Annotated in this window: 41 protein-coding genes and 1 pseudogene (1 of these 42 running past the window's edge); 18 read left to right on the top strand and 24 right to left on the bottom strand. The window is 74.6% G+C overall.

The genetic code is table 11. The features are described from left to right. The 11 genes and pseudogenes from ACWEQL_RS06580 to ACWEQL_RS06630 form a co-directional block, all read right to left on the bottom strand. Nucleotides 1-144 (bottom strand): annotated as a pseudogene (locus ACWEQL_RS06580) (flavodoxin-dependent (E)-4-hydroxy-3-methylbut-2-enyl-diphosphate synthase); the annotation flags it as partial. Nucleotides 145-157: 13 nt separating this feature from the next. Further along, the gene (locus ACWEQL_RS06585; protein WP_452149065.1) at nucleotides 158-2,125 is read right to left on the bottom strand and encodes a 1-deoxy-D-xylulose-5-phosphate synthase; all 1,968 of its coding nucleotides are present in this window, start codon (nucleotides 2,123-2,125) and stop codon (nucleotides 158-160) included. Further along, nucleotides 2,125-3,144 carry a 4-hydroxy-3-methylbut-2-enyl diphosphate reductase gene (locus ACWEQL_RS06590; RefSeq protein WP_452149066.1) on the bottom strand — a complete coding sequence of 340 codons (1,020 nt, stop codon included), beginning with the start codon at nucleotides 3,142-3,144 and terminating at the stop codon, nucleotides 2,125-2,127. The genes ACWEQL_RS06585 and ACWEQL_RS06590 overlap by 1 nt, the downstream gene beginning before the upstream one ends. A gap of 94 nt (nucleotides 3,145-3,238) precedes the next feature. After that, nucleotides 3,239-3,559: a DUF6059 family protein gene (locus ACWEQL_RS06595; RefSeq protein ID WP_452149067.1), complete on the bottom strand. Its 321-nt coding sequence runs from the start codon at nucleotides 3,557-3,559 to the stop codon at nucleotides 3,239-3,241. Continuing rightward, nucleotides 3,559-5,109 carry a tryptophan halogenase family protein gene (locus ACWEQL_RS06600; RefSeq protein ID WP_452149068.1) on the bottom strand — a complete coding sequence of 517 codons (1,551 nt, stop codon included), beginning with the start codon at nucleotides 5,107-5,109 and terminating at the stop codon, nucleotides 3,559-3,561. The genes ACWEQL_RS06595 and ACWEQL_RS06600 overlap by 1 nt, the downstream gene beginning before the upstream one ends. Before the next feature lie 35 nt (nucleotides 5,110-5,144). After that, the gene (locus tag ACWEQL_RS06605; protein WP_452149069.1) at nucleotides 5,145-5,861 is read right to left on the bottom strand and encodes a tryptophan 2,3-dioxygenase family protein; all 717 of its coding nucleotides are present in this window, start codon (nucleotides 5,859-5,861) and stop codon (nucleotides 5,145-5,147) included. A 45-nt stretch (nucleotides 5,862-5,906) separates the two neighbouring features. Then, nucleotides 5,907-6,758 carry an alpha/beta fold hydrolase gene (locus tag ACWEQL_RS06610; protein ID WP_452149070.1) on the bottom strand — a complete coding sequence of 284 codons (852 nt, stop codon included), beginning with the start codon at nucleotides 6,756-6,758 and terminating at the stop codon, nucleotides 5,907-5,909. 154 nt (nucleotides 6,759-6,912) lie between these two features. Beyond that, a complete protein-coding gene (locus tag ACWEQL_RS06615; protein WP_452149071.1) occupies nucleotides 6,913-8,121 on the bottom strand; it encodes a cytochrome P450 in 1,209 nt (402 codons plus the stop codon). 79 nt (nucleotides 8,122-8,200) lie between these two features. Next, nucleotides 8,201-8,803, bottom strand: a complete 603-nt coding sequence (locus tag ACWEQL_RS06620; protein WP_452149072.1) for a flavin reductase family protein — start codon at nucleotides 8,801-8,803, stop codon at nucleotides 8,201-8,203. Nucleotides 8,804-8,879: 76 nt separating this feature from the next. Continuing rightward, the gene (locus ACWEQL_RS06625) at nucleotides 8,880-9,257 is read right to left on the bottom strand and encodes an acyl carrier protein (protein ID WP_452149073.1); all 378 of its coding nucleotides are present in this window, start codon (nucleotides 9,255-9,257) and stop codon (nucleotides 8,880-8,882) included. Nucleotides 9,258-9,259: 2 nt separating this feature from the next. Further along, complete coding sequence (locus ACWEQL_RS06630; protein ID WP_452149074.1) at nucleotides 9,260-10,789, bottom strand: class I adenylate-forming enzyme family protein; 1,530 nt, start codon at nucleotides 10,787-10,789, stop codon at nucleotides 9,260-9,262. 654 nt (nucleotides 10,790-11,443) lie between these two features. Between ACWEQL_RS06630 and ACWEQL_RS06635 the strand changes: the two genes are divergently transcribed. From ACWEQL_RS06635 to ACWEQL_RS06670, 8 genes are all read left to right on the top strand, one after another. Then, nucleotides 11,444-12,622 (top strand): cytochrome P450, encoded by a 1,179-nt coding sequence (locus ACWEQL_RS06635; RefSeq protein WP_452149075.1) that lies wholly within the window; start codon nucleotides 11,444-11,446, stop codon nucleotides 12,620-12,622. 88 nt (nucleotides 12,623-12,710) lie between these two features. Continuing rightward, complete coding sequence (locus tag ACWEQL_RS06640; RefSeq protein ID WP_452149076.1) at nucleotides 12,711-13,544, top strand: fumarylacetoacetate hydrolase family protein; 834 nt, start codon at nucleotides 12,711-12,713, stop codon at nucleotides 13,542-13,544. Beyond that, nucleotides 13,541-14,566: a polyprenyl synthetase family protein gene (locus ACWEQL_RS06645; RefSeq protein ID WP_452149077.1), complete on the top strand. Its 1,026-nt coding sequence runs from the start codon at nucleotides 13,541-13,543 to the stop codon at nucleotides 14,564-14,566. Before ACWEQL_RS06640 ends, ACWEQL_RS06645 begins: the two co-directional genes overlap by 4 nt. A 1-nt stretch (nucleotide 14,567) precedes the next feature. Continuing rightward, complete coding sequence (locus ACWEQL_RS06650) at nucleotides 14,568-15,554, top strand: UbiA family prenyltransferase (RefSeq protein WP_452149078.1); 987 nt, start codon at nucleotides 14,568-14,570, stop codon at nucleotides 15,552-15,554. Between the two features lie 41 nt (nucleotides 15,555-15,595). Next, a complete protein-coding gene (locus tag ACWEQL_RS06655) occupies nucleotides 15,596-17,311 on the top strand; it encodes a prenyltransferase/squalene oxidase repeat-containing protein (protein ID WP_452149079.1) in 1,716 nt (571 codons plus the stop codon). Beyond that, nucleotides 17,308-18,597 (top strand): FAD-dependent oxidoreductase, encoded by a 1,290-nt coding sequence (locus tag ACWEQL_RS06660; RefSeq protein ID WP_452149080.1) that lies wholly within the window; start codon nucleotides 17,308-17,310, stop codon nucleotides 18,595-18,597. The genes ACWEQL_RS06655 and ACWEQL_RS06660 overlap by 4 nt, the downstream gene beginning before the upstream one ends. Before the next feature lie 74 nt (nucleotides 18,598-18,671). Beyond that, nucleotides 18,672-19,538, top strand: coding sequence for a TauD/TfdA dioxygenase family protein (locus ACWEQL_RS06665; protein WP_452149081.1), 867 nt, complete (start codon nucleotides 18,672-18,674; stop codon nucleotides 19,536-19,538). Between the two features lie 60 nt (nucleotides 19,539-19,598). Beyond that, nucleotides 19,599-19,823: a LuxR C-terminal-related transcriptional regulator gene (locus tag ACWEQL_RS06670; RefSeq protein ID WP_452149082.1), complete on the top strand. Its 225-nt coding sequence runs from the start codon at nucleotides 19,599-19,601 to the stop codon at nucleotides 19,821-19,823. Nucleotides 19,824-19,918: 95 nt separating this feature from the next. On the opposite strand, the gene ACWEQL_RS06675 is transcribed toward ACWEQL_RS06670, so the two are convergent. Further along, nucleotides 19,919-21,178 carry a cation:proton antiporter gene (locus ACWEQL_RS06675; protein WP_452149083.1) on the bottom strand — a complete coding sequence of 420 codons (1,260 nt, stop codon included), beginning with the start codon at nucleotides 21,176-21,178 and terminating at the stop codon, nucleotides 19,919-19,921. A gap of 414 nt (nucleotides 21,179-21,592) precedes the next feature. Beyond that, complete coding sequence (locus ACWEQL_RS06680) at nucleotides 21,593-22,174, bottom strand: TetR/AcrR family transcriptional regulator (protein ID WP_452149084.1); 582 nt, start codon at nucleotides 22,172-22,174, stop codon at nucleotides 21,593-21,595. A gap of 96 nt (nucleotides 22,175-22,270) precedes the next feature. Between ACWEQL_RS06680 and ACWEQL_RS06685 the strand changes: the two genes are divergently transcribed. The 5 genes from ACWEQL_RS06685 (at nucleotide 22,271) to ACWEQL_RS06705 (ending at nucleotide 27,593) form a co-directional block, all read left to right on the top strand. Next, a complete protein-coding gene (locus ACWEQL_RS06685; RefSeq protein WP_452149085.1) occupies nucleotides 22,271-23,506 on the top strand; it encodes a cytochrome P450 in 1,236 nt (411 codons plus the stop codon). Nucleotides 23,507-23,563: 57 nt separating this feature from the next. Next, nucleotides 23,564-24,457 (top strand): SAM-dependent methyltransferase, encoded by an 894-nt coding sequence (locus tag ACWEQL_RS06690; protein ID WP_452149086.1) that lies wholly within the window; start codon nucleotides 23,564-23,566, stop codon nucleotides 24,455-24,457. A gap of 172 nt (nucleotides 24,458-24,629) precedes the next feature. Then, on the top strand, nucleotides 24,630-25,436 hold the full coding sequence (locus ACWEQL_RS06695; protein ID WP_452149087.1) for a class I SAM-dependent methyltransferase: 807 nt from the start codon (nucleotides 24,630-24,632) through the stop codon (nucleotides 25,434-25,436). Between the two features lie 75 nt (nucleotides 25,437-25,511). Beyond that, a complete protein-coding gene (locus ACWEQL_RS06700) occupies nucleotides 25,512-26,642 on the top strand; it encodes an NAD-dependent epimerase/dehydratase family protein (protein ID WP_452149088.1) in 1,131 nt (376 codons plus the stop codon). A gap of 108 nt (nucleotides 26,643-26,750) precedes the next feature. After that, a complete protein-coding gene (locus tag ACWEQL_RS06705; RefSeq protein WP_452149089.1) occupies nucleotides 26,751-27,593 on the top strand; it encodes an SAM-dependent methyltransferase in 843 nt (280 codons plus the stop codon). 92 nt (nucleotides 27,594-27,685) lie between these two features. Here the strand turns inward: ACWEQL_RS06705 and ACWEQL_RS06710 are convergent, their stop codons facing one another. The 11 genes from ACWEQL_RS06710 to ACWEQL_RS06760 form a co-directional block, all read right to left on the bottom strand. Beyond that, entirely contained in the window at nucleotides 27,686-28,828 is a 1,143-nt protein-coding gene (locus ACWEQL_RS06710; RefSeq protein WP_452149090.1) for an alpha/beta hydrolase family protein, read from the bottom strand. A gap of 120 nt (nucleotides 28,829-28,948) precedes the next feature. Continuing rightward, nucleotides 28,949-29,770 carry an alpha/beta hydrolase family protein gene (locus ACWEQL_RS06715; protein WP_452149091.1) on the bottom strand — a complete coding sequence of 274 codons (822 nt, stop codon included), beginning with the start codon at nucleotides 29,768-29,770 and terminating at the stop codon, nucleotides 28,949-28,951. Beyond that, the gene (gene kynU / locus ACWEQL_RS06720; protein WP_452149092.1) at nucleotides 29,770-31,092 is read right to left on the bottom strand and encodes a kynureninase; all 1,323 of its coding nucleotides are present in this window, start codon (nucleotides 31,090-31,092) and stop codon (nucleotides 29,770-29,772) included. The genes ACWEQL_RS06715 and kynU overlap by 1 nt, the downstream gene beginning before the upstream one ends. A 176-nt stretch (nucleotides 31,093-31,268) precedes the next feature. After that, a complete protein-coding gene (locus ACWEQL_RS06725; RefSeq protein WP_452149093.1) occupies nucleotides 31,269-32,003 on the bottom strand; it encodes a polyprenol monophosphomannose synthase in 735 nt (244 codons plus the stop codon). A gap of 26 nt (nucleotides 32,004-32,029) precedes the next feature. Next, nucleotides 32,030-32,920, bottom strand: coding sequence for an alpha/beta fold hydrolase (locus tag ACWEQL_RS06730; protein ID WP_452149094.1), 891 nt, complete (start codon nucleotides 32,918-32,920; stop codon nucleotides 32,030-32,032). Continuing rightward, nucleotides 32,920-33,132, bottom strand: a complete 213-nt coding sequence (locus ACWEQL_RS06735; RefSeq protein ID WP_452149095.1) for an MbtH family protein — start codon at nucleotides 33,130-33,132, stop codon at nucleotides 32,920-32,922. The genes ACWEQL_RS06730 and ACWEQL_RS06735 overlap by 1 nt, the downstream gene beginning before the upstream one ends. 25 nt (nucleotides 33,133-33,157) lie before the next feature. Further along, on the bottom strand, nucleotides 33,158-33,955 hold the full coding sequence (gene mppR, locus ACWEQL_RS06740) for an enduracididine biosynthesis enzyme MppR (RefSeq protein ID WP_452149096.1): 798 nt from the start codon (nucleotides 33,953-33,955) through the stop codon (nucleotides 33,158-33,160). Beyond that, entirely contained in the window at nucleotides 33,952-35,130 is a 1,179-nt protein-coding gene (locus ACWEQL_RS06745) for an aminotransferase class I/II-fold pyridoxal phosphate-dependent enzyme (RefSeq protein WP_452149097.1), read from the bottom strand. Before ACWEQL_RS06745 ends, mppR begins: the two co-directional genes overlap by 4 nt. Then, nucleotides 35,130-36,281, bottom strand: coding sequence for an enduracididine biosynthesis enzyme MppP (mppP, locus tag ACWEQL_RS06750; protein ID WP_452149098.1), 1,152 nt, complete (start codon nucleotides 36,279-36,281; stop codon nucleotides 35,130-35,132). Before mppP ends, ACWEQL_RS06745 begins: the two co-directional genes overlap by 1 nt. 104 nt (nucleotides 36,282-36,385) lie before the next feature. After that, nucleotides 36,386-37,561: a tryptophan 2,3-dioxygenase family protein gene (locus tag ACWEQL_RS06755; protein ID WP_452149099.1), complete on the bottom strand. Its 1,176-nt coding sequence runs from the start codon at nucleotides 37,559-37,561 to the stop codon at nucleotides 36,386-36,388. Further along, nucleotides 37,558-38,574 (bottom strand): methyltransferase, encoded by a 1,017-nt coding sequence (locus ACWEQL_RS06760; RefSeq protein WP_452149100.1) that lies wholly within the window; start codon nucleotides 38,572-38,574, stop codon nucleotides 37,558-37,560. Before ACWEQL_RS06760 ends, ACWEQL_RS06755 begins: the two co-directional genes overlap by 4 nt. Before the next feature lie 1,043 nt (nucleotides 38,575-39,617). Between ACWEQL_RS06760 and ACWEQL_RS06765 the strand changes: the two genes are divergently transcribed. The 5 genes from ACWEQL_RS06765 to ACWEQL_RS06785 form a co-directional block, all read left to right on the top strand. Beyond that, complete coding sequence (locus ACWEQL_RS06765) at nucleotides 39,618-40,277, top strand: ABC transporter ATP-binding protein (protein ID WP_452149101.1); 660 nt, start codon at nucleotides 39,618-39,620, stop codon at nucleotides 40,275-40,277. Nucleotides 40,278-40,312: 35 nt separating this feature from the next. After that, complete coding sequence (locus ACWEQL_RS06770) at nucleotides 40,313-42,868, top strand: FtsX-like permease family protein (RefSeq protein ID WP_452149102.1); 2,556 nt, start codon at nucleotides 40,313-40,315, stop codon at nucleotides 42,866-42,868. A gap of 289 nt (nucleotides 42,869-43,157) precedes the next feature. Further along, entirely contained in the window at nucleotides 43,158-48,074 is a 4,917-nt protein-coding gene (locus tag ACWEQL_RS06775) for an amino acid adenylation domain-containing protein (protein WP_452149103.1), read from the top strand. 17 nt (nucleotides 48,075-48,091) lie between these two features. Continuing rightward, a complete protein-coding gene (locus tag ACWEQL_RS06780; protein WP_452149104.1) occupies nucleotides 48,092-57,226 on the top strand; it encodes an amino acid adenylation domain-containing protein in 9,135 nt (3,044 codons plus the stop codon). Beyond that, nucleotides 57,223-57,671: the start of a serine hydrolase domain-containing protein gene (locus ACWEQL_RS06785; RefSeq protein WP_452149105.1), read on the top strand. Its footprint extends 814 nt past the window's final position; only the first 449 of its 1,263 coding nucleotides appear in the window; it begins with the start codon at nucleotides 57,223-57,225; its stop codon lies beyond the right edge, outside the window. Before ACWEQL_RS06780 ends, ACWEQL_RS06785 begins: the two co-directional genes overlap by 4 nt.

Here is a 57,671-nt window from a genome sequence, read left to right on the forward strand (position 1 = left end):
CGAGGTGACGGTGGTGGTCATCGACTGCACCGAGATCGGGGCGTCGCCGCCGACCGGCACGTTGCCGACCATGATCTGCCGGGAGACTCGCCGCTCGGCGAGCGGCTTCAGCGGCAGGGACGGAATACCGAGTGCTACCGGCATGACACCTTGCTCCTCACTGGGGTCGACTGATCAGGGGCCCGCCGTCGTCGTCGCCGTTGTCGGCATCGACGACGGCCGCGCCGGGGCGGCGCAGCAACTCGGCGACGGCCCGGGCGATGCCGGGCCCGGAGAGGCCGTGCCGCGCCAGGATGTCGGCCCGTGAGCCGTGTTCCAGGAACTCCTGCGGCAGACCGAGGGTGCGGACGGGGACGGTCGCTCCGGCGTCGCCCAGGGCCTGGGCGACCGCCTGTCCGACGCCTCCGGCCCGGCCGCCGTCCTCGACGGTGGCGACCAGCCGGTGGCGCAGGCCGAGCTCGACGACGGCGGGCGGGACGGGCTTGACCCAGCGGGGGTCGACGACGGTGACCCCGTGGCCCTGCCCGGCCAGCCGCTCGGCCGCGTCCAGGCAGGCCCCGGCCATGGGGCCCACCGAGACCAGCAGGACGTCCGCCCGCGTACCGTGCCGCAGCACGTCCACGGTGCCGAGGTCGTCGAGCGTGGGGCCGTCGACCGCGGGGACGTCCGGGCCGGTGACGCCCTTGGGGAAGCGCACGGCGGTGGGGCCGTCCTGCACGGCGACGGCCTCGCGCAGGGCCCGCCGCAGGGTGGCGGCGTCCCGGGGCGCGGCCACCCGCAGGCCGGGGACGAGCTGGAGCAGCGAGAGGTCCCACATGCCGTGGTGGGACGGGCCGTCGTCGCCGGTGACGCCCGCGCGGTCGAGGACGAGGGTCACCGGGGCCCGGTGCAGGGCGGCGTCGAGCAGCAGTTGGTCGAAGGCCCGGTTGAGGAAGGTGGCGTAGACGGCCACCACCGGGTGCAGGCCGCCGTGGGCCAGGCCGGCCGCGGCGGTCAGCGCGTGCTGCTCGGCGATGCCGACGTCGACGGTGCGCTCCGGGAAGCGCCGGGCGAACTCGCAGAGCCCGGTGGGTTCGAGCATCGCGGCGGTGATCGCCACCAGGTCCGGCCGGGCCGCGCCGAGCCCGGCGAGCTCCGCGCCGAAGACGGAGGTCCAGGACGGCGAGCCGTCGCCGGCCGGGGGAACGGCTGCGGGAGTGGCCGCGGGACCGGCCGCGGGCCGGGGGCGGACGACGTGGAACCGGTCGGCCTCGTCCTGTTCGGCCGGGGCGTGGCCGCGCCCCTTCTCGGTGACGCAGTGGACGAGGACGGGCCGGTCGAGGGCGGCCGCCCGGCGCAGCGCCCCTTCGAGCGCGGCGGTGTCATGGCCGTCGACCGGCCCCAGGTAGGCGAGTCCGAGCTGTTCGAACAGGGCCTGCGGGGCGTCGGGGCCGCGCAGCCGTGCGAGGTGGTCCGCCAGGGCTCCGGCGGTGGGGGCGTAGGAGCGGGTGTTGTCGTTGAGGACGACGACGACCGGGCGGTCCGGCGCCGCCGCGATGTTGTTGAGGGCCTCCCAGGCCATGCCGCCGGTGAGCGCGCCGTCCCCGATCACCGCCACGACGCGGTCCGGGACGCCGCGCAGCCGGTGGGCGCGGGCCAGTCCGTCCGCCCAGGAGAGCGCGGTGGAGGCGTGCGAGTTCTCGATGACGTCGTGCGCGGACTCCTGCCGGGACGGGTAGCCGGAGAGGCCGCCCGCCTGCCGGAGGGTGGCGAATCCGCCGGCCCGGCCGGTGAGGATCTTGTGGACGTAGGACTGGTGCCCGGTGTCCCAGAGGATCCGGTCGTGGGGTGAGTCGAAGACCCGGTGCAGGGCGATCGACAGCTCGACGACGCCCAGGTTGGGCCCGAGGTGCCCGCCGGTCCTGGTAACCGACTCCACCATGAACCGTCTGATGTCCGAGGCCAGTTGGCCGGTCTGCTCGGGGGAGAGGGCGCGCAGGGCGGCCGGCCCGTCGATCTCGGCCAGCGGCGGCGCGGCGTGGCCCCGGTCCTGTTCCGTCCGGTCCTGTTCCGTCCGGTCCTGTTCCGTCCGGTCCTGCTCCGTGTGCCGCCGGTCCGGCGTGTGGGCGCGTGCGACGGTCGACATCAGCGCACCTCGTCGGCCAGCGGAGTGCGCGGGACCCGGCCGGTGACCGGATCGGCCAGCCGTCCGGGGATGGAGAAGACGACGTCCTCCGCGGCGCCGTGCTGGACCTCGACCCGGTCGTGGCCGAGCGCGGCCAGCCGGTCGACCAGCCGGTGCACCAGGATCTCGGGGGCGCTGGCCCCCGAGCTGACCCCGATGGCGGACACGCCGTCGAGCCAGCGCTCGTCCAGGTGCGTGGCGTCCGGGACGAGGTGGGCGGCGGCGCCGTGCTCCCGGGCCACCTCCACCATCCGCAGCGAGTTGCTGGAGTTGGGCGAGCCGACGACCAGGACGAGGTCGTTCTGCGCGGCCAGCTCCTTGACCGCGTTCTGCCGGTTCTGGCTGGCGTAGCAGATGTCGTCGTCGTGCGGGCCGACGAGATCGGTGAAGCGCAGCCGCAGCGCGTCGACCACGCGCGCGGTCTCGTCGAAGGACAGGGTGGTCTGGGTGAGGTAGGCCACCGGGGTGTCGTCGGCCAGGTCGAGGCGCCGGACGTCCTCGACGGTCTCGATCACCAGGGTGCGGTCCGGGGCCTCGCCGAGGACCCCCTCGACCTCCTCGTGGCCCGCGTGGCCGACCAGCAGGATGATCCGGCCGTCGCGGACGAAGCGGGTGGCCTCCTGGTGCACCTTGGCGACCAGGGGGCAGGTGGCGTCGATGACCTCCAGCTCCCGTCCGTCGGCCCGGGCGCGGACGGCGGGGGAGACCCCGTGCGCGGAGAACACGCAGAGGGAGCCCTCGGGCACCTCCTCCTCGCTGTCCACGAAGACCGCGCCGCGCTTCTCCAACTCGGAGACGATGTAGTGGTTGTGGACGATCTCCTTGCGGACGTACACGGGTGCGCCGTGCAGGTCCAGGGCCCGTTCCACGATGCCGATGGCGCGGCGTACCCCCGCGCAGAAGCCCCGCGGCTGGGCCAGGACGACCCGGCCTCCGGATCCGGCCGGGGTGGCGGCCGGTGAGCTGTGCTGACGTTCCATCAGAATCCTTCTCCTGCCGGTGATGTGCCTGCGGTCGGGCGGCGTCGCCCCGGCGTCCGGGTGGGTCGGCCGGGGCGGGGCGGGCGGATCCGGTTCAGGTCCTCCGGTCGGCCCGGTCGGCCCGGTCGGCCTGGTCGGCCCGGCCGGTCTCCGTGACGCCGGTCGCCCCGGCGCCGCCGAGCTGGCTCCACAGCGCCCGCTCGGCCGGCGAGAGCGGCACGTGCGGGACGAGGCGCTCCGGGTGCCCCGGCCCCGGTGACGGCCGGTGGCCCGGCGCGGGCCCGGACGCGGGGGACTCCCGCTCCGTGAACCACTCGAACGGGGGGTTGAGCCCCCAGAACGCGCCGTAGGCCACCAGTCCGGGCTCCAGCCAGCGCAGGAACCTGACCGACCAGCGGTACGCGGAGCGCCGCATCAGGCCCCGACCCGGCCGGCCGCGGTGGCGCGCTGGTGCGCCAGGTAGGCGTACTGGCCGGGCAGCCGGCCGGCCAGGCCCTCCGCCTGCCGGCGCACCTGCGCGAACTCCCGGACCGCCGCGGCGGGGTCGAGCCCGGAGAGCACCGGCAGCGGACGGGTCTCCAGCCCGCCGAGGCCGAGCAGCATGGCGGTGTAGGAGTAGGGCTCGAAGCCGTGGAAGTAGGGGTAGACCGAGTCCTCGTCGGGCAGCCGCGTGCGCCACCGCTCGATCCGCTCGGCGAGGGCGTCCGGCAGCGGACGGGACTTGGCGTCGCGCCAGTACTGGTTGTCGTCGCGGGCGGCGGCGTAGTAGTGGAGGGTGAGGAACTCGCGGACGCCGTCCATGACGCGGCCGACCTGCCGGTTGTAGGACTCCCGCAGCGGCTCGTCGTCCCGGCCGCCGGGCAGATGGCGGACCAGCTGCTCGATCGCGTTCTGGATGAAGAAGATGCCGGTCGACTCCAGCGGCTCGACGAACCCGCTCGACAGGCCGATCGCCACGCAGTTCTTGGCCCAGGACCTCTCGCTGCGCCCGATCCGCATCCGGATGTGATTGGCCGTGAGGTCCTCGGCGGCCGGGCCGACGAACCCCCGCAGGGTGCGCTCGGCCTCCTCCGGCGAACAGTAGTCGCCGGCGTAGACGTACCCGGTGCCCAGCCGGTCGAGCAACGGGATGGTCCAGATCCAACCGGCGTCCTGGGCGGTGGCGGTGGTGCACGGGCGCATGCCCCGGGCCGCCTGGTCCACCGGCACCCGCAGCGCCACCGCGCTGTCGTTGGGCAGGCTGTCCTGGTAGGAGACGAACGGCACGCCCAGGGCCTGGTTCAGGAGCAGGCCGCGGAACCCGGTGCAGTCCACGAAGAGGTCGCCGGTGAGCTCGCCGTGCTCCTTGGTGAGGACGTCGCGGATGTTCCCGTCCTCGTCGAGGCGTACGTCCAGGACGTCGTCGAGGACGTGCCGGACACCGCGCTCCGTCCCGAACCCGGTGAGGAACCGGGCCAGCAGGGTGGCGTCGAAGTGGTAGGCGTACGGGAACTGGGTGGTCCCGTCGGCCCCCTCGCCCGCGGCGGGGTCCAGCTCGAAGAGCGTGCCGTCGAGGTGCCGGGGGGAGCTCTCGGCGTCACAGAGCGCGGCCAGCACCGAGGCGTCCCGGTCGAAGCGGTCGCCCGGGCGCAGGTGCAGCCACCAGTCGGCGAGCGAGTGGCCCTGGACCGTCCGCGGCCGCTCGAACGGGTGGTAGAAGTAGTGCCCCTTGGCCCGCCAGTCCTCGAAGCGGATGGCGAGCTTGTACGAGGCGTGACACTCCGGCATCCACTCGTGCTCGGCCAGCCCGAGGAACGTGAAGAAGTGCCGGACGGTGCTGAAGGTCGCCTCGCCCACGCCGATCGTGGAGACGTTCCTGGACTCGACGAGCGTCACGTCGATCCGCTCCCCGAGCGCCGCCTTGAGGTACGTCGCGGTCATCCACCCCGCGGTACCGCCGCCGACGATTACCACACTGGAGATCATTGGTCCTCACCTTGGTTTCCGTGAACGGGGACGTCTCAGCCGGTCTGGCCGGCGAACTCGACGGCGTGCGACTGGCCGCGGTGGCGGCGCAGTTCGGGGAAGGGCAGGGTGATCCGGCGGAGCAGGAAGTCGATCCCGCTGCTGCCGCCGGTGCCCTGCTCCTGGCCGACCATCCGCGACATCAGGCCGAGGTGCGCGACCTTCCACCGCCACAGCCCGTCGCCGACGTCGATCAGCGCCTCGGCGATCCGGTGCAGGCCGCCGGCCTCCGTCCCGTGCCGGCACACCCGCTCCACCGTCCACCCGGACCGGGCCGCGGCGGCCGTGAACGCCGTGTACAGCGCGCCCTCCCGCCGGTCGGAGCCGATCAGCCGGCCGAGCGCGGCGAACTGCCCGGACTGGGCGCCGCTCGCGGAGTCCAGGGCGGGGCGGAACGCCACGAAGTGCCGTAGCGGCAGGCGCTCCAGGACCAGGACCTGCTCGTGCAGCACCCGGAGCAGGTCACCCGCCCGCCGCAGCAGCTCCACCGCGGGTTCGAGGTCGTCGCCGGCGGGCTCGGAGGCGAGGGTGTCCACCACGGCCTCCAGGTCGGCGAGCAGCTGCTTGAGCCAGAGCTCGCAGGACTGGTGCGCGACGATGAAGAAGTGCTCGGCCAGTACCACCGCGCGGTCGGCCGTGCCCGACGTGCGCGGTCGCTGGAGCGAGAGCAGGGTGTCCACCTGCAGGTACTCCGAGTAGGTCAGTTCGGTCATGAGTCACTCCCGGTGCGGTGCTGCGGTCGATGGCACTGCGTCGGCTCAGGCCGTCCCGGTGAGCACCTGGCGCAGCAGGCGGACGAAGGGTTCGGGCTCGCCCTGGAACCCGGTGTGGTCGCCGGGGAACCCGGCCAGGTCGCTTCCCAGTTCGGCGGCGAGGGCGGTCGCGGCGCGGTGCGAGAGCTGCCCCGCGGACTCGGTGCCGCCCGCCACCACGATGCGGGCGGAGACGGCCCGCAGCGCCGCCAGGTCGGGGCGGTAGCAGGCGGTGGGGCGCAGGATGTGGAGGAAGAAGCGGCCGAGGATGGCCCGGACGTCGGCCGGCGGGGTGAAGGTCTCCAGGTCGGTCACCTCGTGCCGGCCGCCGCCGGGGGGCCGGGAGAAGCGCTCCACACCGGTCAGGGCGGCGTACTTCTTCAGCGCCTCGCCCAGGCCCTGCCCGGCGTACGCCTCGGCCACCTCCTCCAGTGCGGCCACCAACTCCTCTCGTTCCGGGAGGAGTTCGACCAGCGGGGGTTCATGGGCGACCAGCGCGCGGACCTGCCCGGGGTGGCGGGTGAGCAGGGAGAGCCCGATGGAGGCCCCGCCGCTGCTCCCGAAGACGTAGGCGGGTGCGTCGCCGAGCGCCGCCAGCAGGCGGTGGACGTCGTCGGTCAGCACGTCGAGCGGAACCTCCGCCGCGGGGTCCTCGGGGGTGCTGCGCAGGATGCCGCGGGGGTCGTAGGTGACGACGGTGAAGTGCTCGGCCAGCAGCGGGGTGATGGTGGCGAAGCCCCGGCTGCCCATGGGCGCGCCGACGAGGAGGAGGAGCGGGCCCGTCCCGCTGGTCTCGTAGCAGAGGCGTGCGCCCGGCACGTCCAGCAGGTGGGTGGTCGGGTCGGTGGTCGTCGCCATGTCCCGGTCTCGTCCTTTCGGTCCGGTGCGTACGGTCGGGGCCCGCCCGGCGGGTGCGGGCGGTTCGCCGGTGCTCAGGCTCGGCGGTGCTCAGGTCCGGGGGTGCCCGGGCTCGGCGGATCTCCGGTCCGGCGGTGTTCAGGTCCGGTGGTGCTCAGGTCCGGCGGAGCAGCAGCGGGAGGCGCTTGGGGCCGAAGATCCCCCGGGCGTCGTGGAACTCGACGCCGGGGCCGGCGGAGAACCCCTCCCAGCGGTCGAGCATCAGGTCCAGGGCGATCCTGGTCTCCAGCCGGGCCAGCGGGGCGCCCACGCAGAAGTGGATCCCGTGCCCGAAGCTCAGGTGGGGGTTGGGCCTGCGGCGCACGTCCAGGCGGTCCGGGTCGGGGAACACCCGCTCGTCGCGGTTGGCCGAGGAGAGCCAGGCGACGATGATCTCGCCCGCCGGGATCACCCGTCCGCCGATCTCCACCTCGCGGGTGGTCCGCCGGGTCATCGGCGCCAGCGGCGCGCGGTGGCGGAGCACCTCCTCGATGGCGGTGGGCAGCAGGCTCCGGTCGGCGCGCAGCGCGGCGGCCGCCTCCGGGTCCTCGGCCAGTGCGAGGACGGCGTTGCCGAGCAGGACGGTCGTGGTGATGTGGCCGGCGAGCAGCAGCAGGCTGACGAAGCCGACCATCTCCTCGTCCGCCAGCCGCTGCCCGTCCACCTCCGCGGCCGCGAGCGCGCTGATCAGGTCGTCCTTGGGCCGGGCCCGCCGGGAACGGATGTGGTCCAGGCAGTACGGGTTCATCTCCCGCATGACCAGCGCCATGGACCGCACGCGCTCCTCGTTGGGGATGAGGCCGCCGCTGCCGCTGCCGGGGGAGACCAGGGCCTCGGCCCACCGGCGGAAGGTCGCGCGGTCCTCGGGCGGGATGCCCAGCAGTTCGGTGATCACGATGACCGGCAGCGGGTAGGCGAGGTCCGAGACCAGCTCGATCCGGTCCGCGCCCTCGACCGCGTCCAGCAGCTCGCCGGTGATGGCGGTGATGCGCGGTGCGAGCCCGGCGACCACGCGCGGGGTGAAGGCCTTGCCGACCAGGGCGCGCAGCTTGCGGTGGTCGGGCGGGTCCTTCCGGATGAGGTTGCCCCGGGAGAAGAGGTCGACGTCCTCCTGGGACGGGGTGAGGTCGCTGAAGTCCGAGGAGAAGACGGCCGGGTCGGCCAGGATCTGCTCGGTCTCGGCGTACCGGAAGACGTGCCAGACGCCGGCCCGCACGTCGTGGCTGACGGGCTCCTCGTCCCTCATCCGCCGGAACCAGGCCAGGGTCGCCTCGGCGTCGCCGGACTGGTCGGCCAGTCCGAGACCTTGCTCGGCCGCGGTCATCGCGTGATCCCCCTCGGGTGGGCCGGCACTGCGGCCGGCGGTCGGTGTCGGGTGATGGGTGCCCGTACGTGACGGCATGTCACGTCGGCCCGGGCCGGCGGGAGTCGGACGGCCAGACGGCGAACCGCCGCAGCCCGTAGAGCAGCGGGACGTCCGGCCGCAGCCGTACGCCCGTCACCTCGCCGAGGACGACGGTGTGGTCGCCGACGGCCTCCAGCCGGGTGACGGCGCACTCCGCGACGGCGAGCGCGTCCTCGTACAGCCAGGGCAGCCGCGCCGCGGCGGTCGGGGACCAGCGGACGTCCGCGAAGCGGTCCGCGACGGGGGAGGAGAAGACCTCGGCGGTGGCCCTGGCCCGGGCGTTCAGCAGGTTGACGGCGAACCAGCCCCGGCCCCGGACGGCCTCCAGGGTGCTGCCGCCGGTCTTGAGGCAGACCAGCAGGGTCGGCGGGTCGAGGGCGACGCTGCTCAGCGAGGTGCAGGTGACGCCCCGGGGCGACCCGTCGCGGCCGGTGCTCGTCACGACCGCCACACCGGCGGGGAACGAGCTCATCAGCGACCGGAAGTCGCCTTCGACGTGGCGCGCCCCGTCGTGCGGCGGTGCGTCGTGCGGCGGCGTGTCGTTCAGCGGTGCGCCGTGCGTCGTTCCGGGGCCGGCGACGGCGGTGTCGACGGATTCCACGCGCATTCCTCCTCTGCCTGTCCGCCTGCCGCCGGGCGCGGGCGGACGGGTCGGGTGATTCGCATTCGGCGGGGTGTCATTTCCGGCCGGCGCCATCCGCCCGTGCCGGTACGCCGGACTCCGCCGGGGAGCCGGACGGCGGTCCCGCCGGTGAACCCGCGGGCGATCCCGCCGGGGATCCGGCCAGGGATTCGGCCAGCGAGCGGAGGGAACTGAAGGCGGACGGCGGATCGTCCTGGTCCCATTCGACGGGGAACTCGCCCTCCAGCCGGTCGAGCAGGATGGTGAGGGTGAGCGAGTCGACCCCGAGGCTCAGCAGTGAGGCCCCTCGGTCGAGCGGACCGTCCACCGGGTACTCGTCCCAGACCTCCGCCAGGATGCTTTCGAGACGAACGAGGGTGCTTTCCGGCCCGGTGCTCCCCGGCCCCTTGTCCTCCACAGCGGTCCTCCCCATTCTCAATCCCCCTGTCCGGCCGGGGCCGCCCCGGCCGATTCCCCGGCCGCCAGGGCGCGCAGGGCCCGCCGGTCGAGCTTCCCGGCGGCATTGCGCGGGAGTTCCGGGACGACCCGGAATTCCGCCGGGCGCTTGTAGCGGGCGAGGTGCGGGCGCACCAGCTCCCGCAGGGCCTGCGGCAGCGGCGCCGCCGGCCCGGAGGCCACCAGGTAGGCGACCGGGAGCTCGCCCCACTCGCGGTCCGGGACCCCGACCACGCACGCCTCCTGGACGGCCGGGTGCCGCAGCAGCACCTGCTCGACCTCGGCGGGGTAGACCTTCTGCCCGCCGCGGACGACGACGTCCTTCGACCGCCCGGTGAGGTGGATGTAGCCGTGCTCGTCGACCGTGCCGAGGTCGCCGGTGCGCACCCAGCCGTCCTTGAGGACCTCGGCGGTGGCCCCGGGGTCCTTCCAGTAGTGGCGCATGGCGGCGGGGCTGCGCACCCACAGCTCGCCGATCCGGCCGGTGGGCGAGGGGTGCTCCTCGTCGTCGAGGCCGCGGAACACCGTGCCCATGGTCGCCCGGCCGATCGAGCCGGCGCGGCCGCGGGCCTCGCCGGGCGTGAAGTCGTGCTCGTCGGGCGCGAGCGTCACCACCGGGCCGCCCGCCTCGGTCAGCCCGTACAGCTGGCGGAAGTCGCAGCCGAGTGCCGCGCGGGCCTCCAGGAGCAGCGGCCGCGGCATCGGCGCCGCGCCGTAGACCACCTCGCGCAGGTCGGGCAGGCCGGCCGGGGCGAGGCCCCGGGCCCGGAGCAGGAAGCGCAGCATGTCGGGGACCACGAAGAGGTGGGTCACCCGGTGGCGGCGGACGGCGGCCAGGCACTCCTGCGGACTGAACATCCGCAGCAGCGCCACGGTCGCGCCCGCGGCCAGGTGGATGAGCGGGATCACCATCGCCCCGTGGGACAGCGGGCCGCAGTGCAGGAAGACCTGGTCCCCGTCCGGCCGGACGTCGGCCTGGTAGCCCAGGGCCACCGACCGCAGGGAGTGGTGGTCGACGCAGACGCCCTTGGGGCGGCCGGTCGTCGCGGAGGTCTGGAGGATGAACGCCAGCTCGTCGTCGGGGACGTCGCCCGGCGGCAGGTCCGGCTCGCAGGACACCGCCCGCTCGTACTCCTCGCTGTCGTAGCGCAGCCCGGGGAGCCCGGTGCCGGCCGTCCCCGGCAGCCCCGGCTCGCCCACGACGGCCGAGACCTCGAAGCGGGCCAGGGCCTCGGCGGCCTCCTCGGCCACGGTCGCGTAGTGCAGCGGGACCGCCGCCGCCCCGAGCTTGCCCAGGGCGAAGTAGGTCTCCAGCACCTCCAGGCGGTTGTGCGAGACGACCGCGACCCGGTCGCCGCGCCGTACGCCCAGCGACAGCAGGGCGGTGGCGAGGGCGTCGGTGCGCCGGTCCAGCTCCGCGTAGGTGAGGTGCCGGTCGCCGTCGAGGACGGCGGTCCGGCCGCCGTACCGCTGCCGGCCGCGCTCCAGGATCAGAGACATCCAGGACATGAGCGGAACTTCCCCCCGTCTCGGCGCATTCCGTGGCTGCTGATCAGCGACGAACACACTGCCGGGACGGCCGAGGGGCCAACAACCCTCACTTTACCGGGGTACCCGACCGGCTATTCGTCTGCTACCGTTCGCGCCCCCGGCCGGTCCGATCGCTTTCTACGGATGAGTAACGGACGAAACGGGCGGAGCGGGTGCCGCAGGTATGGTCCGTGCACGGCCCGGGTATGGTCCGGGTGCTCCGGCGGGCGGATAGTAACCCATTCCCCGGTAGGGGAGTACCCCTCAAAATGGGGGTTGTTGCGGAAGGGGCGCCCGGGGAATGCTGAGATTGGTATGCAAGCGATACAAGGGAGAGGGTTTCTCGGTCGACCGGCTGTGCGGGGCCGCCTCGGTACGGTATCGCGAATGAAGAGTTCAATTCACGGGGGATGTGAAATGGCGTCCGATGTGCTCTTACGGAATTCCCTTCCTCCCGCGGTCGCGGGCGGTTCCTCCGGAGCGCCGGGGTGAAATGACTCCCGGCAGCTGACCGCTTCTCCCTGACACATATCCATCGATATTCCCTGTCTTGCCGGTGCCGCGCGGCGTCCTCCGTCGCGGGCTGCTTCAGTGCGCGTTCCGCCGTGGACGCGCGCGGATCGGAATTCCGTCATGGATGACGTCGCCGACTATCCCAGCGCGGCCGACCACGCGGGTGGACTCCCGCCCGAACTCGACCGCCTGCGCCGGGCGGACCCGGTCTCCCGGGTCCGGCTGCCGGACGGCAGGACCGCCTGGCTGGTCACCCGGCACGACGATGTGCGCACGGTGCTCTCCGGCGCGGGGTTCACCCGGGACGTCCAGGGGGCGGCCGCCGGCGCCGGCGCGATGCGCACCGTGAACATGGACGGCCGCCCGCACCTGGAGCTGCGCGGCCTGGTCGCCCGGTCCTTCACCGTCCGGCAGGTCGAAGGGCTGCGGCCGAGGGTCCAGGAGCTGACCGACCGCCTGCTCGACGCGCTGGAGCGGGAGGGCCCGCCCGCGGACCTGGTGCGCCACGTCGCCGCGCCGCTGCCCGCCGTGGTCATCTGCGAGCTGCTCGGGTTCCCGGCGGCCGACCACGCGGTGCTCGCCGGCTGGTGCGAGCGGATCACCACGGTGGGCCCCGGCGGCCTCGACCTGGAGGCCTGGCAGGAGCTCTCCGCCCATGTGGCCCGTACGGTCGAGGAGAAGCGCGCCGAGCTGAAGGACGGCGGCCGGCCGGACGCGGACGTGCTGAGCACCCTGGTGCGCGCCCACGACGAGGAGGGCGGGCTCACCCACGCGGAGCTCGTCACCCTGGTGATCGTGGTGCTGGCCGGCGGCCTGGAGACGACGCAGACCGCGATCGGCGCCGGGCTGCTCCGACTCCTGCGCGCCCCGGAGCAGTTGGCCGGGTTGCGGAAGGATCCGGCGCTGCTGGAGCCGGCGGTCGAGGAGATCCTCCGCCACCAGCCGGTGATCGACCTCAACCGGGTCCAGACGGCCACCGCGGACGTCCTGCTGGGCGGGCGGCTGATCCGGGCGGGCGAGCTGGTCCAGGTGTCCGTCAACGCCGCCAACCGCGACGAGTCCGTCTTCCCCGACGCCGGGCGGTTCGACATCACCCGGCAGCCGAACCCGCACCTGGCGTTCGGCCACGGCGCGCACCACTGCCTCGGCGCCGCCCTCGCCCGGCTCGAACTGACCACGGTGCTCGCGACGGTCCTGCGGCGCTTCCCCCGGCTGGACCTGGCGACCTCGCCGGAGAGCCTGCGCTGGCGCGGCGGCCACGTCACCCTCGGCCTGCTGGAACTGCCCGTCACCTGGTGAGGGCCCGCGCCGCCCCCGCCGAACGCCTCCTCCGCCCCGGCCGCCACCCGGCCAGGAAGGACATTCGTACATGCTCGTGTGTCGATATATGGACAATGACGGCGAAGGCGGCCGGTCCGGCTACGGACGCCTGGTGCGCGGTGCGGACGGGGACACCGTCGTCCCCGTCCGCTACGACCGGGCGGTGGGCCGCTGGGTGGACGCCGCCGGCCGGGCCCGCCCGCTCGACGGGCTCACCCTGCTGCCCCCGGCCGAGCCGAGCAAGATCGCCTGCGTCGCGCTGAACCGCGCGCCGGACGGCCGCCCGGTCGGCCGCCCGGTCGGCCGCGACCGGCCGCCCGCCGGCGCCTCCTCCACCGCGGTCGTCCTCAAACCCCCGTCCTCACTGGCCGGCTCCGGGGACACCGTGCACCACCCGGGCCCGGAGTGGGAGCTGCGCTACGAGGCCGAACTGGCCGTCGTGATCGGCGTGCGCTGCACCCGGGTCACCCCCGACCGGGCCGCGGCCGTCGTGGCGGGGTACACCTGCGCCAACGACCTCACGGCCTACGCCCGCCCGGCCGCGGACGCCCCGGCCCCCGCGGGCGTCCCGCCGGTCTGGGCCAAGCACTTCGACGGCTTCACCCCGCTCGGCCCCTGGCTGGCCGCGGACCTCGACCCGGACGACGTCGAGATCACCTGCGCCGTCGACGGCCGGACGGTGGAGCGCGCCAGCACCCGCGGCCTGCTCACCCCGGTCCACCGGGTGATCGCCGCGGTCAGCGCGCACATGACGCTGCTGCCCGGCGACGTGATCCTCACCGGAACGCCCGCCGGCTCCGGCCCGCTGCCGGTCGGCAGCAGGGTCGAGGTGGCCGTCGCGGACATCGGCACCCTCACCACCACCATCGGCACGCCACACGAAAGGCAGCGCGAGCGATGACGATCGTCAACAACATGACGCGGGAGGCGGATCCCGCCGGCCTGGCCGCGTTCCTGGCCGACGGCGACCTGCTCCAGCGCGATCTGCTGGAGATCTGGGGCGGCCGCAGCGACCTGCTCGGCCGGATCGCGGAGTACGCGCTCGTCCCGGCGGGGAAGCTGCTGCGCCCGTTGCTGGTGCTGGAGTCGGCCCGCAGCGTCGGCGGCGCCGCCGACGGACTGGCCGAGGTGGCCCTCGCCGTCGAGTACCTGCACGTCGCCACGCTGATCCACGACGACATCATCGACGAGGACGACACGCGCCGCGGGCGCCCCTCCGTCCAGGCGGCCTTCGGTGTGCCCGCCGCCGTCGTCGCGGGCGACGGGCTGATCCTGGAGACCTTCGCCACCCTCACGGGCGCCCGGCCGGCCGGCGTCTCCGACGCCGCGATCGTGGCGGCCACCTCCGTGCTGGCCACCGCCGGGGTCGGCCTGTGCCGCGGACAGCTGCTGGAGTCCGAGTTCGTCGGGGACCTCGACTGCACCGTGGAGGACTACCTGACGATGGCCCGGCTGAAGACCGGGGTGCTCTTCGAGGCGGCCTGCCGGATCGGCGCCGTCCTCGGCACCGAGCGGCAGGACTGGATCGACGCCCTGGGCGACTACGGGGCCAGGCTCGGCACCGCCTTCCAGATCCGCGACGACCTGCTGGCCTTCGACGACACCGCCGCGCCCATCGGCAAACCGCGGGAGAGCGACCTGGAGAACCGCCGCCCCACCCTGCCGATCCTGCTCGCCCACCGGCTCGCGGACGACACCGGACGCAAGCGGCTGGAGCAGGCGTTCCGCGGCGAGCTCCCCGTCGACGAGGCCTTCGCGGAGGTCCGTACGATCGTCGAGACCTCGGGCGGCCGGGAGGCGGCCGCGGAGGTCGCCGCGGACCTCGTCGCCGAGGCGCGGGAGCGGCTGACCCGGCTCCCCGCGAGCCCGAGCACCGGGACCCTCGCCGAGATCGCGGCCTACGCGTCGCGGCGCGCGTACTGACATGGCCGGCAGCCGCCTCACCCGGACGCTCGGCGCGCACCTGCGCACCTGGCGGCCCTACACGATCTGGTACCCCGGCCTGGTCGGGCTCGCGGGAGCCACCCTGGCCGACGAACCGCCCGGCGGGGCGGGCCTGTTCGCCGCCTGGGCGGTCCCCACCGCGGTCTGGACGGCCGCCCACTACCTCGGCGACTACCTCGACCGCGACCTCGACGCCGTCAGCAAGCCGCAGCGGCCCATCCCGTCCGGCCGGCTGACCCCCCGGGCGGCGCTCACCTGCGGCGCCGCCCTGGCCGCCGCGGCCTGCGCGATCGCCCTGGCCGTCAACTGGCGCACGATCCTGCTGCTCGCCGTCGGCATCGGCGGGGCGCTCGCCTACAACGGGCTCTTCAAGGCCCGCGGCCTCTGGGGCAACGTCGTCCGCGGCGCCCTCACCGGCGCGGCCTTCGCCTTCGGCACCATGGTCGCCGGGCCGCTCCCGCCGGCCGCGCTGCTGCCGTTCGTCCTGGTGTTCTGGGCGCACGACGCCGCCTCCAACCTGGTCGGCACCCTGCGCGACGTCGCCGGGGACCGGGACGGCGGCTACGGCACCTTCGCCGTCCGCCGCGGACCGCGCACCGCCGGACGGACGGCGGCCGCCCTGTACGCCCTGGCCCTGGCGATCGCGGTGGCGGGCACGGCGGCCGTCCCGCGCGAGCGCCCCGGCTACCTGCTGACCGTCCTGCTCGCCGCCGTGATCGGCGCCGGCGCCTTCCGGCCGGTCCTCTCCGAGGCCCGCCCGCTCACCCCGCGCCTGGCCCTGCGCGCCCACGAGGTGCTGGTCGCCGAACGGCTCGTCCTCGCGGGCGCCCTGCTGGTGTCCGGCCTCGGCCTGCCGACCGCCCTCGCCGTCCTGCTGCCCGTCCTCGTCCTCACCGTCGGGGTCCAGCGCGTGATGCGCTCCGGCCACGAGTTCGCACCGGAGGAGAGCCCGCAGCCCGCCCACTGAACGGACCGAAACCCGGTGAGGGAGAAGGAGAACCGCTTCCCGTGAGCCCAACCGTGGACAGTCGGGTCGACACGTCGATCGCGACCGCCGCCGAATCCCTGTTCGCCCTCCAACGCCCCGAGGGCTCCTGGCCCAACCGCAGGCCCACCGCCGTCCTCGGCACGGCCGGCGCACTCGCCGCCCTCCACACCGCCGACCCCGACCGCTCCCGCGACCTCGTCGACCGGGGCACCCGGTGGCTGCTCGCCGCCCAGAACCCCGACGGGGGCTGGGGCGGCACCGCCGGCGCCACCACCCAGCTCGTCCCCACCGTCATCTCCGCCGCCGTCCTGCACCTGCTGGACCCGGGCGCCCACGAGGAGCAGGTGCGCCGCGCACTCGACCTGCTCCGCGCGCACGGCGGGGAGCGGGCGCTCACCGACCCCGGCATGGCCCACATGGCGCGGACCTTCCTGGCCCTCGCGGGCCTCGCCGACCTGAAGGGCTCCCGGCGGATCCCGCTCGAACTGCTCCTGCTGCCCCCGCGGCTCTGGCGCGGACGGCTCTCCTTCCGGATCGCCCCCTTCGTCGCGATGGCCTTCATCCAGGCCCGCCACAGCCCGCCGACCGGGCCCCGCCGGCTGCTGCACCGCGCCGGGCGCGCGGCCGGGCTGCGCGCGCTCGCCCGGGTCGAGGCCGGCGAGAACGACCGGGGCGGCTACGGCGGCGACAACTGGCTGGCCGCCGTGGTCTGCCTCGGCCTCAGCCACACCGACGCCCCCCCCGGGACGATCGCCGACGCCGTCGACTACCTGCGCGCCAACGCGCAGCCGGACGGCTCCTGGCACATCATGCAGGGCCTCGACCTGATCGGCGGCTCGTACGTCGCCCGCGGCCTCGCCGACGCCGGCTACACCCACGACGAACGCCTGCGGCGGGGCCGCCGGTGGCTGCGCGCATGCCAGCAGGACCAGGGGTTCCCGCTCTACCAGGCCCCGCCCGGCGGCTGGGGCTGGGAGGGCCCCCGGGGATGGCCGAACTTCCTGGACAGCGCCAACGTGCTGTCCGCCCTCGTCCCCGCCGGCGAGGAGGACGGCGACGGCCGGCTGCGCCGCGGGCTGCGCTGGCTGGAGTCCCGGCAGGACCGCGCGGGCTCCTGGGGCACCTTCGTCCCGGACACCACGCTGGCGAACGACGGGCCCTGCCCGTACGTCACCGCGCAGTCCGTCGAGGTCCTGCTGGACGCCGGCGCGGCCCCGGACGAACCCCGGATCCGCCGGGCCCTGGACTGGCTGCTCACCCGGCAGCGGCCGGACGGCTGCTACGAGGCGCTCTGGTACCGCGGCCTGACCGCGGGCACCGCGCTGGTGCTGACCACCCTGGCCCGCGCCGGACTCTCCGGCCACCCGGCCGCCCGGCGCGCCCGCGAGGCCCTGCTGCGCACCCAGCTCGCGGACGGCTCCTGGGGCCCGGGCGAGACCGGGATCCCCGGTGACGACCCCTCCCCGGGGACGGTCGAGGAGACCGCGTGGGCGCTGCGGGCCCTGCTCGCCGCCGGCCTGCCGGCCGAGGACGAGCGGCTGCGGCGCGCGGCCGACCGGATCCTGGCGGCGCAGCGGCCGGACGGACTGTGGCCGGCCGCCCAGGTCTGCATGCACATCCGCGAGTTCGCGTACTACGTCGACGGATCGATCGTCAACGGACTCGCGCTGAAGGCACTGGCCGGCTACCGGGCCGCGCTGGCGGCGGAGGGCCACGTCGAACGGAGGACGGCATGACGGCGCGGCGGACGGCGGACGCGGTGGAGGCGGACGTCGTGGTCTGCGGGGCCGGGGTCGCCGGCCTGGCGGCGGCCCGCGCGCTGGGCAGGCTCGGGATCGACGTCCTCCTGCTGGAGAAGCAGCGGGTCCAGCCCCCGATCGCCAAGGGCGAGGTCCTCCAGCCGGGCTCCCTCGACCTGCTGCACGACTGGGGCGTGCTCCCGGCGCTGGAGGCCCGGCGGGCGGTGCGGCTCAACCGGCTGGTCGCCCGCCGGGCGGACGGCTCCGAGCTGCTCACCATGGACTTCGGCCGGCTCGGCACCGAGCGCTCCTGGATGCTCTCCCACGACTACACGACGATCCTGGAGTGCCTCGGCGAGGACCCCGGCCCCACCGTGCGGGTGGAGCGCGGCGTCCTGGTCGAGGACCTCCTGCGGGACGGCCGCGGCCGGGTCGCCGGGGTGCGGACGGGCGGCCGCGCCGGCCGGGAGGTCCGGGCGCGGGTCGTCCTCGCCGCCGACGGCAGGTCCTCCCGGCTGCGCCGCCTGTGCGGGGTGGACGTCAGCCCCGTCGCGTACGGGCACCGGCTGCTCTCCTTCGAGCTCAGGGGGACGCCGCCGGTGGCCGACGAGGTCTCCTCGTACGTCACCGACCGGGGGCTGGTGATGGTCTACCCGCTGCCGGACGAGCGGATCCGGGTCTACGTCCAGGTCGCCGCGGACGAGCTCCGCAAGGCCGACGGGGAGCGGCTGCGGCGGTGGTGCGGGGCTCTGCTCGCGGACGTGCCCGCGCTCGGCCCGCTGGCCGGGGCGCTCCGGGAGGGGCTGGACAGCCGCCAGTCGCTGCCGGTGTTCCAGTTCCGGGCGCCGTCCCTGGTGCGGCCCGGCATCGCCCTGATCGGCGAGGCGGCGCACGGGGTGCACCCGCTCGCGGCCCAGGGGATGAACACCGCCATCGGCGACACCGCCGCGCTCGCCGCCCGGCTGGCGGGTGTGGACCTCGCCGACCCGCAGGCGGCGGACCGGGCGCTGGGCGCCTACCAGGCGGACCGGCTGGGGCGGATCAAGGACATCCACACCATGAGCCACAACGCCGCCCGGATGATGACCAGCACCTCGCGCGGCGGGCGGATCCTCGGCCGGCGCCTGCTCGGCGGGACCGCCAGGAGCGAGCGGCTGAGCTATCTGACCACCTACAACATGTCGGGCCTCGGCATGCGGCCGCTCGGCCCCCTGGACCGGCTGGTCCAGCTGGGTCTGGTGCCCGGCCGCCGGTCGCGCCGGCCCGCCCCCGCCGCGGGGTGAGCCGCGGACCGGGGACCGCCGGGCGGAATGTACACCGGGACCGAAACGCTTTCACAGACAGAAGGGTTGATGCCATGTCAGACACGATCGAGACGGCCTTCGACGTCCGTCCGCTGACCGCCGCGCTGGGTGCGGAGGTCCACGGCCTGCGTCTGGAGGAGATCACCGACGAGGGGTTCGCCGAGCTGCGCCGGCTGCTGCTGGAGCACCTGGTCCTGTTCGTCCCCGGCCAGCAGGGGTGGTCGCCCGAGTCGCGCACCGCCTTCGGCCGCCGGCTGGGGGAGCTGGAGGTCCACCCGTACCTGCCGCACCTCGACGGGCATCCGGAGATCCAGATCATCGACTCGGAGCAGGACGGCAAGATCCCGATCTGGCACACGGACATGACCTACTCGCCGAACCCGCCGATCGGGTCGGTCCTGCAGATCGTCCGCAGCCCCGGCGTGGGCGGCGACACCATGTGGTCCAACCAGTACCGGGCCTACGAGGCGCTCTCCGCCCCGCTGCGGGAGCTGCTGGACGGGCTGACCGCCGTCCACGCCATCCGGATCCCGGGGCTGGAGAGCCGGGCGGAGCACCCGGTCGTCCGGGTCCACCCGGAGACGGGCCGCCGGGCCCTGTTCGTGAACCGGGCCCACACCTCGCACATCGTCCAGCTCAGCCGGAACGAGAGCGACGCCCTGCTGCAGTACCTCACCGAGTTCGCCACCTCCCCGCAGTTCACCTGTCGCTACCGCTGGCAGCCGGGCGACGTGGCGATCTGGGACAACCGGGTCACCCAGCACTACGCCGTCGACGACTACGCGGAGCGCCGCACCGGGCTTCGGGTCGTCGTGCTGGGGGACACTCCCACCGGGAACGAGGCCCGTTGGGAGCCCTACCGGCCCACCCCGGGCGAGCGCTACGCGCCGTCCCGGTTCAACGCGAAGGAGTCCTACTGACGCCTCGCCCGGCCCAGGACCGGAGCGGGGACCCGATGAAACCGTGCACGCGAACACGAGGTGTTGAGTGACATGCTAGGAACAACCGAACTGCTCACCCCCAGGCAGACCGAGGTGGTCAGGCTCGCCGTACTCGGCCTGACCGCGAAGGAGACCGCCCGCCGACTGGGAATCTCGAAGAACACCGTCGACGAGCACCTAAGGGACGCCCGCTTACGCGTGGGGGCGGCCAGCAAGTCCCGGCTGATCGGCTGGGCGGTCTCCTCCGGAATCGTCCAGTTCTGACGGTCCGTCCTCGGGGGATCGACGCGGTGGAGGCCCGGCTGCTCGTATCAGCCGGGCCTTCACCCCGTCCGGACGCCGCCCGCCCGCCCGGGGTGTCAGCCCCGGGCGGAGGTGCGGGCGTCGTCGGGCAGCGCCCCCCTGGCCGCCTCGGCCTCGACCAGCCGCCGGGGCAGGATCCAACGGAGCAGGGGGCCGGCCATCGCCGTGGTGACGATCGCCATCACCACCATCAGCGAGTACAGCTCGCGGTCGATCACCCCCAGGCTCAACCCGACGCTGAGGGCGATGAGTTCGGTCAGGCCGCGGGTGTTCATCAGGGTGGCCAGGGCGGCGGACTGCCGGGTCGGCATCCGGTGGCCGCGGGCGGCCAGGAACGCCCCGAGGAACTTCCCGCCGACGGCCACCAGGAGGATCAGGGCGAGGTCGAGCAGACCGCCCGCGCCGATCCCGGACAGGTCCACGTTGAGCCCGGCGGTCAGGAAGAAGACCGGCAGCAGCAGGGTCTGGCCCAGGCTGCCCAGGTGCTCGTGGATCTGGGCGCGCAGCCGCTCCGTCCGCTCGCGCGGGACGACGGCGCCGAACAGGAAGGCCCCGAAGATGAAGTGCAGCCCGGCCCACTCCGTCGCGGCCGCGGACAGCAGCAGTCCGGCGAGGACGCAGGCGAAGCCGGCCGGGGCGAGCGCGCCGGAGCCCGTCCGCAGCCGCCGCAGCAGCGGCCGGACCACCAGCAGCATGACCGCCAGGTAGGGCACGAGCAGCAGGACGCGCCACTGGGCGCCGCCGCCCGCTCCGCTGATCACCGTCACCGCGGCCAGGCTCGACCAGGCCAGGACGTCGTCGATGGAGGCGCAGGCGAGCGCCAGCACGCCCAGGGTGGTCCGGTCCAGGCCGCGTTCGGTGAGGATCCTGGCCAGCACCGGGAAGGCGGTGATCGACATGGCGATGCCCATGAAGAGCACGAACGCGGTGCCGTTCGGGCTCGGGTGACCCCGCAGCAGGTACAGGCCGAGCGCGGAGCCGAGGCCGAAGGGCAGGAGGAAGGAGCTCAGCGAGACGGTGACGGCGAACGCGCCGGAGCCGCGGGCCTGGGCGACGTCCCACTCCAGGCCGACGGCGAACATGAAGACGGCGACCCCGACGGTGGCGAGGGCGGTGAGCTGCGGCCGGATGTCGGTGGGGAAGAGGTGGGCGCAGACGGCGCCGCCGAAGAGGGTCGGGCCCAGCAGGACACCGGCCAGGACCTCACCGATCACCGCCGGTTGGTCGAACCGCCGGGCCAGCGAGCCGAGCAGCCGCGCGAGGAGCACGACGGCGGCGAGTCCGATGAGCAGTTCCGCGATGTGCTGGTTCTTCATGGATTCCCGTTTCGATGGGACGGGCAGGACGCGGGACGCGCTGACGCGGGAACCGGGCCGGTGGTGCGACGGTCGGCCCGCCGGCGGTGCGGGGGGTGCCGGGTCGCGGGGCCCGGGCGGCTGCGGGGGGCCGGTGCCGGGCGGGCTCGTGGGCGCCTGCGCCCGGCGGTTCCGTGCTCGGGGCTCCGGTGGGCGCCGCGGTACGGCCTGGACGGCGGTGGGGCGGCGCGGCCCCGCAGGCGTCGGCGCGGGGCCGGATACCGCCGCACGTTAGTGGGCGGTCGCCCACCCGTCAAGGCCGCCCGGGGCCGTGCGGGCGGACGCCTCCGGCGGATGGGCGGGGCGGGCCGGGTCGGGCCGGGGAACGCCGCCGCCCGGCCACCGATCGGCGGCCGGGCGGGGAAGGGGGCGCGGTCAGCGCGTCGGGACGACGGAGGTGACGACCTTGCGGACCTCGGCGGCCTCCGGGGCGACGCCCCGCCGGCCGGCGAACAGCAGGTGGCCGGTCCCGATCAGGGTGAGGGCGAGCATGTCGACGTCGGAGTCGGCCGGGATCCGGCCCCGCTCGCGCTCGGCGGCGAGGTAGGCGGTGATCATCGCGGTGGCCTCGGTCAGCACGGGTACGCCCGAGGAGCCGGCCTGGTGCAGCCGGGTGCGCAGTTCGTCCCGGGCGGTGACCAGGCCGACGATCGCCACGGCGACCGATCCGAACAGGTCGCTCAGCGCCTGGGTGAGGTTGTCGGCGACGGTCCCCGTCCCGGCCGCGGCGAGCAGGGAGCGGCCCTGGACCTCGATGCGGCCGATGCGGTCCAGCACGAGCGCGGTGAGGAAGGCGTCGAAGTCGGCGAAGTGCCGGTGCAGGACGCCCTTGGCGCAGCCCGCCTCGGTGGTGACGGCCCGGCTGGTCAGGGCGTTGGGCCCGCCCTGGAGCAGGACGCGCTCAGCGGCGTCGAAGAGCTGCTGGGAAACGTCGCGGATCGCTGTCCCCGTCGGCATCGTGCCACCTTCCGTTTCCGTACCGGCCTGATCTTTCCGTGGCGCATCGTGCCCGGAGCGATTGACGAGTGGGCACCTGCCCACTACGGTGGGCGCATGCCCACTATACCCCCAAACGGCTCTACGGGTATGCCCTCGGGGTGCCCGCACGCGGCGGCAGCAGGGCGCGACACCTACACCGTTCCGGCCCCGACCCTCGCGGCGTGGCGGCAGGCGCCGGTCCGGGAGGTCACCACCGAGTCCGGACAGAAGGGCTGGCTGGTCACCGGGATGGCGGAGGTGCGGACCGTCCTGTCCGACCCGCGGTTCAGCCGCGCCGAGGCCCGCCGGATCGGCGCGGTCGTCGTCCCCTCGGCCGTCCTGGCGAAGCCCGGCATCAACGACCTCGACGGACCGGAGCACGCCCGGATGCGCCGGCTGGTGGCCGGGGCCTTCAGCGCCCGCCGGATCCGCGCCCTGCGGCCGCGCGTCCAGGAGATCACCGACGGCCTGATCGCCGACCTCGCCGCCCAGGGCCCCACGGGCGACCTGGTGGCCGGCCTCTGCCGCCCGCTGCCGCTCACCGTCATCTTCGAGATCCTCGGCGTCCCGCAGCGCGACCGGGCCCGCTTCAGCGGCTGGGCCGACCGGGTCATGGCCACCACGGCGTACCCGCCCGGGGAGTCGCTGAAGGCGCTGGAGTCGGTGATCGGCTACATGGCCGACCTGGTCGCCGCCAAGCGCCGCGAACCCGACGACAGCCTGCTCCAGGAGCTGATCACGGCCCGCGACGAGGAGGACCGGCTGAGCGAGATCGAGCTCGTCCACCTCGGCTGCGGCCTGCTGATGGCCGGCAACGAGTCCACCGCGACCGAGCTCGGCAAGGGCCTGGCGGCCCTGCTGGACAACCCCGACCAGCTCGCTGCGCTGCGCGCCGACCCCTCGCTGGTGCCCGCCGCCGTCGAGGAGGTGCTCCGGTACACGCCGCTGAGCGCCCGGGAGAACGGCGGCCAGGTCCGCGCCACCACCTGCGACGTCGAACTCGGCGGCGTGCTGATCCCGGCGCGGAGCGTGGTGTTCGCCAGCCTGCCGGGCGCCAACTTCGACCCGGCCGCGTTCGCCGCGCCGGAGCGCTTCGACATCACCCGCGAGGGTGCGGACGCCCACGTCACCTTCGGGTACGGCGCCCACCGCTGCCTGGGCGCCCAACTTGCCCGGATGGAGCTGGAGGTGGCGTTCGGCAGCGTGCTGGCCGCCTTCCCCGGACTGCGGCTGGCCGTCCCCGGCGAGGAGCTGGCGAACGCGCAGGGCCGGCTGATCAGCGGGATGGAGGCGCTGCCGGTCACCTGGTGACCGCCCCGCCCGCCCGGCCCCGCACCCTTCGATCCCCCTGCGAAAGAGGACGAGCCGATGACCGATCGGACCACCACTCCGGCCACCCCGGCACCGGCGGGCGAGGCCCCGCCGTCGACCGAGGTGGCCGGCTTCTACGACGACCTCAGCGGCCTCCTGACCGACCTGTTCGGCGGGAGCCTGCACGAGGGCTACTGGACCTCCCCGGATGACCCGGCCACGATGGCCGAGGCGTCCGGGCAGCTCACCGACCTGCTGGCGGGCAAGCTCGGGCTGAAGCCGGGCGACCGCGCCCTGGACCTGGGCTGCGGCTCGGGCGCGCCGTCCATCCGGCTGGCCCGGTCGACGGGCGCGCGGGTCGTCGGCGTCACCAACAGCGCCGTGCAGATCGAGGCCGCCGTCCGTGCCGCCCGGGAGGCGGGCGTGGCCGACCGGGTGTCCTTCAGCTGTGCGGACGCGACCGTCCTGGACTTCGAGGCGGACTCCTTCGACGCCGTCCTGATGATCGAGTCGATCTTCCACCTGCCGGACCGGCTCGGCGCGCTGCGGGAGGTGGCGCGGGTGCTGCGCCCCGGCGGCCGGGTCGCGCTGACCGACCTGCTGGACCTGGACCCGGCGCCGGCGCCGATGGAGCAGGCGGTGGGGGACCTCGCGGAGCACTCCCGGGAGCACGGGCACGCCTCGCTGGTGGCCAGGCCGATCCCGCTGGCGGAGTACTCCGCGCTGCTGGAGCGGGCCGGGCTGGTGCCGGTCGAGCGGACCGACATCACCGAGCACACGGTGGCCCGCACGCTCGACTGCCTGCGGCGCCGGCTCACCGACGACAACGAGGAGCTGGTGCGCACCTTCGGCAGCCGGGTGGTGCGGCAGTACGAGTCCGTCCTCCCGCTGCTGGAGAAGGCCGGCTTCGGCTACGGCCTGGTGGTCGCCGCCGCTCCCGGGCGGCCGTGAAGCGGTCCGTCCGCCGGTCGGTCAGCCGCCGGTCGGCCGGCCGCTCCCGGTCGGCCGCCCGTGGGCGGCTGTTCGCGGGCGGCGGTCAACCGGCCTGGTGCGCGGGCGGATCGGACTGACCGACCGTCAGGTCGAGTTGACCAGTGGGCGTTCGCCCACCTAAAATGGGCACATGCCCACTAATCCGAGCAGTGAAGTGCATCAGCAGCGCCAGGTCGCGGAGTCGTTCGGGGTGGACGCCGAGCGCTACGACCGGGCCAGGCCCCGCTACCCCGAGGAGCTGGTGGAGCGTCTCGTCGCCGGCAGCTCCGGACGCGAGGTCCTCGACGTCGGCACCGGCACCGGCATCGCCGCCCGGCAGTTCCAGAAGGCCGGGTGCGGCGTCCTCGGGATCGAGCCCGACGCGCGCCTGGCCGAGGTCGCCCGCCGGTTCGGCCTGGAGGTCGACGAGGCGACCTTCGAGGAGTGGAAGCCGGCCGGCCGGCAGTTCGACGCGGTCGTCGCCGCACAGGCGTGGCACTGGGTCGACCCGGCCGCGGGTGCCGCCAAGGCCGCGCGGATCCTGCGGCCCGGCGGCCGGCTGGCGGCGTTCTGGAACGTCTTCCAGTTCCCGTCCGAGGTCGCCGACGCGATCGCCGAGGTCTGCCGCCGGGTCATGCCGAACGCGCCCTTCGACTTCGGGGCGATGCTCAACAACGCCATGGCCGGGTACGAGGGGTTCTTCACCAAGACCTCCGACGGGATCCGCGAGGCCGGCGGCTTCGGCGAGCCGGAGCAGTGGCGCTTCGACTGGGCGTGGAACTACAGCCGCGAGGCCTGGCTCGACCAGATGCCCACGCTGGGTGCGTTCACCCGGCTGCCGGCGGACAAGATGGCGGAGGTGCTGGAGGGCGCCGGGACCGCGATCGACGCCATGGGCGGCAGCTTCACGATGAACTACGCCACCGTGGCGGTCACCGCGGCGCGCACCGACGGCTGACCGCCGGGCCGCCCCGTGGGCCCCGGCCCCCGGGCGGCCCGCCCACCGGAACGTCCGTCGCCCGAGGGGACGCCGGTGACGGATCCGGGTCTCGTGGTGGCCGGCCACCACGAGACCCGGGAACTCCCACAGCCCTCCGACCGGACCCGGCCGCACGGCCGCGTCCTCCCCGGCCCGCGCGAGGGCCGGGGCACCAACGGACCCCTGGAGGGCGTCATGAGACTGCTGGTGCTGGGCGGAACCCACTTCGTGGGCCGCTCCGTCGTCGACGCCGCGCTGGAGCGCGGGGACAAGGTGAGCACCCTCAACCGGGGCAACCGCCCGGCCGCCGAGGGCGTCGAGCCCCTGATCGCCGACCGTACGGACCCGCGGGCCCTGCGCGCGGCCATCGGCGAGCGCACCTTCGACGCGGTGGTCGACACCTGGACCGGCGCCCCCAAGGTCCTCGGCGACTGCGCCGCGTTCCTGGCGGACCGGGCCGGCCACTGCTCCTACGTCTCCAGCTGGGTGGTCTACCGGCCCCCGGTGCCGCACGGCGCCGACGAGCGCGCGGCCACGATCGACGGCGACCCGGACGACCCCGGGGACGGCTTCTACCCGGTCGCCAAACGCGGCTGCGAGCTCGCCGTCCAACGTGCCTTCGGCGACCGCGCGCTGATCACCCGGCCCGGGCCGATGCTCGGCCCGTACGAGGACGTCGGCTCGCTGACCTGGTGGCTGCGCCGCGTCCGCCGCGGCGGGCGGGTCCTGGCGCCGGGCCGCGCCGACGACCCGTTCCAGTACGTCGACGTGCGGGACCACGCGCCCTGGCTGCTGGACGCGGCCGAGCGCGGCACCGGCGGCGTGTTCAACACGGTGTGCGCCCGCGGCCGCCACACCATGGGCGAGCTGCTGGAGACCATGCGCGAGGTGACCGGCTCCGACGCCGAACTGGTCTGGGTCGGCGACGACGACCTGCTGGCCGCCGGCGTCCGCCCCTACCTCGACATCCCGTTCTGGCTCCCCGCCGCGCTGCGGGGCGGCATCAACGACGTCGACGTCTCGGCCGCGCACGCCGCCGGCCTCGACACCGGCCGCCCGCTGCGGGACACCCTGGCCGACAGCTGGTCCTGGCTGGAGCGCGAGGGCGAGCCGCCGTGGCAGGCGGCCGCCGCACGGGGGCTGGATCCGGCCCTGGAACAGCGGGTGCTCGACCGGATCGGCTGACCGCCGCGACCGCGGCCGCCGGGGGGAGGACGACAGCCCACCGGCACCGACGACGATGCGGTCGCCCGCGGCCGGGTGACACCCCCGGGCGACCGCGAAGGAGTGGACATGGCACGAGGCGGGACCGCCCCGACGGGGCGCCTCTCCCAGCGGGAGGCGGAGGACGGCTTCTACAACGACACCAGCGAGTTCCTCGCCGAACTGTCGGGTGGAAGCCTGCACATGGGGTACTGGGAGTCCCCGGACGACCCGGCCACGATGGCCGAGGCGTCCCGGCGGCTCACCGCGCTGATGGTGGAGCGGGTGGGGGTCGGCCCGGGGCGGCGGGTGCTCGACATCGGCTGCGGGACGGGCGCGCCGGCGATCCAGCTGGCGACGTCGACCGGCGCCTCGGTCGTCGGGGTCACCAACAGCCCGGTCCAGGCGCGGCTGGCCACGGCCAAGGCCCGGGAGGCGGGGGTCGCCGACCGGGTGGAGTTCCGCTGCGAGGACGCCGCCGGCCTCTCCTTCGCCCCGGAGTCCTTCGACGCGGTGTGGCTGTTCGAGTCGATCATGGCGATGCCGGACCGGCTCGCCGTGCTCCGGCAGGCCGCCGCCGTCCTGAGGCCCGGTGGACGGCTCGCCCTGACCGACTTCCTGGACCGGTCCGCGCCCGCCGCGTCGCGGCCGGCCGAGGCGCCGCAGTACGCCGTGCTGATGGGCAAGTTGACGGCGCTCCAGGAGTACCCGGCCCTGCTGGAACGGGCCGGCCTGACCCCGCTGGAGATCACCGACGTCAGCGACCGGACGGTGGCCCGGACCCTGGCCTGCATGCGGCGCACGCTGGAGGGCGACCGCGCGTCGCTCACCGAGCGGTTCGGCGCCCAGGTCGTGGACCAGTTCGACAGCATCGTGCTGCGCCTGGAGGCCGCCGGATTCGGCTACGGCATCGTCGTCGCCGAACGGTCCTAGGCACAGCACAGTACGGCCGAGCCGGCCCGCCGCCACCCTCGCCGGGTGGCCGCGGGCCGGCTCCGCCGTGCCGGGGCCGAGGACGGGCGGCGCTACGGCCGGACGAACCCGACCTCGGGGAAGGCCGGGGAGGGGCCGTCGAACAGCGGGCCCGGGATCCCGCGCAGCTGTTCGTCGAGGAAGGCGCCGACGTAGGAGCGGGTGATCCCGGTGGCGCGCTCACCCGAGACCGTCCCGAACAGGGCCGGGGCCAGGACGGGCGGGATCACCTCGGTCAGGTCGAAGTGCTCGTACAGCCAGTGGGCGTCGCTGAAGGACATGTGGCCGGCGGTGGGCACGCTCAGCCAGCGCTTCCAGCCGGTGAGAGCGGCCCAGCGGTCGGCCCAGTTGGCGGCCGGGGTCCCGCCGGCGGTGGGCCACTGGGCGCCGAGCAGCAGCACCGGGCGGGTCAGCGGCCGCGCGGGCGGCGGGGTGAAGAAGGTGCCCTCCAGATTGACGGCGGCCGCCACCCGGGGATCCTCGGCCGCGGTCTCGACGGCGGCCGAGCCCCCGATGGCGTGGCCGGCGACGGCGATCCGGGAGCAGTCGACGCCGAACCCGGAGCGGGCCGGGGTCAGCCGGTCGAGCAGGAAGCGGATGTCCCGCACCCGGCTGCGCACGACGTCCGCCCCGCCCTGGCCGGTGCAGTTGAGGCAGGGCTCCACCCGGTGGCCGGGGAACTCCACGACCGCCTCGTAGGTGTGGTCCAGCGCGGCCACCAGGTAACCCCGGGAGGCGAGGTCCTCGGCGAGCGAGGTCAGGGAGACCCGGCTCATGCCGAAGCCGGGGGACAGCACGACCAGCGGCCGCCGTCCGGGCAGCGGCAGCGCGTCGAGGGTCGCGTGGGTGCGTACGGTGGCGAGCGCGTCCGTGCCGAACGCGGCGGTGGACAGTTCGGGGGACATGAACGGGGCCGTGCGCTCCGAGGGGAGGAGGGCCGGGTACCAGACGGTGGTCATGAGTTCCCGGAAGGCGGTGTCCGGCTTCCACGGGTCGGGCCGCGAGGTGTCGACGAGGTGGAGCGTCCTGGTGCCGACCGGACGGCCGCCGGTGGGGGCCGGGAGCTCGGGCCCGGTGGCGGCGGCCCGTAAGGAGGGCCCGGCGGGGGCGGCGGAGGCCGGCGGGGTGCCCGCGATCAGCAGCAGCCCGAGGACCGCTGCCAGCGGGGCGACGAGGCGTATGAATCGTTGCGACATGCGCCTCATGCTACGAGGAAGTGGGCGATTGCCCACCTCATTTCCGGAAACGGGCCGACGGATCGCCGGGCTGTCGAAGGGGCGTGCGTCTCCGCCGCTTACAGGCGATGCGAGGGACCGTCACCCTCGCCCGGCGTCGGCGGGCAGCAGCCGCGCCAGCTCCCCCGCCGTCCGCGCCCAGGCCGCGGTGCCGGGGTCGATGACGTCGAAGTGGTCGGCCCCGGGCAGCTCCAGCAGGACCGCCTCCGGCCCGGCGGCCTCGGCGTAGCGCCGGCTCAGCTCGTACGGCACGTGCCGGTCGGCGGTGCCGTGCACCACCAGCTGCGGCAGGCCGAGCGGGAGCAGCGCCATCGGGTCGGCCTGCCGGTACACCCGCGGCCGGTCGGCCGGCCCGCCGCCGAGCAGTTCGGCCACCGCGCCGTCGCTCAGGCCCAGCCGCGCGGCCAGGCGCAGGTCGCAGACGCCGGCCAGCGACACCGCCACGGCCGGCGCCACCGGGCCCGAGGACGCGCGGGGCCGCCGGGCCGCCCAGAGCGCCAGTTGGCCCCCGGCCGAGTGGCCGATCACCGCGACCCGGGCGGGATCGACCGCCCCGCCGCCGAGGGAGGCGACGGCGTCCAGCGCGGCGGCCACGTCCCGGAAGGTGCCCGGCCAGCCGCCGCCCGGCAGGCCCGTGCGCCGGTACTCGACGTTCCAGACCGCGTAGCCGCGGGCCTGGAGGTCGGCGGCGAGCAGGTGCATCAGGTCGAGCCGGTAGCGCGCCCGCCAGTAGCCCCCGTGGATCAGCACCGCCGCCGCGCCGTCGCCGCCGGGCCAGTACTCGCCGTACTGCTCCGGTGCGGGCCCGTAGCGGACGATCCGGTAGGCCCCCGGCGGGCCGGCGGTCAGCCGCGCCAGCTCCGGCGGGTAGGTCTCGCCCGCGCTCCTGTCCGTCGTCGTCATCAGGTCGGCCCGTCCGTGGTCTCCGGGAAGTCCAGGTGCCGGCCGGAGGCGACCACCTCGCGCAGCCGCGAGAGCCCGGTGTGGACGTCGGTGTAGCGGGTGTAGAGGGGCGGGAACCCCAGCCGGAGGCGCTGGGGGGCGCGGTGGTCGGGGACCACCCCGACCGACTTCGCGGCCTGGCACACCTGCCAGGCGGCCGGGTGATGCAGTGTCAGGTGGGCCCCGCGGCGCCGCGGGTCGGCCGGTGAGGCGACCCGGAAGCCGAGCGGGACGAGCCAGGCGTCGACCAGCGCCTGCGCGTAGTCGGCCAGCCCCCGGCCCTTGGCGGCGATGGCCTCGATGCCGGCGGCCGCCGTGAGCCGCAGGCCCTCGCGCACCGCGTAGCCGGCCAGCACCGGGGGAGTGCCGACCAGGAAGCGTTCGATCTCCGGCACGGGCCGGTAGGACGGGCCCATGGCGAACTGGTCGGTCTGCCCGAACCAGCCCCAGATCGGCTGCCGCAGCCGCGGCTGGAGATCCCGCCGGACGTAGAGGAAGGCGGGCGACCCCGGGCCGCCGTTGAGGTGCTTGTAGGTGCAGCCGACGGCCAGGTCCGCGCCCGCCGCGGAGAGTCCGACCGGCACCGCGCCCGCCGAGTGGCAGAGGTCCCAGAGGACCAGCGCGCCGTGCCGGTGCGCCTCGGCCGTCACCCCCGCCAGATCGGTCACCGCGCCGGAGCGGTAGGCCACGTGGGAGAGGCAGACCAGCGCCACCCGCTCGTCCAAGGCCGCCGCCACCTCGGGCAGCCGCAGTCCCTCGTCGGGATCCACCGCGATCTGCCGCAGCGTCAGGCCGCGGGCGGCGGCGATGCCCTCCAGGATGTAGCGGTCGGTGGGGAAGTTGTCGTCGTCGGTGAGGATCACATCGCGCCCGGGCCGGGCGTCGAGCGCGGCGACGGCCAGCTTGTAGAGGTTGACGCCGGTCGAGTCCGACACCACCACCTCGCCCGGTTCGGCGCCGACGATCCCGGCCGCGAGGTCGCCGATCTCCCGGCCGAGCGGCAGCCACCGCCGCCAGCCGTCGATCAGCTCCGAGCCCCACTCCTCGACGGCCTCGTGCAGCCGGTCGCGGGTCGCCCGCGGCAGCCGGCCCAGGGAGTTGCCGTCCAGGTAGACCACCGCCGGATCGGCGATCACGAACTCCTCGCGGTGGCCCGCCAGGGGATCCTGGGCGTCCAGCCGCCGGGCCTGTGCCAGGAACGGCTCGTCAGGGGGCTCGCCGGGTGCCGCGGGGGAATCCGTCCGCCGCGTGCCGGACCTGACCGTCCCTCCGAAATCAGTCACCCGTTCACCGTAGTGGGCACTTGCCCACTCGTCAACGACGTACGGTCCGCACCCGAACGGCGGGTCCGCGCCGGAGGCCGCGCCGGTGGACGGGCGGTCTCCGGAAGCGGGGCGCGGACCCGCCGGCGACCGGGCCCCGGCGACGGGGGTGCGCCGGGGGCCCGGGGATCATGGGTTCAGCGCCTGCCGCCGAAACGCAGCTTCCACGGGGTGAGCGCGGATTCCAGCTGGACCGCCAGGCTCATCTTCGAGACGCCCTGCTCGCGTTCCTCGAAGCGGATCGGCACCTCCAGGATGGTGAACCCCCGGCTGACCGCGCGGTGGTTCATCTCGACCTGGAAGGAGTACCCGTTGCTGTGCACGGAGTCCAGGTCGATCGCGCGCAGGGTCTCGGCCCGCCACGCCTTGTACCCGGCGGTGGCGTCCTTCAGGCGCAGCCGCAGGATCGCGTTGACGTAGAGGTTGGCCCAGGCCGAGAGGGCCTTGCGGGTCCAGGGCCACTCGGAGGCGGTCGAGCCGCCGGGTACGTAGCGCGAGCCGATCACGGCGGCGGCGTTCCTCGTCAGCAGCGTGTCGATCATGACCGGGAGCACCGAGGCCGGGTGCGAGAGGTCGGCGTCCATCTGGACGACGATGTCGGCGCCCTCGTCCAGCGCCCGGGTCATGCCGGCGACGTAGGCGCGGCCGAGGCCGTCCTTGGCGCTGCGGTGCAGCACGCCGACGGTCTCCGGCGCGTCGGCGGCGAGTTTGTCCGCGACCTCGCCGGTGCCGTCGGGCGAGTTGTCGTCGACCACGAGCAGGTGCAGGTTCGGTACCGGCAGGTCCGCGAGCAGACCGGCCAGGACGGGCAGGTTGTCCCGCTCGTTGTAGGTCGGCACGACGACGACGGTCTTCGGGGGTACGGCGGTCATCGGCAGCTCCTCCGTGGGGAAGCGGGTCAGGGGCCGGTCGCCGGGCGCTCGGGCGAGGCCGCGTGGCCCGTTCGCGCGAGCGGGCGGGCCGGGGTGCCGGCGAAGAACTCGAGGATCTGACGGTTCACGTCGTCCGGCTGCTCCAGGTACCCGTAGTGACCCGCGCGGTGGATCTGCTGGTGGACGGCGCCGGGGATGGCGCGGGCCACCTCGGCGACCAGGTGCGGGGGCGTGACCAGGTCGTCGGTGAAGCCGATGACCAGGCACGGCGTGGTGATCGCGGCGTAGGCCGCGAGGCGTCCGGAGTCCGGCGTGATGGCGAGCTGGTGCCGCAGCCCCGGCCCGGGGGCCGACGACTGCTCGAACACCGACAGCCAGTCGGACACCTCCAGATCGTCGTCGAGGGTGTGCGGGGACAGGTTCTGAAGCGCCTGCATCGCTGCGTGGTACCGGGGCGGCAGCGTGATGCCGGAGTCCAGCAGCTCGACCTCGGCCCGGGCGGCGGCCGCGCGCAGCTGGTCGTCGCGGCCGCGGGTGGCCATCAGGACGGCGGCGGTGGCCAGGTCGGGCCGGGTGAGTAGCAGTTCCTGCACCACGTGTGCGCCGAGCGACGTCCCCACCAGGCGGCACGGCCCGGCGTCCAGGTGCTCGATGAGCCCGGCGAGGTCGGCCACCAGGTCGGCGGCCGTGAAGCCCTCCTCGCCCGGGTCGCTCGGCGGCACGCCCCGGGAGTCGTACGTGATCACCCGGTAGCCGGCCCCGGTGAGCGCCGGCACCTGGTGCAGGTGCCACGCCCGGCCGCGACCGCCCGCGCCCATGACCATGACGACCGGCTCCCCGCCCTCGCGGCCCTCGCGGCCGGAGGGGCCGTGGTCGTCGTAGTGCAGCCGTGTCCCGCCGACGGTCGCGACGCCCATCAGCGTGCGGTCATGCGGTCGGCGAGGCTCTTCGGACGCATGTCGGTCCAGTGCTCCTCGACGTACGCGAGGCAGGCCGCGCGGTCCGTGTCGGCCAGTGAGACCGACCAGCCCTCGGGGACGGCGGCGAAGGCCGGCCAGAGCGAGTGCTGGCCCTCGTCGTTGACCAGCACCTTGAAGGTCCCGTCGGGGTCGTCGAACGGGTTCGTCATGTCAGCTCCTTCGGGGGGACGGGTTTCAGGAGAGTTCCTGGCCGGAGACGAGCGTCTCGGCGTAGCCGAAGACGTGGCCGCGTCCGACCGACACCGGCCGCAGCGAGGCGAAGTCCGCGTCGAGCACGTCGAACATCTCCAGGCTGGCGTCGCCCGACCAGATCTCGGAGAACTCGACCCCCGTGACGGTCGAGGTCACCAGCCCGACGGGCGGCTGCTCACCGGCGATCCACTGCGGCTGGACCCGGCTGTGCACCAGCGGCACGTTGTGCAGCGACGGCGGCTCGGGGGACTCGTCGGTCACGCTCACCGAGGCCTGGGCGATCCGGCGGCCGCCCGTGGAGGCGGTGCCGTGGTACGTGCCCGCGGCGGAGCCCAGCGGGCCCGCCTTGCCGACGCGCATCGGCCGGGTCTGGTGCACCTCGCCGAACTGCTTCGGCATGCCCTGCACCCAGCCGCGCAGCAGCGGCACGGGCTGGTCGACCCAGGCGTACGGGCAGCGGGCCAGCGGGCGGCCGCGGTACTCGCAGCCGAGCAGGATCAGGAACTCGCTGAACTGGCTGGTGCCGGGCTCGGCCAGCTCGGTGCCCGGCTCCGAGCACCACTGCCAGTGCGCGAAGACCGCGGCGGCCTGGCCGGGGTCGGCGCCGAGGTCCAGCTCGGGCGGGAGGAACCGCGCGGCCGCCTCCGGGTCCACCCGGTAGTCGACCATGACGACCTCGCCGGAGAAGTGCCACGGCGGAGGGGTCAGCGTGGACGAGGTGCCGGAGGGGGAGAGCGGGAGACTGTAGCCGCGCAGGGGGCTGACGACGGGACTGGTCATCGGGGGGTTTCCTCGTTTCTCCAGGCGGCGGCGAGCCGTGCGGCCGCCTCCGCCAGACGGTCGGGCGAGTTGAGGCTGTACGCGAGCCGCAGGTGGGTGCCGGCCGCGCCGCCGAAGCGGGAGCCCGGTGCCACCGCGACGCCCGCCCGGTCGGCCGCGGCGAGCAGCGAGGCCTCGCTGCGGCGCGGGTCGAAGGTCAGCCAGACGAAGAAGCCGCCGGCCGGACGGTCGATGGCGACCGACTCGCCCAGGCCGGCCCGCAGGGCGGCGACGAGCGTGTCGCGCCGCAGCCGCAGCTGTTCACGCAGCCACAGCAGGCGCCGGTCGTAGCGGCCGTCGCGCATCAGCATGGCCACGGCCAGCGAGGTCAGGTGGTTGAGCGCGCCGCCGCTGACCAGCTGGCCGCGGTCGGTCAGCGTGCGGATCAGGGCCGGTTCGGCCTCCAGCCAGCCCAGCCGCAGGCCGGGTCCGAGCGTCTTGGCGAACGAGCCGAGCCGGATCACGCCCCGCCGTCCGGCCAGCGCGGCGAGCGGCGGCGGCGGGGCGACGCGGTCCAGGCCGAGCTCCGCGTACGCGTCGTCCTCCACGATCGGCACGCCGTGCCGGGCGGCGACCACGAGCAGTTCCCGGCGGCGCGCCTCGCCCGCGACCGTGCCGGTCGGGTTGTGGAACGTCGGCGTCAGGTAGACGAACGCCACGTCCTCGCCGAGCGACAGGGCGTGGTCGAGGGCCTGCGGCCGTACGCCCTCGTGGTCGGCGTCCGCCTCGCGCAGCCGCAGGCCGTGGTCGGCCATGATGCTCCGGCCCAGGTCGTAGGACGTGCGCTCGACCACGACGGACCGGCCGGGCCGGCCCAGGGCGGTGCAGAGCAGGGTCAGCGCCTGCGAGGTGCCGGCGGTGACCATGACCTCCTCGGCCGTGCAGCCGTGCCGGGCCGCCAGCAGGGCGCGCACCGGGTCGGCCCCGGCGTTGGCGCCGTAGCTGAGCGCCGCGGGTCCGAACTCGGTGAGGGCCTCCGCGTAGAGCGGGAGCACCTCGTCCACCGGCAGCAGGTCCGGTTCGAGGTAGCCGGGGCCGAGGTCGATGACCCCGGGCGGGGGGACGGCCTGCACCACCCCCGCACGCCACCACCGGGCGTGCGGGAGCGGTGCGACCTTGGTGTCGGGTGGAACCATCAGCCCTGCTGCCCCGGTGTGTCGAGGAGGGCCGCGCGCAGCACCTGGGCGCCCGCGAGCAGGGTGGAGGGGTTCCGGGACAGCGCCAGGCGCAGCATCCGGTCGCCCTCGTGCGGCCGCGCCCAGTGGAACTTCTGGCAGGGCAGCACGTAGAGGTTGCGGGTGCGGACCGCCGACCAGACGTCCAGCGCCAGCCGGGAGCCGACGTGCAGGCGCTCCACGCTGGTGCGGGCGTGCTGGTCGACGAAGCTCATGTCCGGCACGCCCTCGAACTCGGCGCGCACCAGGGCCCGGTGGTCGGCGATGGTGCGCTGGAGGTCGGCCAGGCCGCCGTCCGCGCCGTCGTCGGAGAACCGCTTCACCATGAGCATGATCAGCGGCGAGGTGCCGAGCAGGATGTCCGAGTGGATCTTCTCGATCGGCAGGTCGATGTTGGCCGAGCGGACCAGCCAGCCGATCTTGAGCTCCAGGGTCGGCCACAGCTTGCCGGTGTCCTCGATGACCACCCAGCGGCAACCGCTCGCGTCCAGGACGGCGTAGTGGTCGAACTGCGCGGCGGGGTCGAACCCGCGGAACGAGGTGTCCAGGGCCAGCACCACGTCGTGCTCGGCGCACTGCTCGGCGAGCCTGCGCAGGCGCTCCTCGGTCATCACCCGGCCGGTGGGGTTGTTCGGCGTGGTGATGAAGACGCAGCCGACCTGGCCGAGCAGCTCCGCCGGCAGGTCGTCGTCGTGGGCCTGCTCCTCCTCGACCGGGACGAGCCGCAGGCCGACGCCGCGCAGGATGTCGGGGATGTTGTCGAAGGTGGGGTGGATCAGCGCCACCGCGTCGGTCCTGGTGACCAGCGAGCGGGCGAGGATCTCCATGGCCAGCGAGGACGAGTAGCAGGCCAGCGTCCGTCCGGCGGCGAACGGGTGGCTGTGCTGGCCGAGCATGCCGAAGAACGAGTCGGCGGCCTCCTGTTCGATCTCGGACACCGGGCGCATGGCGGCCTCGGCCCACAGGTTCGGCAGGTCGGCGATGACCTTGCTCTGGGCGGCCGTGAGCTGCTGACGGGCGTGCCCGTCGGCGAGGTTCATCGAACTGTCCAGGGCGAGGGTCTCGAACTGCGTCAGGTTCTCCGCGGAGACCGTCGACTGAATTCTGTTCACAAGCACCTCTCAAGTGAGTGTGTGGCGACGTGTGCTTGGAGCCGCGGCGGTCGCCGCGACTCACCGGCGCGCGGGGCGCCGGGATAGGAATCGATTGACCACTGTCAGCAGAACGCGAATTGCGTGAGCAATTGCTCGACATCGTCGGTGCGGTCACCGGAAGCCAATCCGGTCTTCCCGACGAAGCGTTTGAGGTAACCGGCACCTTCGGTGCCTCCGGACCCCGTCGTGTCCGGCAGATAGCGACGGCCGAATCCGTAGTGCCGGCCGCGCCAGACGTGCAGCGGCGCCTCGCCCGCGGTGAACGCCTCGCGGACGCCGGCGTCCCGGTCGCAGGCCGTGGCGTCGCGCAGGGAGACGAACTCCCGCAGCACCGGGTCGTTGACCGGGGCCAGGTGCGCGAACCGCTCGTAGGTCTCGGTCTTCCGGTCGTCGTAGCCGTACACCACCAGTTCCATCAGGTGGTAGTTGAGCGACTGGACGGCGCTGGCGCTGCCGGTCGCGTCCCGGAAGCCCATGAAGAGCTCCGGGGTCAGCGTCTTCAGCGCGTGGAAGAGGACGTTCAGCAGCTCGGCCGCCGCGTTGAACTGGCTCATCCGCAGGGCGTACTCGCCGGCGTCGCGGCCGACGGCCTCGGTGGCGCCGCGCGCGGTCCGGCGGACGAGGAAGAAGCCGACCTCGCAGGCCTGCACGGTGCGCATGAAGATGTGCTCGTCGTGCTTGTCCGACCGGCGGAACCCCGAGCAGCGGTTGACCACCGACAGGTCGTGGACCAGCGCGTCGTCGTGCCCGGCGAGCCGGACCAGCTCGGCGCTCGCCATGGTGCGGCCCGGGCCGAGGGGGAATCCTCCCAGGTGGTCGAGCACGGCCTCCAGGCGGCGCACGCGTTCGGCGCCCTCCTCGACCGTGGTCTCGTGCAGTCCGGCCTCGCGCACCTCCAGCGCGATCAGGTCGGCCACGAGCGCGTGCACCAGCAGCAGGCCCGCCTCGTACGGGTCCTTCCAGCGGGCGAAGTACCAGCCGGTCACGTGCAGTCCGGTGTAGCGGTAGTACTCGGGGATGTCGAGACGCCGGCTGAACGGCCGGGTCAGGAGCCGCAGGATCTCGTTCTCGTCGGTGTCCGGTCCGGCCAGGGCCGCGTCGTGGCGCTCGGACAGCTCCAGGACCTCGTCCTCGGGCAGCTCGGCGACGGCCGTCGCGTGCAACCGGTCGGCCAGCTCGACGCAGGAGTCGGGCAGTTCCCGCGAGCCGGTCAGGGTGGCGGCCCAGGCGGCGCTCACCGCCCGGACCCGCCCTCGGCGCGCCGACCGACGATCAGGTGCTTGTCCCCGGCGGAGCGCCGGACCGTGCCGTCCGTGAAGCCGGCCCGGCCCAGCAGGTCGAGGTACTCGGCCGCGGTCCGGTGCCGGCCCTCGGTCTCGACGTGCATGGAGAGGTTCATGACGGCCGTGGCGAGCGGGCCGCTGCGGTCGTCGTGGAAGAGCCGCTCCATGATCAGGACCCGGCCGCCGGGCAGGCACGCCTCGTACGCCTTGCGCAGCAGCGTCACACAGGTCTCGTCGTCCCAGTCGGACAGGATGTAGCCGAAGGCGAAGCAGTCGCCGGCCGGCAGCGGGTCGCGGAAGAAGTCGCCGTCCGCGAAGCCCAGCCGGTCGCCGAGCCCGTGCTCGGCGGCCCGCGCGGCCAGGTGCGGACCGACCCGGGGGAGGTCGAACACGGTCGAGCGCAGCTGCGGGAAGGCCTTCAGGGCGGCCACCGAGAAGGGGCCGCTCGCCCCGCCCACGTCGATCAGCTGCCGGGCGTCGCCCAGGTCGGCCAGGGCGGCGAGCTCGTGCGAGACGTGGTGGCTGAGGCCCCACATCGCGTTCAGGAAGCGGCCCACCGACTCGTCGTCGCGGTAGATGGCGTCGAAGGGGGCCGGCGCGTCCCGGTCGGTCTCGGCCTTGCCCACGTCCAGGTAGCCGCTCAGCCGCCCGAACTGCCCGGCGGTGTCGTCGATCAGGTGACCGACGAACCCCATCAGGTAGCGGGGGTCCTCGCGGTCGACGTACGGACGCACGTCCGCCGCGAGGGCGTAGCCCTCGGCGTCCGCCTCCAGGACGCCGAAGGAGGACAGGACGAGCAGGAGCCGTTCGAGGGTGTCCTCGTCGACGTCCAGGGCGGCCGCGATCTTCCCGGCGCTGTCACCGCCGTGTCGTGTCAGGTGCTCGAATACGCCGTGCCGGTCCGCGACGCGCAGAGCGTGGGTGGCGTACATTCCGTAGACGGCGCGTTCCAGATCCGCAGGAATCATTGTTTTCGCTGCCCATCGATGCGAGGGAATTTTCAAGCGTTGTCGGCGCGGCAGATTTCGTCGCGGCCGCCGAGATTTCCGGGCGGGACCCGCCCACGGCCCGGCGGCTGAACGCCCCCCGGGGTCGACGAGAAGTATTTCGGCGGGCGGGGTGGAGCGGCCATGTTGTTGACCGCAGAGCGAAACCCGCAGTTCGGAGCCGTTATCCGGGCCGTGGGCCTTGGCCGGGGCGGTGCTTGAACGGGGGAGACGCCCGGCCGGCGCCCCCGTGCCCCCGCCGTGGCCCGCCGGACCGGCCGGGAGGGCGGCCCGGGAGGGCGGCCCGGGAGCCCTCGTCCGGGGTACGAGCCTGTTCGAGTGCGGGCCGGCCGGGGCGGGCGGGACGCCGGTCGCGCGGCGAACGGCCCGGTGACGGTATTTCAAACGGGGGAGAACGAGTGGATGTCGTATTGGTGCGGGATCCGCGCATTCGACGGGACCGGCGTCGGTGTCGCCGGCCCGGGCATTCCGGCCAGTGCCCCGGCCGGTGTCGTCCGGGAAGTCCGGCACCGCCGCCGAACCGGTGCCCGGGATCCCCGACTCCCCGGATTCATCTGCCAACACGGCGAGTTGGGGTCGTGACCCGGTAGTGTGCGCGCGGGAAGTGCCCTCCCTCGGTGGTGGCGGAAGCCCTGGACCGGCCTCGTCGTCCCAGCTCAGAAGGCGCTTTTCGCTTTTCCGATCTTGATCCTGGTTCCGGTCCGGCCGAAACGCGCGGGCCGGTCCGTCCGCCGGTGGAAAGCCGGGAGCCGGACGCCGGGTCCGGGCGGGGCGGCCGCCCGGGGTGTCCGGGTCTTATGGAAGGCGCAGGTGAGGGTCGTTATTCGCAACTGTTCGAGGCGTGGCCAAAAATCGTTTTCCGCCGGAGCCGGGTTGATCGGGAAGGGCGCCGGACGGTACCGTTCCAGCAAAGTGGGAAAGGGTGTGCAGTGACCAGTAGGTATGCTCTGTTATTGGAATCCGTGACGAAAACCTACGGTTCCGGTCGTAATGCGGTCACCGCCTTGGACGACGTGACGATAGGCGTGCCGCGCGGGACGTTCGTCGCGATCATGGGCCCCTCCGGCTCGGGCAAGAGCACGTTCCTGCACTGCTCGGCGGGTCTCGACAAACCCACGAACGGCGGGGTGACCCTCGGTGACACCCGCCTGGCCGGACTGGACGAGGAGCAGCTCACCGAGATCCGCCGGGAGCGCGTCGGGTTCGTCTTCCAGGCGTACAACCTGCTCGACTCGCTCACCATCGCCGACAACGTGGGCCTGCCGTTCCGGCTGGCCGGCGCCCCCGTCCCCGCCGACCGGGTGAACGCCGAGCTGGCGAACGTCGGGCTCGCCGACATGGGCGACCGCTACCCCGGGCAGCTCTCCGGCGGTCAGCGCCAGCGCGTGGCCATCGCCCGGGCCCTCATCACCAGACCCGATGTGATCTTCGCGGACGAGCCGACCGGCGCGCTCGACACCCGGACCGGCAAGCAGGTCCTCCAGCTGCTGCGGGGGGTCGTCGACCAGACCGGCCAGACCGTGGTGATGGTGACCCACGACCCGGTCGCCGCCTCGCACGCGGACTCGGTGACCTTCCTGGCCGACGGCCGGCTGGCCGGCGAGCTCAGGGGTCCGACGCCGGAGAAGGTGGCCGACCGGATGACCCGGCTGGGTGAGTGGTGAGCCGCGGGACCGGCGCAGGCACGGCGGATCCGCGGGTGGCCCCGAAGGCGAAGAAGAAGGTCCGCACCCTCTCGCGCGAGAACCTCGCGCTGGCCTGGAGCACGATCCGCGGCCGCAAGGGCGGCTTCACGGCGGTGCTGATCGCCGTCGCGGTCGGCTCCGCCGTGATCACCGCCTGCGGTGTGCTGCTGGAGACCGGGATCAGTTCCGGGGTCCCGGCCGAGCGGTACCACCGGGCGACCGTGGTCGTCGGCGGCTACCAGGCCCTGTCCGTCGACGGCGACACGGACCCGCGGCTCTCCGAGCGGGTCACCCTGCCCGCCGACACGGTGGCGAAGGTCGCCGCCGTCAAGGGCGTCGAGTCCGCGGTCGGCGACATCAGCGTCCGGATGACCGTGGTCGCGAAGGACTCCGTCCTCGACGGCCCGCCCGTGTACGGGCACGGCTGGTCCGCCTCGGTGCTGGCGCCGTTCACCCTGCGCTCGGGCACCCAGCCGCAGGGGGCCGACGACGTCGTGCTCGACGCCGACCTCGCCGGACGGGCCGGGGTCGCCCCGGGGGACAAGGTCACGCTGGTGGCCGGGTCGACGCCGAAGTCGTACAAGGTCAGCGGCGTCGCCGCGCCCGCGGTCACGCTCGACCGGCAGTCCGCGGTGTTCTTCACCGACGACCAGGCGGCGAAGCTGTACGGCACCTCCGAGCGGATCGACGCGGTCGGCGTGCTGGCCGCGGACGGGACCGACGCGGGTGACCTCGCCGACCGGATCGAGGAGGCCGTGCCCGGGGTGGTCGCCGCGACCGGTGACGACCGCAGCGACGTGGAGACGCTCGACATCGGGCAGATGCGCTCGTTCGTCATCGAGGTGGCCAGCGCCTTCGGCGCCACCATGATCCTGCTGGTGATCATCGTGGTCTCCGGCACGCTGGCCCTGTCGGTGCAGCAGCGCCGCCGTGAGCTGGCGCTGCTGCGGGCCGTCGGCGCCACCCCCCGGCAGGTGCTGCGCATGATCGGCGGCGAGGCCGTGATCGTCGGCGGGATCGGCGCCGTGCTCGGCGCGATCCCCGGCATCCTGCTCGCCATGCTGCTGCACAGCCTGTTCGCGGCGGCCGGGGTGCTGCCGTCCGGGTTCTCCCTGGTGATCTCCTCGACCCCGGTGCTGTGCGCCGTGCTGATCTGCGTCCTCGCGGCCCGGGTCGGCGGCTGGCTCGCGGCCCGGCGGGCCGCGAAGGTCAGCCCGGTCGAGGCGCTCGGCGACGTGGCGGTGGAACCGAAGAAGCTCGGCTGGGTCCGGCTCACGATCGGCATGCTGCTCGTGCCCGGCGGCCTGGCCATCGCGGTCGTGCTGCCGATCGTGCTGCCCGGCGAGTCGGGCGTCGAGGGCGCCGCCAGCTCCGCGCTGGTCCTGGTGATCGCCGTCGGCCTGCTCGGGCCGAAGCTGTTCGCCGGTGTCGCGGCCATGCTGGGCCGTCGCAGGGGCGGCGGCCCCACCTGGTTCCTGGCCGTGGCCAACTCCCGGGCCCGGGCCCGCAGGCTGAGCTCCGCCACCACCCCGCTGATCATGGGTGTGACCATGGCGGCCGCCCAGCTCTTCAGCGCCACGACGCTCGCCGCGACCGCGCAGGACCAGGTCGTCGACGGCGTGATCGCCGATCGCGTGGTGCTCGCCGAGGGCGCGGGGATCTCCCCCGGCCTGGCCGACGAGCTCCGGGGCGTCCCCGGAGTCCGTACGGTCGGCCCGGTCGCCCGGACCTCGACGATCCTCACCTGGCCCGACGGCGACGGCCTCCAGTACCGGATCTCCTCGGCGCAGGGCGTCGAACCGGCGGCCGTCCCGGACACCATGAAGCTGGACGTGCTGCGCGGCGACCTGAACGCCCTCACCGGGACGGCCACGGTCGCGCTCAGCCGCCTGGTCGCCGGCACGGTCGGCGTCGACGTGGGCGGCAGCGTCGACGTGCACCTCGGCGACGGCACCACGGAGAAGGCCAAGGTGGTCGCGGTCTACGAGAACGGGCTCGGGTTCGGCGACGTCACGCTGCCCCACGACGTGGTCATCGCGCACACCACCGACCACCTCGACCAGTGGCTGATGGTGAACGCCGGCCCGGAGGCGGACCTGGCCGCGGCACTGAAGCCGTACCCGACGGTGAGCGTGCACGACGCCGAGGCGGTCACCGCCGCACCGAGCGACGCGGGCGCCAACGGGGTCAGCCTGGTGCTCAACGCCGTCCTGCTCGGCTACCTCGCCATCGCCGTCGTCAACACGCTGGTGATGGCGACGATCTCGCGGCGCGGCGAGTTCGCCCTGCTGCGCCTCGTCGGCACCCGGACCGGCCAGGTCCGGTCGATGATGCGCCAGGAGGCGGGCATCATCGTGATCTGCGCGGTCGTCATCGGCACGATCGCCGCGCTGCCGTCGCTGATCGGGATGAGCTACGCGATCCGGCACTCGCTGTTCCCCTCGATCCCGCCCCTGATGTACCTCGGCATCGTGGTCACGGCGGCGGCGATCGCCTGGCCCGCCGTGATGCTGCCGGCCCGGCTCGCGCTGCGGCCCCCGGCGGTGGAGGCGATCTCGCGGCCCGAGTGACGGACGACCGCCGTCGCGGCTGAGGCGTGGCTCCGGCCACGCCTCAGCCGTTTCCGTGCCCACCCGCGCCCTCCCGTGTCCCACCCGCGCCCCTCCGGTTTCCCCGCCCGCGTGCCTCCCGTGTCCCGTCCGGGGCCCGCGCCGGGCGTCCCGCGGGCCCTGTGCGGGACCCTCGCCGAGCGGGCAGTTTCCTCACCGCTCAAGAACGTGGAGCCGGAACGCCTGCGCAGGCGAAGCTCGACCGTCGACTGATCCGCGCGCCACGCGAGTCTCCAGTGGAGGGCCGAGCATGTCCCACGGTTATGACAACGCATCCGCAGACCCGGAGGGCCGGGCCGTCCACCACCTCGTCGCCGCGTGGGCCCGGCGGGATCCCGGGGCGTCCGCGGTCGTCGACGCCGGCACGACCCTCACGTACGGCGAACTGGACGGGCGCGCCAACCACCTGGCGCACCGTCTGGTCACCGCCGGGGTGGGCGCCGAGTCGCGGGTCGGCATGCTGATGGGCCGCTCGGGCCACTCGGCGGAGACGATCGTCGCCCTGCTCGCCGTGCTCAAGGCGGGCGGGGTCTACGTGCCGCTGCACGAGAGCTACCCCGACGACCGGATCCGCGGGATGCTCGCCGACACCGCCGCGGTCGTGCTGATCGCGGACCGGTCCACCGCCGGCCGGGCGGAGCTCGCCGGGCCGCCCGTGCTCGTCGTGGACGCCGCGGACCCGGGTACGCGCCCCGACGCCCCGAAGGTGGACGTCGACGGGGAGCAACTCGCCTACCTCATCCACACCTCGGGCTCGACCGGCCGGCCCAAGGGCGTGGCCATCACCCACCGCAACATCATCGCGCTGTCCCGGGAGCGCCGGGTCCGCGCCGCCTTCGGCCGGAGCGCGCTGTTCAACGCGCCGCTCGCCTTCGACGCCTCCACGTACGAGGTCTGGCTGCCGCTGCTGAACGGCGGCCGGGTCGTCGTCGGGCCCGCGGAGCTGACCGCGCCGGCGCTGGCCGACCTGGTCGCCGGGCACGGACTCGACGCGGTCTTCCTGACCTCGGCGCTGTTCCGGCTCTTCGCCGAGGAGCGGCCCGACTGCTTCGCGGGGCTGCGCGAGGTCTGGGCCGGCGGCGAGGTGCTGTCGGCGACCGCCATGGAGCGGATGCGACTCGCCTGCCCGGACACCGCGTTCGTCAACGTGTACGGCCCGACCGAGTGCACGGTGTTCGCCACCGCGCACCGGATGACGCCGCAGGACGTGCGCACCCGGCCCACCGTGATCGGCACGGCCCTGGAGGACACCGAGGCGCACGTCCTCGACGAGAGGCTGCGGGCCGTCGGCCCGGGCGGGGTCGGCGAGCTGTACCTGGCCGGCGACGGTACGGGCCGCGGCTACTTCGGGCGCCCCGGGCTGACCGCCGAGCGTTTCGTGGCGGACCCGTCCACCCCGGGCGGGCGCCTCTACCGCACCGGCGACCGGGTGCGGCTGACCGAGGACGGGCTCGTGGAGTTCCTCGGCCGCACCGACCACCAGGTCAAGATCCGGGGCTTCCGGATCGAACTGGGCGAGATCGAGGCCGCGTTGCGCGACTGCCCCGGGGTCACCGACGTCGTCGTGGTGGTGCGGGAGAGCGGCGCCACGCGCAGCATCGTCGCGTACCCGACCGGCCCGGCCCCCCTGGTGGAGCGCGAGCTGCAGGACCGGCTGGCCGCACGCCTGCCGGGCTACATGGTGCCCGCGCGCATCGTCTGGATGGACCGGCTGCCGATCAACGCCAACGGCAAGGTGGACCGGCCCGCGCTGCCCGAGCCCCCGGCCGACGACGCGGCCTACCGCGAGCCGGCCACGGACACCGAGCGCGAGCTCGCCGCGATCTGGGCCGAGGCGCTGGGCGTCGAACGGGTCGGCGTGGGCGACGACTTCTTCGCCCTCGGCGGCGACTCCGTGCTGACCATGAAGATCGTCGCGCGGGCCCGGGCCAAGGGGCTGGTGCTGAGCACGGCCGACGTCTTCGCCCACCCGACGGTCGAGGCGCTGGCCGCCGCGGCGACGCGGCTGGAGCGGGCCCCGGCGGCGCCGTCCGCGTCGCCGCCGTCCGCGTCGGCGCGCTCGGGCAGCTACCCCCTGACCTCCATGCAGGGCGGCATGCTCTTCGACGCCCTGATGCTCGACGACCCGGCGCTGCACCTGATCCGGTTCGTGGTGCGGCTCGGCGACGTCGCCGACCCCGAACGGCTCGGCCGGGCCTGGCAGGAGGCCACCGAACGGCACGAGGTGCTCCGGACCGAACTGCGCTGGGCGGACGTCGAGGAGCCCCTCCAGGTCGTCCGGGACGAGGTCACGATGCCGGTGACCCACCTCGACTGGAGCGCCCTGCCGCAGGAGGAACACCCGGCGCGGCTGCGGGAGCTGCTCGACGCCGACCTCGCCGCCGGCGTCGACCTCACCCGGGCGCCGCTGAGCCGGGTCACGATCGTGCGGCTCGGCGACGGCTGCGTCGAGCTCGTCTGGACGATGCACCACGTGCTGACCGACGGGTGGAGCGCCGCCGAACTGCTCCAGGACGTGCTCGACGGGTACCGCGGCCAGCCGGTGCGCACCCGGCCGCCGTTCCAGGACTTCGTCCACTGGCTGGCGGGCCAGGACCTGGCCGCCGCCGACGACTACTGGCGCGCCCGGATGGCCGGCTTCACGACCCCGGTGGCCGTGCCCGGCGACCGGCAGCCGCCCGAGGGCCACCGGCCCACGGCCAGGCGCTCGGTGCAGGTGACGGTCCCCGCGCGGACGGCGGAGCGGGTCTCGGCGTACGCGCGGAGCACCGGGCTGACCGCCAACACCCTGATCCAGGGGGCCTGGGCGATCCTGCTGGCGCGTCTGAGCGGCGAGCGCGACGTCTGCTTCGGCACCAGCACCTCGGTGCGGCCGGCGGAGCTGCCCGGCGTCGAGTCGATGGTCGGCATGATGATCAACACTCAGCCCGTCAGGGTCCTGGTGGGGGACGACGAGGGGACCCTGCCCTGGCTCGCGGAGCTCCAGCGCGAGCAGGCCGCGGCGCGGGAGTTCGGCTACGCCCCGCTGAACCGGGTGCAGTCCTTCGCCGACGTGGAGCCCGGGGCCGCGCTGTTCCACACCGCCGTGGTCTTCCAGAACTACCCGTTCGACCGGACGGTGGTCCGCTCGTTCGACGTCGAGTTCGCCACCAACTACCCGCTGGCGCTGAGCGTGTTCCCCGACGAGTCGCTGGTCATGCGGCTGCTCTACGACGAGACGATCTTCGAGTCGGACACCGTGGAGCGGGTCGCCGCCCGGCTGATCACCGTGCTGGAACGGCTGGCCGACGGGTCCGCGCCGAGCGTCGGCGACGTGAGCGCGCTGACCGACGCCGAGCGGGACCTCATCCTCGGCGCGTGGGGCGTGGCCGCGCCCTCCGCGTACTCCGTCGAGCGGCGCGTGCACCGGATCATCAGCGAGCGGGCCGCCCGGTGGCCCGACACCGTCGCCGTCGAGCGCGGCGACCACCGGCTCACCTACGCGGAGATGGAGGAGCGCTCCAACCGGCTCGCCCACCACCTGGCCGACCTCGGCGTGGGCCCGGACGTGCTGGTCGGCGTCTCCGTCGAGCGCGGCGCGGACCTGGTCGTCGGCGTCCTCGGCACCCTCAAGGCCGGCGGCGCGTACGTGCCGATCGACCCCGACTACCCGGCCCAGCGCGCCGCCGCGATCCTGGAGGAGGCGCGCCCGGCGGTGGTGCTCACCCACGCCCGCCACCGCGAGCTCTTCGCGGGCACGACCACCCCGCTCGTCCTGCTCGACGAGCAGTGGCCCGCCATCGCCGCCCGCCCGGCGACCGCCCCGCCCGACCACGGCAGCCCCCGCGACCTGGTGTACACCGTCTACACCTCGGGCTCGACCGGGAAGCCCAAGGGCACCATGATCGAGCACCGCTCCATGGTGAACACCGTCGAGGCGGTCATCCCCCTGCACGTGCGCCCCGGCGGCCGGATCTACCAGCTCTCCCCGATGAGCTTCGACGCCGCCTCGCTCGTCCTGCTGAGCACGCTCGCGGGCGGCGCCACGCTGGTCGCCCCGGTGACCGCCGGGACGTACGGCGGCGCCGAACTGATCGAGCAGCTGCGGGAGGCCGACGTCACCGCGGTCACCGGGCCGCCGACCGTCCTGCCGGTGCTCGACCCGGCGGCGCTGCCGAAGCTGGAGTCCATCCTGTGCGGCGGGGAGGTCCTCACCCCGGACCTCGCCTCCGCCTGGTCGCCCGGCCGCCGCCTGCTCAACGGCTACGGCCCCAGCGAGTGCGCGGTCGCCGCGACGCTGTTCGAAGTGGAGCCCGGCGCCCGGTACGACAACGTCCCGATCGGCCGGCCGATCGCCAACACCGCCGTGTACGTCCTCGACGACCGGCTGCGGCCCGTGCCGCCCGGCGTCACCGGGGAGCTCTACCTCGGCGGCGACGGCGTGGGCCGCGGCTACGTCGGACGGCCGGACCTGACCGCGGAGCGCTTCGTGGCCGACCCGTTCGGCGCGCCGGGCGCCCGGCTCTACCGCACCGGCGACCTGGTCCGCTGGAACCCGGACGGCACGCTGGAGTTCGCCGGCCGGGCGGACGACCAGGTCAAGATCCGCGGCTTCCGGGTGGAGCCGCGCGAGGTCGAGAACGTGCTGCTGCGGCACGAGGCGGTGGCCGAGGCCGCCGTCGTCGTCCAGAGCGACGGGGCCGGCAAGCGGCTCGTCGCGTACGTGGTGCCGCGCGAGGGCGTCCCGTCCGCGGAGGAGCTGCGCGCGCACGTCGCCCGGCACGTGCCCGCGTACATGGTCCCGGCCGCCGTGGTGTCGCTGGCGGTGCTGCCGATCAACCGCAACGGCAAGCTCGACCGGGCCGCGCTGCCCGTGGCGACCTCCCGTCCGGACGAGGACTCGTACGTGGCGCCGTCCAACCCGACCGAGGAGGCCCTCTGCCGGATCTGGGGCGAGGTGCTGGACGTGCCCCGGGTGGGCGTCCACGACAGCTTCTTCGACCTCGGCGGCGACTCGATCAACGCCATCCGACTGGCCGTCCGCATGCGCACCGCGTTCGGCGTGCCGGTCTCCCCGAGGGACCTGTTCGAGCACCGTCACGTGAACGCCCTCGCCGGGGTCGTCCAGGAGCGGATCTTCGCGAGCCTGGCCGCCCTCTCCGGTGCCGAAGCGCCCGGCCGGATCTGATGAAGGAAGGTACGCAGATGACCCAGTCCGACGAGATGCTCGCGTCCCTACCGGCGCACCTGCGGGCGGAGCTGCTGCGCCGCCTCGCCGGCGAGTCCGCGCCCGCCGAGCGGCCGATCCCCGCGGCCCCCCGCGACGGCCTGCCGCCGATGTCCTCGGCGCAGGAACGGCTCTGGTTCGCGGCCGAACTGGAGCCCGACAGCGCCGAGTACAACACGCTGCGCGCGCTGCGGCTGCGCGGCGACCTCGACGCCGCGGCGCTCGGCGCCGCGCTCGACCAGGTCGTGCGCCGGCACGAGACGCTGCGCACCACCTTCGACGCGGTCGACGGCCGCGGCGTCCAGGTCGTCCACGAGCACGCCGACCGGCCGCTGCCGGTCGTCGACGTGTCGGGGCCCGACGCCGGGCCCGCGGTGGAGCGCTTCCTCGCGACGGAGATGAACACCCCGTTCGACCTGCGCCGCGGACCGCTGCTGCGGGCCACGCTGCTGCGCGTGGACGCCCGGGAGCACGTGCTCGTGCTGGCCATGCACCACATCGTCTGCGACGGCTGGTCGACCGGGCGGCTGCTCGGCGAGCTGGCCGCCGCCTACGACGCGGCGGCCGGGGGCGCCCCGGCGTCCCTGCCGGAGCTGTCCGTGCAGTTCGCCGACTTCGCGGTCTGGGAGCGCGAGCGCTCCGGCGCCCTCGACGAGCAGCTCGGGTACTGGCGCGAGCGCCTCGCCGGGATGCGCACCGCCGACCTGCCCACCGACCGGCCGCGGCCGCCCGTCCGCACGCCCGCGGGCGCCATCCTGCCGGTGGAGATCCCGGCGCCGGTGCTGGGCCGGCTGCGGGAGCTGAGCCGCGGCCGGGACGCGACGCTGTTCATGGCCCTGGTCACGGCCACCAAGGTGCTGCTGGCCCGGTACTGCGGCGAACCGGACGTGGCGGTCGGCACGGTCACCCTGGGCCGTCAGCGGCCCGAACTGGAGAACCTGATCGGCTTCTTCATCAACACCGTGGTGCTGCGCTCCCGGGTGGAGGAGTCGCTGTCCTTCACCGAGCTGCTCGGCCGGGTGCGCACGGGCCTGCTGGAGGCGTTCGCCCACGACGAGGTGCCCTTCCAGCGGCTCGTCGACACGCTGCGGCCCGAGCGGGACGCCTCCCGGCCGCCGCTGGTGCAGGTGATGGTCAACCTGCAGAACATGGCCGAGACGCTGCCGGCCTTCCCCGGGCTGGAGGTCACCGAGATCCAGCCGCCGGTGGACGTCGCGAAGCTGGACCTCACCTTCGACTTCTACGAGGACGCCTCCTCGCTCACCTGCTACCTGGAGTACAGCACCGACCTGTTCGACCGGGAGACCGTCGAGCGGCTCGGCGGCCACCTCGTCACGCTGCTGGGCGCGGTGGCCGACCGGCCCGAGGAGCCGCTCGCCGGCCTGTCGATGCTGCCGGCCGACGAGCTGCGCACGCTCACCGCCGACCGGCAGGGCCCGGTCCTCGCGGTACCGCAGGAGGCGCCGACCCTTCACCGGCTCTTCGACGCGCAGGCGGCCCGGACGCCCGACTCCGTCGCGGTGAGCGACGGCAGCCGCGGCCTCACCTTCGCCGAGCTGTCCGTACGGGCCAACCGGCTCGCCCACCACCTGGTCGGGGCCGGGGTCCGCCCGGGCGTGCTGACCGGCGTCTGCCTGGAGCGCGGCGTGGACGCGATGGTCGCGCTGCTGGCGGTGCTCAAGGCCGGCGGCGCGTTCGTGCCGATGGACCCCGAGCACCCCGCGCAGCGGCTGGCCATGATGCTCGAGGACGCCGCCGCCCCGGTGCTGATCACCGACTCGGCCGCGGCGGGCGAGGGCGCCTGGACCACGATCCGCCTCGACACCGACCGGGACGCGATCGAGCGCCACCCCGCCACGGCGCCCGCCACGGCCGCCGGGCCGGACGACCTCGCGTACGTCGTCTACACCTCCGGCTCGACCGGCCGCCCCAAGGGCGTGATGGTCAGCCACCGCAACGCCGCCCACATGATGCGCGCCTGGGACGCCCGCTACGACCTGACCGGGCTGCGGGGCCGCAGCCTGTCGGTGTCCAGCCTCGCCGTGGACCTGTTCCTCGGGGACTTCCTGATGTCCGCGATGTACGGCGGGGAGATGGTGATCTGCCCGGCCGAGGTGATCTCCGACCCGCCCGCCCTGGCCGCGCTGATCGACGAGGTCCGCCCGCAGCTGCTGGTGACCACCCCCTCGCTGGCCAAGGCGGTCACCCAGGAACTGTCCTGGAGCGGGCGCCGGGCGGACTCGCTGCGCGTCCTCGCGGTCGGCTCCGAGGCGTGGCTGGCCGCCGACGCGGCCGCGGTCCTGGAGCTGCTCCCGCCCGACGCCGTCGTCACCAACAACTACGGCGCCACGGAGACCACCGTGGACTCCACGACGTACCGGCTGCGGGCCGGGGAGTCGGCCGGCACCGCGGTCGTGCCGATCGGCCGGCCGCTGGGCAACACCCGCACCTACGTGCTCGACGCCGGGCTGCGTCCCGTCCCCGTCGGCGTGCCCGGCGAGATCTGCATCGGCGGCGACGGCGTGGCCCAGGGGTACTGGAACCGCCCCGAGCTCACCGCGCAGCGCTTCCTCGACGACCCGTTCACCGCCGGCGGGCGGCTCTACCGCACCGGCGACGTCGGGCGATGGCGGCCCGACGGCGACCTGGAGTACCTCGGCCGGGTGGACGACCAGGTCAAGGTCCGCGGCTTCCGGGTGGAGCTCGGCGAGGTCGAGGCCGCCCTGCTGCGCCACCCCGGCGTCGCGGCGGCCGCCGCCGCGGTGCGTCCCGACCCGGCCGGCCGCGACCGGCTCGTCGGCTACCTGGTGGCGGACGGCTCCGCGCCCACCCTCACCGAGCTGCGCGCGTTCCTCGCCGGGATCGTGCCCGACCCGGCCGTGCCCTCCGCGCTCGTCGTCCTCGACGAGCTCCCGATGACCCCCAGCGGCACGCTGGACCGCAAGGCGCTGCCGGCGCCGGCCGCCACCGACCACGCCGCCGGGCACCACGTGGCGCCGCGCGACCCCACCGAGTCCGCGCTCGCCGCGATCTGGGCCGAGGTGCTGGGCCTGGAGCCCGGCACGGTCGGCGTCGACGACAACTTCTTCGAGCTCGGCGGCGACTCGATCGTCGGCCTGCAGGTCGTGTCCAAGGCACGGCGGGCCGGCCTGCGGCTGACCGCCAAGCAGATCTTCCTGCACCAGACCGTCGCCGACCTGGCCGCCGTCGTGGTGACCGCGGAGCGGCCGGCGCCGCGGGCGGCCGAAGCCGCCGCGGTCGGCGACGTGCCGCTCACCCCCGTGCAGCACTGGTACTTCGAGCAGTACCCCGAGGGCGCCGCCCACTTCAACCAGTCGATGTTCGTCGAGCTCGCGCCCGGCACCGACCCGGCCGCCCTGCGCACGGCGGTCACGGCCCTGCTCGACCACCACGACGCGCTGCGGCTGCGCGCCGTCCGCACCGACGGCGTCTGGCGCCAGCACTGCGCGGCCGCCGAGACGGGCGAGGCGCTGCGCACGGTCGACCTGTCCGGCCTCGACGCCCCCGCCCGCGAGCGGACGGTCCGCGAGGCGGTCACGGCGGCGCAGGAGGGGTTCCGGCTCGACACCGGGCCGCTGCTCGCCGCGGTGCTCCTCACCGGCGCGCCCGGGCCCGACCGGCTGTTCGTCACGCTGCACCACCTCGTCGTCGACGGGGTCACCTGGCGCGTGCTGCTCGCCGACCTGGAACTCGCCCACCGGCAGGCGGCGCGGGGCCTTCCGGTCGCCCTGCCGGAGAAGTCCACCGGCTTCCGCGAGTGGTCGACGCGGCTGAGCGAGGCGGCCGCCGCCGGCCGCTTCGACGGCGAGCGGCCGTACTGGCGGGCCGTCGAGGCCGCGTCCGCCGCGTGCCCGCCGCTGCCGGGCGCGCACACGGCGCAGGACACGCTCGCCGACGCCCGTACGGTCGAGGCGAGGCTCGACGCCGAGCTGACCCGCGCGCTGCTGCGGGACGTCCCGGCGGCGTACCGCACCCAGATCAACGACGTGCTGCTGACCGCGCTCGCGGCGGCGCTGGCCGACTGGACCGGCGGCGGGGCCGTCGCGGTCGAGCTGGAGGGTCACGGCCGCGAGAACCTCTTCGACGACGTCGACCTGTCCCGTACGGCGGGCTGGTTCACCACGCTCTTCCCGGTCGTGCTGCCCGTCCCGGGCGGGGACTGGGGCACCCGGCTCAAGGCCGTCAAGGAGACCCTGCGCGCCGTCCCCGAGGCCGGCATCGGGTACGGCGTCCTGCGCCACCTGACCGGGGACTCCGGGCTGGGCGGCGCCCGCTGCCAGGTCGGCTTCAACTACCACGGCCACTTCGACGTGGCGACCGGCGACGGCCTGCTGCGCGGCTGGCGGCCCAGCCCCGCGCCGGACCGCGGCGCAGGTCTGGTCCGCCCGAACCCCCTGGAGATCACCGGGATGGTCCGCGACGGCCGGCTGGAGTTCTCCTGGGAGTACTCGGCCGCGCTGCACGACGAGGCGACGATCACCACCCTCGCGGCCCGCTTCACCACCGCGCTCGCCGAGATCGTCGCGCACTGCGCCGGGGCCGGCGGCTGCACCCCGTCCGACTTCCCGCTCGCCGGGCTCGACCAGGCCGGCGTCGACCGGATCGCCGGGGACGGCCGCACGGTCGAGGACGTCTACCCGCTCACGCCGATGCAGAGCGGCCTGCTGTTCCACTCGCTCGACGCGCACGAGGACGACATCTACTTCACCCACCTCGGGCTGGTCCTCGACGGCGTCACCGACCCCGCCGTGCTGGCCGAGGCGTGGCAGCGGGTCGTCGACCGCACGCCCGTGCTGCGGACGGCGATCGCCGACGCCGAGGGCGGGCGCCCCCTCCAGGTGGTCCACCGGGACGTCCGGGTGCCCGTCGTCATCGAGGACTGGTCGGAGCTGACCGAGGCCCGGCAGCAGGAGCGCGTGCGCCTGCTGGCCGAGGCCCCGGCCGAACCGCTGGACCTGGCCCGGCCGCCGCTGCTGCGGCTGCACCTGGCCCGGCTCTCGCCGTCCAGCGTCCACCTGCGCTGCTCCTCGCACCACCTGCTGCTGGACGGCTGGAGCTTCGCCGACGTGCTCGGCGAGGTCTTCGCGGAGCACGCCGCGCTCAGCGGGCGCGAGGTCGCGCCGCCGCGCCCGCGCCGCCCGTTCCGCGAGTACGTGCGCTGGCTCGGCGAGCAGGACACCGCCGCGGCGCGGGCGTACTGGACCGGCCTGCTCGACGGCTTCTCCGCGCCCACCGCGCTGCCGTACGACCGGCCGCCGCTGCGCTCGCACCAGTCCCGCGACACCGGCCACATCGACCTCGCGCTCACGGCGGAGGAGACCGGGCGGCTGGAGGGCTTCGCCCGGGAGGCCCGGGTCACCGTCAACACCCTGATCCAGGGCGCCTGGGCGCTGCTGCTGTCCCGCTACAGCGGTGAACGGCAGGTCTGCTTCGGCACCACGGTGGGCGGCCGCCCGTCCGAGCTGCCGGGCTCGGACGAGATGGTCGGCCTGTTCATCAACACCCTGCCCGCCCGGCTGACCGTCCCGCCCGGCGGCGACCTGCGCACCTGGCTGCGCGGGATCCAGGAGCAGCAGGTCGACGGCCGCCAGTTCGAGTACGTCTCGCTCGCCCAGGTGCGGCACTGGGCCGCGATCCCGGCGGGCACCGACCTCTTCGACAGCTGCGTGGTCTTCGAGAACTTCCCGTACGACGAGGACGCCGCCGGGCGGTACGGGCTGGGGGTGCGGTCGCTGGCGGGCCTGGAGACCTCGAACTTCCCGCTGACCTGCGTGGCGCACCTGGTGGACGGGCTCCACCTGCGGCTCGGCTACGACCCGCGGCTGTTCGACGACGCCACCGCGCGCCGCTTCGCCGATCACCTGCTCGGCGTGCTCGACGCGATGGTGGCGGAGCCCGACAGCACGCTGCGGGACCTCACGGTCGTCCGCGGCGCCGAACTCGACCGGCTGATCGGGGAGTTCAACGGCGCCCCGTCCGGCTACCCCGACCGGTGCCTGCACGAGCTGTTCGCCGAGGTCGCGCGGGAGCACCCGGACCGGCCCGCGGTCGTCGCCGGCGACACCCGGCTCACGTACGGGGAGCTGGACGCCCGCTCCGACCGGCTCGCCCACGAGCTCGTCGGCAGGGGCGTCGGCCCGGAGACGCCGGTGGGCATCTGCCTGCCGGGCGGCGCCGAGATGATCACCGCGATGCTCGCCGTCCTCAAGGCGGGCGGCGTGTACGTGCCGCTCGACCCCGGCTACCCGGCCGAGCGCCTCGACTACCTCTTCCGCGACTCGGGCGTGCCGGTGCTGCTCACCAGCGCCGCGCTCGCGCCCGGACTGCCGCCGACCGGCGCCGAGGTCCTGCTGATCGACGACCTGCGGTCGGGGCCCGCCGGCGGGCCGCCGCCCTCGCGCACCGTCCCGGACAACCTCGCCGTGCTCGTCTACACCTCGGGCTCGACCGGCACGCCCAAGGCGAGCATGGTCACCCACCGCGGCCTGGTCCGCCTGGTGCGCGCCGCGGGCGAGCACACCTTCGGGGACGCCGCCACGATCGCCCAGCACCACTCGATCTCCTTCGACGCCGCGCAGAACGAGCTGTGGCAGGCGCTGCTCACCGGCGCGTGCCTGGCCGTGCGGCCCGGCGACTTCCGCTCGGTCGACGAGCTCGACAAGTTCCTGCGCGACAACGAGGTGCAGGCCATGTCGTTCGCGGCGGGCTTCTTCCACGCGGTCGCCGACACCGACCCGGGGATCCTCGCCGGGCTGCGCAAGGTCGTCGTCGGCGGCGAGGCGCTGTCCGCGCCGCACTGCGCCCGCGTCCTCGACCGGCTGCCGGAGCTGCGGATCGTCAACGCGTACGGGCCCACCGAGTGCTCGGTGACCGCGACCTGCTTCCCGGTCGAGCGCGGCGGGCGGTCCGGCGGGAGCGTCCCGGTCGGCCGCCCGAGCGCGGACGCCCGGGTCTACCTGCTCGACCGGGACCTCCAGGTGGTGCCGGTCGGCGTCACCGGGGAGGCCTACCTCGCCGGTGACGGCGTCTGCCGCGGCTACCGGGACCGGCCCGCGATGACCGCCGAGCGCTTCCTGCCGGACCCGTTCGGGACGCCCGGCTCCCGGATGTACCGCACCGGCGACCTGATGCGCTGGCGTCCCGACGGCACGCTGGAGTTCGTCGGCCGCACCGACGACCAGGTGAAGCTGCGCGGCTACCGCATCGAGCTCGGCGAGATCGAGCAGGCGCTCGCCCGGCACCCGGAGGTGGCACGGGCGGCCGTCATCGTCCGCGAGGACCAGCCGGGCCGCCGGCGCCTGGTCGGGTACGTGGTCTCCGAGCTGGACCCGGCCGAGCTGACCGCGTACCTCGCCGAGAGCCTGCCCGACTACATGGTCCCGGCCGCGCTCGTCCGGATGGAGCGGATACCGCTCACCCCGCACGGCAAGGTCGACCGCCGCGCCCTGCCGGAGCCCGTGACCGCGACGGCCGGCCAGGAATCGGTGGAGCCCCGCACCGCCGAGGAACGCACGATGGCCGCGATCTGGGCGGAGGTGCTCGGCGTCGAACGGGTCGGCGTCACCGACGACTTCTTCGAGCTCGGCGGCGACTCGATCCTCAGCATCCAGGTCGTCTTCAAGAGCCGCCGGGCCGGGCTCCAGGTCTCCTCCAGCGACCTGTTCCGCCACTCGACCGTCGAGCGGCTGGTCGCCGCCGCCGGCCAGGACCGCCGGGTCGCCGCCACCCAGGAGGCCGAGGCCGGCGAGGTACCGCTCACCCCGATCCAGCACGAGTTCTTCGCCCGCAACACGGTCGCCCCGCAGCACCTCGCCCAGTCGATCCACGTCGAGCTCGCGGACGGCACCGACGAGGCGGCGCTGCGGGCCGCCCTCACGGCGATCGTCGAGCACCACGACGCGCTGCGGATGCGCTACACGCGTGACGACCGGGGCCTCTGGTCGCAGCGGAACGCCGCGGCCGAGACCGGCGAGCTGTTCGAGCGCCACGACCTCTCGGGGCTGCCCGACGAGGAACTGCCCCCGGTGATGAACCGGCTCGCCGCGGCGGCCGACACCGGTCTCGACCTGGCGGCCGGTCCGCTGCTGCGGGCGGTCCTGTTCGACCTCGGCCCGGGCCGGCGGGCGCACCTGCACCTGACCGTCCACCACCTGGTGATCGACGCGGTGTCGTGGCGGATCCTCAACCACGACCTGGACCTCGCCTACCGGCAGGCGCTCGACGGCGAGCCGATCGACCTCGGCGCCAAGACCTCCTCGTTCCGCCAGTGGGCCACCCGGCTCGCGGCGCACGCGGCCGACGGCGGCTTCGCCGACCAGACCGGGCACTGGGACGCGGTGCCGGAGGCGACGCCGCTGCCGGCCGACGGCCCCGGACCGAACGTGGTGTCCTCGCGGCGGATCATGCCGGTGCGGCTGGAGCGGGAGGAGACCGCGGCGCTGCTGCACGTGGCGCCGGGCCGGTTCCGCGCCCGGGTCAGCGACGTGCTGCTCTCCGCGCTGGCCTGGACGATGTGCCGCTGGTCCGGCGAGGACCGGCTGGTGATCGAGATGGAGGGCCACGGACGCGAGGAGATCTTCGACGACGTCGACCTGTCCCGCACCGTCGGGTGGTTCACCAGCTCGTACCCCGTCGCGCTGGAGGTGCCCGGACGGACGGCCGGCGAGGCCGACTGGCCGGCCGTGGTGCGCTCGGTGCGCCGCTGCCTGCGCGCCGTCCCCGGCAACGGGCTCGGCTACGGCGCGCTGCGCCACCTCTCCGGGGCCGCCACGCCGGACGCGGAGCACACGCCCCCCGCGGTGCTGTTCAACTACCACAGCCAGACGGAGGAGATCACCCGGACGGCCGACCGCTCGCTGTTCCACGCCTTCCACGAGCCGATCGGCCTGGAGCAGGACGAACGGGAGCGGGTCGTGCAGGCGCTGGAGGTGGTCGGCGCGGTCGAGGGCGGTCGGCTCGGCTTCGACCTCTACTACTCGGTCAACCTGCACGACGGCGCGACGATCGAGAAGGTCGGCTCCGACCTCGTGGCGGCGCTGCGCTCCATCGCCCGCCTCTGCGAGCCCTCCCTCGGGACGGGGGACGCCCGGTGAACGAGGCACTGGCGGAGCTCGCGCTGCGGCACGGCGTGCCCGGCGCCCAGGTGGCGATCTGGCGCGACGGCGTCCTCACCACCGCGGAGACCGGTGAGGAGGAGGCCGGGTCGGGACGGCCGGTGACGGCGGCGACGGCGTTCCCGCTCGGATCGCTCACCAAGCCGTTCACCGCGACGCTCGCGGCCCTGCTGGTCGCCGACGGCGACGCGGACCTGGACGAGCCCCTGCGGGAGCAACTGGGCGAGCTGCGCGCAGGCCCGGAGTTCACGCTGAGGCAGGTGCTCAGCCACACCGCGGGCCTGGCGGCCAACACCGCCGAGCTGCCGGCCGGGACCACCCGCGCCCGGTGGCTCGCCGGCCACGCGTCCGGGCTGGGCGTGCACGAGCCGGGCACGGTGTTCTCCTACTCCAACCCGGGCTACCTGATCGCCGGCCGGCTGGT

Source organism: Kitasatospora sp. NPDC004240, assembly GCF_053603215.1.

Bases quoted from the DNA above. Each gene is read 5' to 3' on its own strand.
- ACWEQL_RS06585 (WP_452149065.1), bottom strand. From the start codon at position 2,125: ATGTCGACCGTCGCACGCGCCCACACGCCGGACCGGCGGCACACGGAG.
- ACWEQL_RS06590 (WP_452149066.1), bottom strand. From the start codon at position 3,144: ATGGAACGTCAGCACAGCTCACCGGCCGCCACCCCGGCCGGATCCGGA.
- ACWEQL_RS06595 (WP_452149067.1), bottom strand. From the start codon at position 3,559: ATGCGGCGCTCCGCGTACCGCTGGTCGGTCAGGTTCCTGCGCTGGCTG.
- ACWEQL_RS06600 (WP_452149068.1), bottom strand. From the start codon at position 5,109: ATGATCTCCAGTGTGGTAATCGTCGGCGGCGGTACCGCGGGGTGGATG.
- ACWEQL_RS06605 (WP_452149069.1), bottom strand. From the start codon at position 5,861: ATGACCGAACTGACCTACTCGGAGTACCTGCAGGTGGACACCCTGCTC.
- ACWEQL_RS06610 (WP_452149070.1), bottom strand. From the start codon at position 6,758: ATGGCGACGACCACCGACCCGACCACCCACCTGCTGGACGTGCCGGGC.
- ACWEQL_RS06615 (WP_452149071.1), bottom strand. From the start codon at position 8,121: ATGACCGCGGCCGAGCAAGGTCTCGGACTGGCCGACCAGTCCGGCGAC.
- ACWEQL_RS06625 (WP_452149073.1), bottom strand. From the start codon at position 9,257: ATGGGGAGGACCGCTGTGGAGGACAAGGGGCCGGGGAGCACCGGGCCG.
- ACWEQL_RS06630 (WP_452149074.1), bottom strand. From the start codon at position 10,789: ATGTCCTGGATGTCTCTGATCCTGGAGCGCGGCCGGCAGCGGTACGGC.
- ACWEQL_RS06635 (WP_452149075.1), top strand. From the start codon at position 11,444: ATGGATGACGTCGCCGACTATCCCAGCGCGGCCGACCACGCGGGTGGA.
- ACWEQL_RS06640 (WP_452149076.1), top strand. From the start codon at position 12,711: ATGGACAATGACGGCGAAGGCGGCCGGTCCGGCTACGGACGCCTGGTG.
- ACWEQL_RS06645 (WP_452149077.1), top strand. From the start codon at position 13,541: ATGACGATCGTCAACAACATGACGCGGGAGGCGGATCCCGCCGGCCTG.
- ACWEQL_RS06650 (WP_452149078.1), top strand. From the start codon at position 14,568: ATGGCCGGCAGCCGCCTCACCCGGACGCTCGGCGCGCACCTGCGCACC.
- ACWEQL_RS06660 (WP_452149080.1), top strand. From the start codon at position 17,308: ATGACGGCGCGGCGGACGGCGGACGCGGTGGAGGCGGACGTCGTGGTC.
- ACWEQL_RS06665 (WP_452149081.1), top strand. From the start codon at position 18,672: ATGTCAGACACGATCGAGACGGCCTTCGACGTCCGTCCGCTGACCGCC.
- ACWEQL_RS06675 (WP_452149083.1), bottom strand. From the start codon at position 21,178: ATGAAGAACCAGCACATCGCGGAACTGCTCATCGGACTCGCCGCCGTC.
- ACWEQL_RS06680 (WP_452149084.1), bottom strand. From the start codon at position 22,174: ATGCCGACGGGGACAGCGATCCGCGACGTTTCCCAGCAGCTCTTCGAC.
- ACWEQL_RS06685 (WP_452149085.1), top strand. From the start codon at position 22,271: ATGCCCACTATACCCCCAAACGGCTCTACGGGTATGCCCTCGGGGTGC.
- ACWEQL_RS06690 (WP_452149086.1), top strand. From the start codon at position 23,564: ATGACCGATCGGACCACCACTCCGGCCACCCCGGCACCGGCGGGCGAG.
- ACWEQL_RS06695 (WP_452149087.1), top strand. From the start codon at position 24,630: ATGCCCACTAATCCGAGCAGTGAAGTGCATCAGCAGCGCCAGGTCGCG.
- ACWEQL_RS06705 (WP_452149089.1), top strand. From the start codon at position 26,751: ATGGCACGAGGCGGGACCGCCCCGACGGGGCGCCTCTCCCAGCGGGAG.
- ACWEQL_RS06710 (WP_452149090.1), bottom strand. From the start codon at position 28,828: ATGTCGCAACGATTCATACGCCTCGTCGCCCCGCTGGCAGCGGTCCTC.
- ACWEQL_RS06715 (WP_452149091.1), bottom strand. From the start codon at position 29,770: ATGACGACGACGGACAGGAGCGCGGGCGAGACCTACCCGCCGGAGCTG.
- ACWEQL_RS06725 (WP_452149093.1), bottom strand. From the start codon at position 32,003: ATGACCGCCGTACCCCCGAAGACCGTCGTCGTCGTGCCGACCTACAAC.
- ACWEQL_RS06730 (WP_452149094.1), bottom strand. From the start codon at position 32,920: ATGGGCGTCGCGACCGTCGGCGGGACACGGCTGCACTACGACGACCAC.
- ACWEQL_RS06735 (WP_452149095.1), bottom strand. From the start codon at position 33,132: ATGACGAACCCGTTCGACGACCCCGACGGGACCTTCAAGGTGCTGGTC.
- mppR (WP_452149096.1), bottom strand. From the start codon at position 33,955: ATGACCAGTCCCGTCGTCAGCCCCCTGCGCGGCTACAGTCTCCCGCTC.
- ACWEQL_RS06745 (WP_452149097.1), bottom strand. From the start codon at position 35,130: ATGGTTCCACCCGACACCAAGGTCGCACCGCTCCCGCACGCCCGGTGG.
- ACWEQL_RS06760 (WP_452149100.1), bottom strand. From the start codon at position 38,574: ATGATTCCTGCGGATCTGGAACGCGCCGTCTACGGAATGTACGCCACC.
- ACWEQL_RS06775 (WP_452149103.1), top strand. From the start codon at position 43,158: ATGTCCCACGGTTATGACAACGCATCCGCAGACCCGGAGGGCCGGGCC.
- ACWEQL_RS06780 (WP_452149104.1), top strand. From the start codon at position 48,092: ATGACCCAGTCCGACGAGATGCTCGCGTCCCTACCGGCGCACCTGCGG.